Source organism: Brevundimonas sp., assembly GCF_030704825.1.
Classification (GTDB): Bacteria; Pseudomonadota; Alphaproteobacteria; order Caulobacterales; family Caulobacteraceae; genus Brevundimonas.
On record NZ_JAUYNX010000020.1, the window covers coordinates 1 to 43801 of the forward strand.

The 43801-nt window shown below is 69.4% G+C and carries 44 protein-coding genes and 2 tRNA genes; 14 read left to right on the plus strand and 32 right to left on the minus strand.

Annotation, left to right across the window (positions count from 1 at the left end):
* From Q8Q71_RS10550 to rimP, 4 genes are all read right to left on the minus strand, one after another.
* Positions 1-479 (minus strand): translation initiation factor IF-2 associated domain-containing protein (locus Q8Q71_RS10550; protein WP_305759551.1); only part of this gene is annotated, 479 nt, incomplete at its 3' end.
* Positions 480-561: 82 nt separating this feature from the next.
* Entirely contained in the window at positions 562-1230 is a 669-nt protein-coding gene (locus Q8Q71_RS10555) for an RNA-binding protein (protein ID WP_305759552.1), read from the minus strand.
* An 18-nt stretch (positions 1231-1248) separates the two neighbouring features.
* Positions 1249-2994 (minus strand): transcription termination factor NusA, encoded by a 1746-nt coding sequence (gene nusA / locus Q8Q71_RS10560; RefSeq protein WP_305759553.1) that lies wholly within the window; start codon positions 2992-2994, stop codon positions 1249-1251.
* Positions 2995-2997: 3 nt separating this feature from the next.
* On the minus strand, positions 2998-3540 hold the full coding sequence (rimP, locus tag Q8Q71_RS10565) for a ribosome maturation factor RimP (protein WP_305759554.1): 543 nt from the start codon (positions 3538-3540) through the stop codon (positions 2998-3000).
* A 183-nt stretch (positions 3541-3723) separates the two neighbouring features.
* Here rimP and Q8Q71_RS10570 point away from each other — a divergent pair, with 183 nt between their 5' ends.
* Complete coding sequence (locus Q8Q71_RS10570) at positions 3724-4233, plus strand: hypothetical protein (RefSeq protein ID WP_305759555.1); 510 nt, start codon at positions 3724-3726, stop codon at positions 4231-4233.
* Here the strand turns inward: Q8Q71_RS10570 and Q8Q71_RS10575 are convergent.
* The 6 genes from Q8Q71_RS10575 to hemC form a co-directional block, all read right to left on the minus strand.
* Positions 4215-4718 (minus strand): DUF1993 family protein, encoded by a 504-nt coding sequence (locus Q8Q71_RS10575; protein WP_305759556.1) that lies wholly within the window; start codon positions 4716-4718, stop codon positions 4215-4217. The genes Q8Q71_RS10570 and Q8Q71_RS10575 overlap by 19 nt on opposite strands.
* 31 nt (positions 4719-4749) lie before the next feature.
* Positions 4750-5448, minus strand: coding sequence for a tRNA (guanosine(46)-N7)-methyltransferase TrmB (gene trmB / locus Q8Q71_RS10580; protein WP_305759557.1), 699 nt, complete (start codon positions 5446-5448; stop codon positions 4750-4752).
* Between the two features lie 28 nt (positions 5449-5476).
* Complete coding sequence (metK, locus tag Q8Q71_RS10585) at positions 5477-6676, minus strand: methionine adenosyltransferase (protein WP_305759558.1); 1200 nt, start codon at positions 6674-6676, stop codon at positions 5477-5479.
* A 177-nt stretch (positions 6677-6853) separates the two neighbouring features.
* Positions 6854-6929, minus strand: a tRNA-Thr gene (locus Q8Q71_RS10590).
* Between the two features lie 41 nt (positions 6930-6970).
* Positions 6971-7651 carry a uroporphyrinogen-III synthase gene (locus tag Q8Q71_RS10595; protein WP_371315953.1) on the minus strand — a complete coding sequence of 227 codons (681 nt, stop codon included), beginning with the start codon at positions 7649-7651 and terminating at the stop codon, positions 6971-6973.
* On the minus strand, positions 7648-8598 hold the full coding sequence (gene hemC / locus Q8Q71_RS10600; RefSeq protein ID WP_305759559.1) for a hydroxymethylbilane synthase: 951 nt from the start codon (positions 8596-8598) through the stop codon (positions 7648-7650). The genes Q8Q71_RS10595 and hemC overlap by 4 nt, the downstream gene beginning before the upstream one ends.
* Before the next feature lie 47 nt (positions 8599-8645).
* On the opposite strand from hemC, the gene tsaD reads away from it, so the two are divergent.
* Genes tsaD through Q8Q71_RS10615 form a run of 3 tightly spaced genes read left to right on the plus strand, consistent with a single transcriptional unit; the run spans position 8646 to position 11176 of the window.
* On the plus strand, positions 8646-9794 hold the full coding sequence (tsaD, locus tag Q8Q71_RS10605) for a tRNA (adenosine(37)-N6)-threonylcarbamoyltransferase complex transferase subunit TsaD (protein WP_371315952.1): 1149 nt from the start codon (positions 8646-8648) through the stop codon (positions 9792-9794).
* Positions 9795-9803: 9 nt separating this feature from the next.
* The gene (locus Q8Q71_RS10610) at positions 9804-10802 is read left to right on the plus strand and encodes an NAD(P)H-dependent glycerol-3-phosphate dehydrogenase (protein ID WP_305759561.1); all 999 of its coding nucleotides are present in this window, start codon (positions 9804-9806) and stop codon (positions 10800-10802) included.
* Entirely contained in the window at positions 10799-11176 is a 378-nt protein-coding gene (locus tag Q8Q71_RS10615; RefSeq protein ID WP_305759562.1) for a Rieske (2Fe-2S) protein, read from the plus strand. Before Q8Q71_RS10610 ends, Q8Q71_RS10615 begins: the two co-directional genes overlap by 4 nt.
* A gap of 6 nt (positions 11177-11182) precedes the next feature.
* Here Q8Q71_RS10615 and Q8Q71_RS10620 read toward each other — a convergent pair whose 3' ends face one another.
* The gene (locus Q8Q71_RS10620; protein WP_305759563.1) at positions 11183-11932 is read right to left on the minus strand and encodes a cyclopropane-fatty-acyl-phospholipid synthase family protein; all 750 of its coding nucleotides are present in this window, start codon (positions 11930-11932) and stop codon (positions 11183-11185) included.
* A gap of 162 nt (positions 11933-12094) precedes the next feature.
* On the opposite strand from Q8Q71_RS10620, the gene Q8Q71_RS10625 reads away from it, so the two are divergent.
* Positions 12095-13375: a polyhydroxyalkanoate depolymerase gene (locus Q8Q71_RS10625; RefSeq protein WP_305759564.1), complete on the plus strand. Its 1281-nt coding sequence runs from the start codon at positions 12095-12097 to the stop codon at positions 13373-13375.
* Entirely contained in the window at positions 13341-14051 is a 711-nt protein-coding gene (locus Q8Q71_RS10630; protein WP_305759565.1) for a M48 family metallopeptidase, read from the plus strand. The genes Q8Q71_RS10625 and Q8Q71_RS10630 overlap by 35 nt, the downstream gene beginning before the upstream one ends.
* Before the next feature lie 159 nt (positions 14052-14210).
* On the opposite strand, the gene Q8Q71_RS10635 is transcribed toward Q8Q71_RS10630, so the two are convergent.
* Positions 14211-16334 carry a transglycosylase domain-containing protein gene (locus Q8Q71_RS10635; protein WP_305759566.1) on the minus strand — a complete coding sequence of 708 codons (2124 nt, stop codon included), beginning with the start codon at positions 16332-16334 and terminating at the stop codon, positions 14211-14213.
* 117 nt (positions 16335-16451) lie between these two features.
* Entirely contained in the window at positions 16452-17411 is a 960-nt protein-coding gene (locus Q8Q71_RS10640) for an alpha/beta fold hydrolase (RefSeq protein ID WP_305759567.1), read from the minus strand.
* A gap of 116 nt (positions 17412-17527) precedes the next feature.
* On the opposite strand from Q8Q71_RS10640, the gene Q8Q71_RS10645 reads away from it, so the two are divergent.
* Positions 17528-18649 (plus strand): aromatic ring-hydroxylating dioxygenase subunit alpha, encoded by a 1122-nt coding sequence (locus tag Q8Q71_RS10645; RefSeq protein WP_305759568.1) that lies wholly within the window; start codon positions 17528-17530, stop codon positions 18647-18649.
* A 39-nt stretch (positions 18650-18688) separates the two neighbouring features.
* Here the strand turns inward: Q8Q71_RS10645 and Q8Q71_RS10650 are convergent, their stop codons facing one another.
* Positions 18689-19336: a TetR/AcrR family transcriptional regulator gene (locus tag Q8Q71_RS10650; RefSeq protein ID WP_305759569.1), complete on the minus strand. Its 648-nt coding sequence runs from the start codon at positions 19334-19336 to the stop codon at positions 18689-18691.
* 235 nt (positions 19337-19571) lie between these two features.
* Positions 19572-21407: a cation:proton antiporter gene (locus Q8Q71_RS10655; RefSeq protein ID WP_305759570.1), complete on the minus strand. Its 1836-nt coding sequence runs from the start codon at positions 21405-21407 to the stop codon at positions 19572-19574.
* A gap of 169 nt (positions 21408-21576) precedes the next feature.
* Between Q8Q71_RS10655 and Q8Q71_RS10660 the strand changes: the two genes are divergently transcribed.
* Entirely contained in the window at positions 21577-23715 is a 2139-nt protein-coding gene (locus Q8Q71_RS10660) for a M13 family metallopeptidase (RefSeq protein ID WP_305759571.1), read from the plus strand.
* Between the two features lie 353 nt (positions 23716-24068).
* Here the strand turns inward: Q8Q71_RS10660 and hisS are convergent, their stop codons facing one another.
* The 5 genes from hisS to Q8Q71_RS10685 all read right to left on the minus strand — a co-directional run bounded on the left by hisS (position 24069) and on the right by Q8Q71_RS10685 (position 28856).
* Positions 24069-25565 (minus strand): histidine--tRNA ligase, encoded by a 1497-nt coding sequence (gene hisS, locus Q8Q71_RS10665; RefSeq protein WP_305759572.1) that lies wholly within the window; start codon positions 25563-25565, stop codon positions 24069-24071.
* Positions 25566-25603: 38 nt separating this feature from the next.
* A complete protein-coding gene (locus Q8Q71_RS10670) occupies positions 25604-26875 on the minus strand; it encodes a DUF418 domain-containing protein (RefSeq protein ID WP_305759573.1) in 1272 nt (423 codons plus the stop codon).
* A 90-nt stretch (positions 26876-26965) separates the two neighbouring features.
* Positions 26966-27535 carry a phthalate transporter gene (locus Q8Q71_RS10675; RefSeq protein WP_305759574.1) on the minus strand — a complete coding sequence of 190 codons (570 nt, stop codon included), beginning with the start codon at positions 27533-27535 and terminating at the stop codon, positions 26966-26968.
* Positions 27536-27545: 10 nt separating this feature from the next.
* Positions 27546-28424: a 3-hydroxybutyryl-CoA dehydrogenase gene (locus tag Q8Q71_RS10680; protein WP_305759575.1), complete on the minus strand. Its 879-nt coding sequence runs from the start codon at positions 28422-28424 to the stop codon at positions 27546-27548.
* Between the two features lie 126 nt (positions 28425-28550).
* Complete coding sequence (locus tag Q8Q71_RS10685) at positions 28551-28856, minus strand: YggT family protein (protein ID WP_305759576.1); 306 nt, start codon at positions 28854-28856, stop codon at positions 28551-28553.
* Between the two features lie 152 nt (positions 28857-29008).
* Between Q8Q71_RS10685 and Q8Q71_RS10690 the strand changes: the two genes are divergently transcribed.
* Positions 29009-29084 (plus strand) — tRNA-Ala (locus Q8Q71_RS10690).
* Between the two features lie 53 nt (positions 29085-29137).
* Here Q8Q71_RS10690 and Q8Q71_RS10695 read toward each other — a convergent pair.
* The 6 genes from Q8Q71_RS10695 to Q8Q71_RS10720 form a co-directional block, all read right to left on the minus strand.
* Positions 29138-29521: a hypothetical protein gene (locus Q8Q71_RS10695; RefSeq protein WP_305759577.1), complete on the minus strand. Its 384-nt coding sequence runs from the start codon at positions 29519-29521 to the stop codon at positions 29138-29140.
* Entirely contained in the window at positions 29521-29793 is a 273-nt protein-coding gene (locus Q8Q71_RS10700; RefSeq protein WP_305759578.1) for an HPr family phosphocarrier protein, read from the minus strand. Before Q8Q71_RS10700 ends, Q8Q71_RS10695 begins: the two co-directional genes overlap by 1 nt.
* On the minus strand, positions 29790-30194 hold the full coding sequence (locus tag Q8Q71_RS10705; RefSeq protein WP_305759579.1) for a PTS sugar transporter subunit IIA: 405 nt from the start codon (positions 30192-30194) through the stop codon (positions 29790-29792). Before Q8Q71_RS10705 ends, Q8Q71_RS10700 begins: the two co-directional genes overlap by 4 nt.
* Positions 30195-30281: 87 nt before the next feature.
* The gene (locus tag Q8Q71_RS10710) at positions 30282-30713 is read right to left on the minus strand and encodes an HPr kinase/phosphorylase (protein ID WP_305759580.1); all 432 of its coding nucleotides are present in this window, start codon (positions 30711-30713) and stop codon (positions 30282-30284) included.
* Positions 30710-32350 (minus strand): stimulus-sensing domain-containing protein, encoded by a 1641-nt coding sequence (locus Q8Q71_RS10715; RefSeq protein ID WP_305759581.1) that lies wholly within the window; start codon positions 32348-32350, stop codon positions 30710-30712. Before Q8Q71_RS10715 ends, Q8Q71_RS10710 begins: the two co-directional genes overlap by 4 nt.
* On the minus strand, positions 32319-33023 hold the full coding sequence (locus Q8Q71_RS10720) for a response regulator transcription factor (protein ID WP_305759582.1): 705 nt from the start codon (positions 33021-33023) through the stop codon (positions 32319-32321). The genes Q8Q71_RS10715 and Q8Q71_RS10720 overlap by 32 nt, the downstream gene beginning before the upstream one ends.
* Before the next feature lie 144 nt (positions 33024-33167).
* Here Q8Q71_RS10720 and Q8Q71_RS10725 point away from each other — a divergent pair, with 144 nt between their 5' ends.
* The gene (locus tag Q8Q71_RS10725; RefSeq protein WP_305759583.1) at positions 33168-34916 is read left to right on the plus strand and encodes a hypothetical protein; all 1749 of its coding nucleotides are present in this window, start codon (positions 33168-33170) and stop codon (positions 34914-34916) included.
* Between the two features lie 9 nt (positions 34917-34925).
* On the opposite strand, the gene Q8Q71_RS10730 is transcribed toward Q8Q71_RS10725, so the two are convergent.
* The 4 genes from Q8Q71_RS10730 to Q8Q71_RS10745 all read right to left on the minus strand — a co-directional run bounded on the left by Q8Q71_RS10730 (position 34926) and on the right by Q8Q71_RS10745 (position 38369).
* Positions 34926-35255 (minus strand): zf-TFIIB domain-containing protein, encoded by a 330-nt coding sequence (locus Q8Q71_RS10730; protein WP_305759584.1) that lies wholly within the window; start codon positions 35253-35255, stop codon positions 34926-34928.
* A gap of 104 nt (positions 35256-35359) precedes the next feature.
* A complete protein-coding gene (locus Q8Q71_RS10735; protein WP_305759585.1) occupies positions 35360-37219 on the minus strand; it encodes a DUF885 family protein in 1860 nt (619 codons plus the stop codon).
* A 98-nt stretch (positions 37220-37317) separates the two neighbouring features.
* Positions 37318-37932 (minus strand): DUF6655 family protein, encoded by a 615-nt coding sequence (locus tag Q8Q71_RS10740; protein ID WP_305759586.1) that lies wholly within the window; start codon positions 37930-37932, stop codon positions 37318-37320.
* A complete protein-coding gene (locus Q8Q71_RS10745) occupies positions 37929-38369 on the minus strand; it encodes a VOC family protein (RefSeq protein ID WP_305759587.1) in 441 nt (146 codons plus the stop codon). Before Q8Q71_RS10745 ends, Q8Q71_RS10740 begins: the two co-directional genes overlap by 4 nt.
* A gap of 137 nt (positions 38370-38506) precedes the next feature.
* On the opposite strand from Q8Q71_RS10745, the gene Q8Q71_RS10750 reads away from it, so the two are divergent.
* The 4 genes from Q8Q71_RS10750 to Q8Q71_RS10765 all read left to right on the plus strand — a co-directional run bounded on the left by Q8Q71_RS10750 (position 38507) and on the right by Q8Q71_RS10765 (position 40597).
* A complete protein-coding gene (locus Q8Q71_RS10750) occupies positions 38507-39085 on the plus strand; it encodes a YqaA family protein (RefSeq protein ID WP_305759588.1) in 579 nt (192 codons plus the stop codon).
* Positions 39086-39133: 48 nt separating this feature from the next.
* Positions 39134-39667: a disulfide bond formation protein B gene (locus Q8Q71_RS10755; RefSeq protein WP_305759589.1), complete on the plus strand. Its 534-nt coding sequence runs from the start codon at positions 39134-39136 to the stop codon at positions 39665-39667.
* On the plus strand, positions 39645-40238 hold the full coding sequence (locus tag Q8Q71_RS10760; protein WP_305759590.1) for a demethoxyubiquinone hydroxylase family protein: 594 nt from the start codon (positions 39645-39647) through the stop codon (positions 40236-40238). Before Q8Q71_RS10755 ends, Q8Q71_RS10760 begins: the two co-directional genes overlap by 23 nt.
* A 65-nt stretch (positions 40239-40303) precedes the next feature.
* Positions 40304-40597, plus strand: coding sequence for a hypothetical protein (locus Q8Q71_RS10765; RefSeq protein WP_305759591.1), 294 nt, complete (start codon positions 40304-40306; stop codon positions 40595-40597).
* A 2-nt stretch (positions 40598-40599) separates the two neighbouring features.
* Here the strand turns inward: Q8Q71_RS10765 and Q8Q71_RS10770 are convergent, their stop codons facing one another.
* Positions 40600-41577, minus strand: coding sequence for an esterase-like activity of phytase family protein (locus Q8Q71_RS10770; RefSeq protein ID WP_305759592.1), 978 nt, complete (start codon positions 41575-41577; stop codon positions 40600-40602).
* 5 nt (positions 41578-41582) lie between these two features.
* Entirely contained in the window at positions 41583-43451 is a 1869-nt protein-coding gene (gene cobT / locus Q8Q71_RS10775; protein WP_305759593.1) for a cobaltochelatase subunit CobT, read from the minus strand.
* Positions 43452-43801: the final 350 nt, after the last annotated feature.

Here is a 43801-nt window from a genome sequence, read left to right on the forward strand (position 1 = left end):
CGGGCCGCGGCGGCCTCGGCCTGGGCGGCGCTGGCGACACGGTCGGCGGCGGCGGCCTGTTCGCGGGCCGCCGCGTCCCGGCGGGCCCGCTCGGCGGCCGCGGCGGCTTCGCGTTCCGCGTTCTGGCGGGTGGCCAGTTCGATGGCGCGGCGACGGGCTTCCTGTTCGGAGGCCGACAGATGGCCGTCGGCCGGAGCCGGGCGCGGCGCCTGCGGCGCCGCCGGAGCCTCGGTGCGCGGACGCGCGACGTCGAAGCCTTGCGGACGCTGATGGCCCGGCACGGCGCCGACGCGACGCTTGGTCTCGACCACCACGGTCTTGGTGCGGCCGTGGCTGAAGCTCTGGCGCACGGTGCCGGTCGAAACCGATCCCGCCTGCCGCGGCTTCAGGCTGAGCGGCGCGCGCGGTCCCGTCGTCGAAGGCGTGCCTTGCGTCGGGGGTGTCGTGCCGTCGTTGGTCTTGTCGTTCTCGTCAGTCATCCGGTCGCTTTACTCGGGACAGCGGGTGATCCGCCGTCGTCTCGTTCAAACACAAAAAGCCGCGCGTCGCCCGGCCCCCAAATCAGGGAGCAGAACCCCGCCCGTCCAAAACCTTGTTCGGCATCCCAGCCGCTTCATCGCCCCACTGCGGAGGCGTCAACGGTCGAAATCCCGCCAGTCGTTCGACCTCTATGGTCCAGCGATCGGCCCGCCCGCCCTCAAGCAGGACGGCGTGTATCGCATTTTCCAGCCCAAGGGCCAAACTCAAATCGTCCGCCGTGAAGACGCCGCAGACTTTCGGGCGCGGCGTGATGTGTTTCGCCAGCGAAAGCAGCTTGCCCCGGCCGTCGGCGGACCCGTCGGCCGCCTCGATGATCCACGCGGCCTTGCCCGACCGGACGTTGGCCAGGGATTTCTCGAAGCCGGAGATAAGCACGCCTTCGCGCCGGGCAAGACCCAGTTGGTCCAGACATCGTTTGGCCAGCAGGCTTTCGACCGTGTCCGCCAGGTCGGCGGCCGGCTTCATGGGGGCCTTGGCGGCGCGCGAGAACAGGTTCTTCTTCACCGCCATCTCGATCGAGGCGCGGTCCGCCGCGACCCACAGGCCGCGTCCCGGAAGCTTGCGCGCCAGGTCGGGGGCCACCGAACCGTCCGGAGCGGCGACGAAGCGGATCAGGCGAGATTCGTCCATGACCTCGTGGGTGACGAGGTCGCGTCGCTCTCTATCGATCGTCGCTTCGCGCAGACTCATGAACGATCCGGCTCTTCATCACGCGTCGGGGGTTTGTTCGGGATCCCCGGCGAGGACCTCCGCGTCGTCGTCGCCTTCAGCCTCGTCGCCTTCCGGCGCGGCGGCGAAGACGGCGTCGGCGTCGTATTCGCCCTCGGGCAGTTCTTCCTCGTATTCGGGCTCGGGCGGCTGCGGCAGTTCCGAGGCGTCGATCCAGCCGGCGGCGACGCGCGCCTGGAGGATCAGCATCTCGGCCTCTTCCTGGGCCAGGTTGAAGCTTTCCAGCACGCCCGGGACCTTGACCCGTTCGCCGTTCCTGACCTCGTAGCCGCCGCGGATCTCGTCGGTGGCCAGGTCGGCCAGATCCTCGACGGTCTTGACCCCGCCTTCGCCCAGGGCGACGGCGATGGCGCCGGTCACGCCCGGAACGGCCATGACGCCGTCCTCGACGCCCAGCTCGACGCGTTTCGCATCCAGAATGGCGGCCTGACGGTCGAGGAAGTCGCGGGCGCGGGCCTGCAACTCTTCGGCCGTATCCTCGTCGAAGCCCTCGATGTCGGAAATCTCATAGGGCTCGACGAAGGCCAGGTCCTCGACCGTGGCGAAGCCTTCGGTGACCAGCAGCTGGGCGATGACCTCGTCCACGTCCAGGGCTTCCTGGAACAGGGCGGTGCGCTCGCTGAACTCGCGCTGGCGGCGCTCGGAGTCCTGGCTTTCGGTGATGATGTCGATCTGCCAGCCGGTCAGCTGGCTGGCGAGACGGACGTTCTGGCCGCGGCGGCCGATGGCCAGCGACAGCTGCTCGTCGGGCACCACCACCTCGACGCGGTCGGCTTCCTCGTCCAGCACCACCTTGGACACCTCGGCCGGAGCCAGGGCGTTGACGATGAAGGTGGGCTCGTCGCTGTTCCACTGGATGATGTCGATCTTCTCGCCCTGCAGTTCGGCGACGACCGCCTGGACCCGCGAGCCGCGCATGCCGACGCAGGCGCCAACCGGATCGATGGAGGAGTCGTTCGACAGCACGGCCATCTTGGCGCGCGAGCCGGCGTCGCGAGCGGCGGCGCGGATTTCGATCACGCCGTCGTAGACCTCCGGGACTTCCTGGGCGAACAGCTTGGCCATGAAGCCAGGGTGCGAGCGCGACAGCATGACCTGCGGACCCTTGGCCTCGGCGCGGACGTCATAGATGTAGGTGCGGATCCGGTCGCCGATGTTGAACACCTCGCGCGGGATCGAGTCGTTGCGGCGCATGATGCCCTCGCCCCGGCCCAGGTCGACGACGGTGTTGCCGTATTCGACGCGCTTGACGGTGCCGTTGACGATCTCGCCGACGCGGTCCTTGAACTCCTCGTACTGGTTGGCGCGCTCGGCCTCGCGAACCTTTCCGGTGACGACCTGGCGGGCCATCTGGGTCTGCACCCGACCGAATTCGAACTCGGGCAGGCTCTCGACATACTCCTTGCCGACAAAGGCTTCCGGATCGCGCTTCGAGGCGTCGGTCAGGCGGACCATGGCCGAGTCGTTGAACTCCTCCAGCTCGTCTTCCGGCTGCCAGTCGTCGGCCACGACGGTGACATGACGCGTCAGGGCCATTTCGCCGGACTTGGGATCGATCTTGGCGCGGATGTCGTGATGGGCGCCGTAACGCGACTTGGCGCCCTTCTGGATCGCCTCCTCGATCGCCTCGACGACGATCTCCTTGTCGATGTTTTTCTCGCGCGCGACCGCGTCGGCGATCTGCAGCAATTCGAGTCGGTTCGCGGAAACGCCGGCTACAGCCATGGTCTAGTCCTCGGTCTCAACAGAGTTGTCGTTTCGGGCGGCCCGTTTCTCGGCCCCCGCCTTCATCAGTTCGTCGGTCAGCACCAGCTTGGCGTCGACCAGCCAGTCGAACGGGATCAGGGCGGTGTCCTCCTCGCCCTCCAGATCCATGGCGACATTGTCGCCCTCGGTCCCGGCGATCACGCCCTTGAACCGCTTGCGGCCCTCGATCATGCGGTCGCTCTCCAGCCGCGCCTCGAAGCCCTCGAACAGATCGAAGTCGGACAGGCGGGTCAGCGGGCGGTCGACGCCCGGCGACGACACTTCCAGCAGATACTCGCCGGCGATAGGGTCGGCGGCGTCGAACACTTCCGACACGGCGCGGCTCAGGCGGGCGCATTCCTCGACCGCGATGTCGTGGTCGCTGGGCCGTTCGGCCATGATCTGCAGCCTGCGACGCAGGGAGCCGCCCATCAGCCGCACGCGCACGATGTCGAGACCCAGGCTTTCGGCCACGGGTTCGATCAGCTCCAGCAGCTGGCGGTCTTCGACGGTCTTGGCCTTCAAAGGCTTTGGTCCAAACAAAAAGCGGCGGGCCATCCGGGCCGCCGCTTGGAACGACGCCGTTGGACGCCGGTCTAACGATGTGGGAGGGCGTATAGCTCCGGGCAACGGGTTTGTCAGCCCCTGTCGTTATATCCTGAAACACGGCGTTGCCCTGGACCGTCGGCGACGCCAGAACAGGATGGCATGAAAGTCTACTGGATCGGCCTCGACACCCCCGGGCGCCTGGGCATTTCGCGCAAGCCCGAGGGCGATGAAGCGCTGGATCAACAGATGGCCAGGCTGGCTCATGGCATGGTCGATCATGTCGTCAGTCTTCTGGAACCCGCCGAAGCGGAGGCGCTCGGCCTGGCCGGTGAAGGCGAGGCGGCCGAACGGAACGGCGTCGGCTTCTACAACTTCCCCATCGTCGATCACGGCGCCCCCGACAATGTCGACCACTACCGCCGCGTGGCTCGCGCCGTCGATCACCGCCTGCGCGCCGGTCAGGCCATGGTCATCCATTGCCGGGCCGGCCTGGGCCGCGCGCCATCATTGGCCATCTGTGCGCTGATCGAGGGCGGAATGAATCCCGATGAGGCCATACTTCGGGTCGGGCGCGCCCGGGGTCGGCCCGTGCCCGAGACGGACGAGCAACTGGCCTTCATCCGGGCCTTCGCCGCGGCAGCCGCTGATCGTCAGGCCAGCTCGAGCTGACCCAGATAGTCGCGCTTGCCCAGGGGCACGCCGGCGTTGCGCAGGATGGCGTAGGCCATGGACAGGTGGAAATAGAAGTTCGGCAGGGCGAAGCTGGTCAGATAGCCCTGGCCCTCGAAATTCAGTTCGACGCCGGGGAAGCGCAGCTCGATCCGGCGGGTCCCGCCGCCGGCGAAGGACGCGGCCTCGACGCCCTCGACGAAGGCGATCGACAGGGCGACCGTCGCCTTGAGGTCGGCAAGGCTGGCTTCAGTGTCGTCGGTCTTCGGCCACGGCTGGTCGGTCAGGCGGGCGATGCAGCTGCGGGCCGAGAAGCTGGCCATGCGAATCTGGTCGGGGAAGGGCCTCATGTCCGGCGCCAGCCGCGCCTCCATCAGGACCGCCTCGTCCAGCCCCGACTCCACGGCCCGGTCGACCAGTCCGGACAGGACGTTCAGGCCACGCAGGAACATGGAGGTCGAGAGGGTGTCGAGGGCGAGACTCATGTGTCAGTCCTTTTTGCAGACCCGCCTTCTGCTACGCTTCGCGCACGAAATCCAGAAAGATCGGGGCCGTGTCACCCAGCTTCTTTTCCTCGTAGCGGGTGACCACATGATCGGCCGGGGCCGTGCGCCAGTCGTCGGCGGTCTCGGCCCGCCAGACCAGGCCCGGCGTGCGCTCGAACCGCTCCAGCGCCCAGTCGGCGTAGTCCTTCCAGTCGGTGACGAACCGCAGCCGACCGCCGGGTTTGAGCAGTCGCGCGATCTCCGCCGCCGTTTCGTCCTGGACCAGCCGGCGCTTGTTGTGCCGCGCCTTGTGCCAGGGATCGGGGAACAGGATCATGACACAGTCCAGCGAAGCGTCCGGCAGGGCGGCCATCACGTCGCGGGCGTCGTCGGCGTGGAGGCGGACGTTCGTCAGGCCGCGCTCGTCGATGTGGCGCAGGGCCGAGCCGACCCCGTTCAGGAAGGGCTCGCAGCCGATCATCAGCGTATCGGGATGGCGCGCGGCCTGTTCGGCCAGATGCTCGCCGCCGCCGAAGCCGATCTCCAGCCAGACCGCGGTCGCGTCCGGCATCAGGGCCTTGGGATCGATCGGCCCGGCCTTCGGATCGGGCAGGGCGATCGTGGGCAGCAGGGTGTCGAACAGGGCCGCCTGGCGCGGCTTGATGGCGCGCGACTTGATGCGGCCGAACGAACGGAGCGGTCGGTGGGCGGAATCGTCGGGGGAGGTCATGGGCGCGCCTGTAGACGCGCCCGGGCGATCAGGCCAGCGCCTTCAGCTGCTCCACCAGATCGGTCTTCTCCCAGCTGAATCCGCCGTCGGCATCCGGCGCGCGGCCGAAATGGCCATAGGCGGCGGTGCGGGCGTAGATCGGCTTGTTCAGGCCCAGGTGCTCGCGGATCGCGCGCGGCGTGGCGCCGCCGATGAGACCCAGGATGTTCGCCTCAAGCGCCGCCTCGGTGACGGCGCCCTTGCCGGTCCCGTGCAGATCGACGTGGATGGACTGGGGCTTGGCCACGCCGATGGCGTAGGAGATCTGGATGGTGCAGCGGTCGGCCAGACCAGCCGCGACGACGTTCTTGGCCAGGGAGCGGCAGGCGTAGGCCGCCGAGCGGTCGACCTTGGTCGGGTCCTTGCCCGAGAAGGCGCCGCCGCCGTGCGGGGCCGCGCCGCCGTAGGTGTCGACGATGATCTTGCGGCCGGTCACGCCCGCGTCGCCGTCCGGCCCGCCGATCTCGAAGATGCCGGTCGGGTTGATGTGCCAGACGGTGTTCTCGTCGGTGAAGCCTTCCGGCAAAACTTCGAGGATGTAGGGCTTCACGATATCGGCGACATCGGCCGACGAGAGGCCGGCGGCATGCTGTGTCGAGAGGACGATCGAGGTGGCGCGCACCGGTGCGCCGTTCTCGTACAAGATCGTGACCTGGCTCTTGGCGTCCGGTTCGAGCCGCTTGTCGCCCGCGTGGCGAACCTCGGCCAGGCGCTTCAGGATGTTGTGGCTGTACTGCAGGGTCGCGGGCATCAGCTCGGGGGTCTCATTGGAGGCGTAGCCGAACATGATGCCCTGGTCGCCCGCGCCCTCGTCCTTGTTCCCCGCAGCGTCCACCCCCACGGCGATATCGGCGGACTGGCCGTGCAGGCGGTTGATGAATTCGAAGGTCTCCCAATGGAACCCGGCTTGCTCATAGCCAATGTCGCGCACCGCGGCGCGGACGGCGGCTTCGATCTCGCCCTGCACGCCCGGCGCCCAATTGCCGTCCGTGTCCATGATGCCCTTGCCGCGGATTTCACCGGCCAGCACGACCAGATTGGTCGTCGTCAGCGTTTCGCAGGCCACGCGCGCCTCCGGATCCTTGGACAGGAACAGGTCCACGACGGTGTCGGAAATCTGGTCCGAGACCTTGTCGGGGTGGCCTTCGGATACGCTTTCCGAGGTGAACAGGAAGGAGGATCGGGACAAGGCGGGGCTCCGGGGATGCGCGGCGGCCAGACATATAAAGATATGTTTATATGTTCAAGACGGCTGTCGGCCTATTATTCCGAATTGCGCCGGCCAGGCCCCGCCGGGCCCTCGCCGCGGTTTCGCCAGAACGCGCCGAACCGCGTTCAGAACGGCTCTCTGGCCTGATGGAAAGGGTGGTGCCGCTTAGGTGACTCGAACACCTGACCCCCGCATTACGAATGCGATGCTCTACCAGCTGAGCTAAAGCGGCCTTGGCGCGGCGAGCGGCGTGGCCCGCGCGAGAGGCGCTCTTTATACGCGGGGGGTCGGCTTGCCAAGCGTCTGCAGCAGGGCGGCTTCGTCGGGCGTCGGGGCGACGCGGATTTCCAGTCCGGACCGATGGCCCAGGGGTTCGGCCGCGGCGGCCGACAGGGCGACGGCCAGTTGCCCGGCGAAGGGTCCCCGCGCCGCCAGCGCCCGCGCCCCGCGGGCCGAATGGATCAGAACGGCGTCGAACGCCTCCGGCGGCGGCGCCCCGGTTTCGACCGCTTCGTAGACGGCCAACGCCCTCGCCTCCATCCTGCCGGCCAGCAGCGCCGGCAGATCTCCGGCCGGCTCCCTGGCTCCCGGAATCAGCAATGGGCCGCTGCGCGGCCCGAGGTCGATCAGCAGACCGGCCAGGTCGGCCAGGGCGCCTGCCGCCGAGCGGACGTCCGCATACCCCGCGATCCGCGCCGCTTCCGCCGTCGCGTCGCCGACGGCGAAGACCGGCAGGGCCCGATCCCGGGTCAGGGCCGCGAAGGCCTCGACCCCGTTGCGGCTGGTGAAGGCCAGGGCCGAGATTCCGGTCAGGTCGGGCTCTCGCTGCGGCAAGGCGCGGATCGCCAGCAGCGGTGCGACGACCGGCTCGAAACCCGCCGCCTTCAGGCGGTCGGCGGTGCGCGACGCGACCGGTTCGGCGCGGGTGACCCAGACGCGGCGGATCGGGGTCAGGGATCGACCCCTTGATCCCCGGCCGCCGTCTGCACCTCGGCCCCGATGCGAAGCCCCAGTTCACGGGCCTGATCCATGGCGTCGCTGGCGCCCGGATCGCCGATCTCGCCGGCCCTACGCCAGCGCGCCGAACCATCCGGCGCCAGCCTTTCGGCGGTCAGCCGCAGCCGCCCGTGGGCGATCTCGGCATGGGCTCCGATGGCCGTTCGACACGACCCCTCCAGCGCCGTCATCGCCCCGCGCTCGGCCGCGACGGCGAGGGCGGTCATCGGATCGTTCAGGGCCGCGGCCCAGGCAGCCCCGCGGTCGTCCGTCCGGGTCTGCAGGGCCAAGGCGCCCTGGCCCGGCGCCGGCAGGAAGGCGTCGGGCGACAACCGCTCCCGGATCACGTCCTCGAACCCCAGACGATTGAGACCCGAAACCGCCAGCAGGATGGCGTCGAACTCCCCTTCGGCCAGCTTGCGCAACCGCGTGTCCACATTGCCGCGCAGCATTTCGATGGTCAGGTCCGGCCGCAGGGCCAGGGCCTGGGCCTGCCGCCGCAGCGAGGCCGTGCCCAGCCGCGCCCCGTGCGGCAGGGCGTCGAAACTCGCGAATTTCTCGCTGACGAAGGCGTCGCGGGCGTCCTCGCGCGGCGGGACGGCGGCGATGCACAGGCCGTCGGGCTGTTCGGCAGGCACGTCCTTCATTGAATGCACCGCGACGTCGACACGGCCGTCCAACAGGGCTTCCTCGATCTCTTTCGTGAACAGGGCCTTGCCGCCGATCTCCATCAGACGGCGGTCCTGCACCCGGTCGCCGGTGGTGACGATCTCGACCAGCGGGACGGCTTCGGCGAGGTCGGCGTCGGCCACGCCGAGGGCGCGGCCGATGGCGCGCTGCATCATGCCCGACTGGGTCAGCGCCAGTTTCGAGCGGCGCGTGCCGATGCGGACGAGAGGAGCCATTGAGACAGCCGTTGCGCCGGGGGGGCGGGGTCGTTACCTCCCGCCCGATGGGTATGGCCGCCGACTATAGCAGCGAAGGGACCCGGGCAACCGGCGCCCATGGTCGCGGCGTGGGCCGCGCCCTGACCGTGCTCGGCCTCGAGACCAGTTGCGATGAGACCGCCGCCGCCGTGGTCCGGCTGACGCCGGGCGGCGAGGCGACCGTACTGTCGTCGGTGGTGCACAGCCAGATCGACGACCATTCGGCCTATGGCGGGGTCGTGCCCGAGATCGCCGCCCGCAGTCACGTCGAGATGATCGACGGCGTGGTTCGCCGGGCCATGGCCGGGGCGAACCTCGGCTACGACGGGCTGGACGGGGTTGCGGCGACGGCGGGCCCGGGGCTGGTCGGCGGGGTCATGGTCGGCCTCAGCTTCGGCAAGGCCGTGGCCCTGGCCCGCGGCCTGCCGCTGGTCGCGGTCAACCATCTTGAGGGGCACGCGGTCTCGGCCCGGCTCGGAGCCGTCGTCGACTATCCGTTTCTTCTGCTGCTGGTCTCGGGTGGCCACTGCCAGCTGCTGGAGGTGCGCGGGATCGGCGACATGACGCGGCTCGGCACGACCATCGACGACGCCGCCGGCGAGGCCTTCGACAAGATCGCCAAGGCTCTCGGCCTCGGCTATCCGGGCGGGCCGGCGCTGGAGGCGCTGGCCGAAGGGGGCGACGGCTCGCGTTTCGACCTGCCGCGCGCCCTTCTGGGCCGCAAGGACTGCGATTTTTCCTTCTCGGGACTGAAGACCGCAGCCTCGCGACTGGCCGGGACCTGCGAGACGGATCAGGACAGGGCCGACCTCGCCGCCGCTGTCCAGGCCGCGATCGCCCGCCAGCTGGGGGAACGGTCAGACAGGGCGATGAAGGACCATCTCGATCGCCACGGCCCGGGCCTGTTCGTGGTGGCGGGCGGGGTGGCGGCCAACCGCACCATCCGTTCGACCCTTGAATCCGTCGCCGAAAAGAACGGATTCGCCTTTCTCGCGCCGCCCATGGCCTATTGCACCGACAATGCGGCGATGATCGCCCTGGCGGGAGCGGAACGGCTGCAGAAGGGTTGGACCTCCGATATCGACACCGCCGCCCGGCCGCGCTGGCCGCTTGACGAAGAAAGCGCCCTGTCCGATCCGACGCACAAGCCGGGTCGCAAGGGCGCCAAGGCCTAGGGACAAGGTATGGAATTTCGTACGGCGGGAGTGATCGGCGGCGGCGCATGGGGCACGGCCCTGGCCCAGGTGGCCGGCTGGGCCGGACTGGACGTCCTGTTGCAGGCGCGCGAGCCGGATGTGGTCGAAAGCATCCGCGCCCGGCGTATCAACGAGGCCTTCCTGCCCGGCGTCACCCTCGACGATCATGTCTTGGTCACCACCGAACTGGCCGATCTGGGGGGCTGCGACGTGATCCTCGCCGTACCGCCGGCGCAGCACATGCGCTCGACCCTCGCCGCCTTCGCCCCCTTCCACCGCGCCGGCGTGCCGGTGGTGCTGTGCTCCAAGGGGATCGAACGCGGCTCGCTCAAGCTGATGACCGATGTCCTGGCAGAAACCCTGCCTGAAGCCCCTGCGGCCGTTCTGTCCGGTCCCAGTTTCGCCGCCGAGGTGGCGCGGGGCCTGCCCAGCGCCGTCACCCTCGCCTGCGCCGACCAGGCCTTGGGGGAGGAACTGATGGAGACGCTGTCAGCGCCCGCCTTCCGGCCCTATCTGGCGACCGATCTGATCGGCGCCGAGGTCGGGGGCGCGATCAAGAACGTGCTCGCCATCGCCTGCGGCATGTCCGAGGGCAAGGGTCTGGGCCGCAGCGCCCACGCCGCCCTGATCACCCGGGGCTTCGCCGAAATGACCCGCATGGGCGTGGCCCTCGGCGGACAGGCCGAGACGGTCGCCGGCCTGTGCGGTCTCGGCGATCTGGTCCTCACCTGCTCCAGCCCCCAGTCGCGCAACATGAGCCTTGGCCTGGCCCTCGGCCAGGGCCAGACGGTCGAACAGGCGCTGGCCGGCAAGCGCTCGGTGGCCGAGGGCTACGAGAGCGCGCCGGCGGTGCGCGAGCTGGCGGCGAAGATGGGCGTCGACATGCCCATCTCCCTGGCGGTCGCCGCCCTGCTCAACGGCGAGACGACGGTGGACGCGGTGATCGACAACCTGCTGTCGCGTCCGCTGAAGGCCGAGCGTCATTGAGCGAGACCGCCCCGGCCGAACGCAAGCGCGCCTGGTCCACGCCGCCGGGGGTGATTCTTTGCGCCGAGGCCGACATCCCCGACCCCGGATCGCGCGGCTTCGTGCTGCAGATCGGCGAGGCCTTCTTCCACGGCTTCGTGGTCCGGAAGGATGGCCAGGTCGCGGGCTATGTCGACCGCTGCCCGCATCAGGGCTTTCCGCTGGCGATCGAGCTGGACCGTTATCTGGTTCCGGACGGCTCGCTGATCCTGTGCGGCTGGCACGGGGCGGTGTTCAAACCGCTGTCGGGCGAATGCGTCGGCGGCCCCTGCGCGGGAGCCCGGCTGACGGCCTGGCCAGTTGAGGCGTCCGGCGGAGCGATCCGCACCGCCTGACCTGGCCTAACCGGGGTTGCGCAGCAGATAGAGGCCGAACCCGATATAGTCGCGACCGAAGTCGGTGATCGCCTGGATCCGGTCGGCGTTGAACCGGATCGAGGCTGATTCCGGGGCGTCGGGGTGCGCCTCAAGCCAGGCTCGCACGGCGGTCAGGGCCTCGCGTGGGTAGGCCTCGAACTCCGCCTGGTCGGAGATGCGGCTCGAAACCACCTCAAAACCCGCCGCTGAGGCCGCCGCCCGCCAGCCGGCATCGTCCGTGTACAGATTGGTGACTTCGGTGATCTGTCGCAGCGGAGCCGGCGGTTCGGCCAGCCAGACCACGTCGCCCCACAACAGCCAGCCGCCCGGCGTGAGCGCGCGCCGCAGGGCCGTAAACCCCGCCTCCGGCGTCGGCCGGCCTTCGCCCGTCACATTGGTGGCGCCGAGCGCCACGATCAGCTCGACCGGCCGGCTCCGCGCCAGCACATCGGCTGCCCCGGCGACGGCCAGCGTCACCTGGTCGCCCGCCCCGGCGGCTTCGATTTTCTGGCGGGCGAGGTCGGCCATAACGGGGTCGAACTCTATCGCCGCGACGCGCAGGCCGAAGCGCCCGGCCAGCCGCAGGGCGACCGCGGCGTTGCCCGTGCCGATATCGATCGCCGAGGCGCCGGAGGAAAGGCCCGTCCGTTCGATCGCGGCCTCGATCGCGGCCATTTCCACACCATTACAGACCTGGAGCGCCTCATAGGCGATGCGCTGGAAACTCATGGACATGGGCGCTTGTCCCTCGCGACGACGCCCGCATCAAGGCCCTCCCGGCGCCCCTGAAGATGGAAATCGGGATTCACGTTCCGATCAGCCGCCGATAATCTTTTTGCAGTGCGATGCATTCTATGGTGCTGTGCCGCACAACGGCGGGGCCGTCTCAAGGATTTCATGCTCTATTCGCTTCACGAGCTCGCCTATCATTCGGCGACGCCGTTCCGGTTCGGGGCCCAGATGGCCCGCCAGTTCTGGACCTCTCCGTTCAATCCGGCGTCCGAGACCGCGATCGGCCGCACGGCCTTCGCCTCGGCCGGCCTGTTCGAGAGCGTGACGCGCCGCTACGGCAAGCCCGTCTGGGGTCTTGAGGTCGTCACGATCGACAACAGGCCGGTGCGGACGACCGAACAGGTGATCTGGTCCTCGCCCTGGTGCAGGCTGGTGCGGTTCGCGCGGCATCTCGGCGACCTGAAGCGGGCGGGCAAGTCCACCGCGGCGCCGGCGGTGCTGATCGTCGCCCCGCTGTCGGGCCACTACGCCACCCTGCTGCGCGGCACGGTCGAGGGCTTCCTGCAGGACCACGACGTCTATGTCACCGACTGGGTCAACGCCCGTCAGGTGCCCATGCTGGAAGGCAGGTTCGATTTCTTCGATTACATCGACCACGTGCGGACCATGCTGGGCGTGATCGGGCCGCGGGCCCATGTCGTCGGGGTGTGCCAGCCCGGACCGCCGGTGCTGGCCGCCTGCGCCCTGATGGCCGAGGACGAGGACCCCAACCGGCCCGCCTCCATGACCTTCATGGGCTCGCCGATCGACGCCCGTCTGTCGCCGACGGTGACCAACCAGCTGGCCGAGGCCAAGCCCTTCACCTGGTTCAGATCGAACATGATCCACACCGTGCCCTGGCCCTATCCGGGCTTCGGGCGGCGCGTCTATCCGGGCTTCGTCCAGCTCTACAGCTTCATGTCGATGAACGAGGAGCGTCACGTCGACGCCCACCACGAGTATTTCCAGCACCTCGTCAACGGCGACGGCGACGGCGTCGAGAAGCACGAGCAGTTCTACGACGAGTATCTGTCGGTGCTGGACCTGACCGAGGAATTCTACCTGCAGACCATCGACATCGTCTTCCAGCAGCATCTGCTGGCGCGGGGTCTGCTGGAACATCGCGGGCGGGGGGTCGACCTGACCAGGATCGCCGACATCGGCCTGATGACCGTGGAGGGCGCCAAGGACGACATCTCGGGCGTCGGCCAGACCCAGGCCGCCCACACCCTGTGCACCGGCCTGCCCGACGACCGGCGGGTGCTGTATGTCCAGCCCGAGGTGGGCCACTATGGCGTCTTCAACGGACGCCGCTTCCGCGACGACATCTATCCGCGGGTGCGCGACTTCATCGCCGCCAACGAGGCCCTTTGTGCAGTACCGGAACGGTCAGCGGCTGCCGCTTGACGGCCTGACGGCCCGGTTGTCGGTCAATCCCCGCGCGCGCCGGCTGTCGATCCGCATCGACGCCCGCGCCGGCGAGGCGGTGCTGATCGCCCCGTCCGAACGCAAGCTGGCCGATGTGGTCGCCTTCGCCCGCACCAAGGCCGGCTGGATGCGCGAGCGTCTGGCGGAACGACCCGGCGGGACGCCGCTGGAGCCTGGGGCGGTGATCGATCTGTTCGGCGAGCCCGTCCGCCTCGTCGCCACGGGCGGCGCGGGAGCCGCGCGGCTGACCGAGGGCGAGGACGGTCCCGTGATCGCCTCGGGCGGCGAGGGCGAGGCCTTCGCCCGGAGGGTGGAAAACCTGTTCAAGCGGGTGGCGCGGGAAACGCTTCAGACCCGCACCGATGTCCATCTCCTCACCCTGGGCCAGCGCCCGGTGAAGATGTCGATCGCCGATCCGAAGTCGCGCTGGGGCTCATGCAGCCCGCACAATCGTTCGATACGCTACAGCTGGCGGGTGGTCATGGCCCCGCCGGCGGTGATCGACTACCTCGCCGCCCATGAGGTGGCCCATCTGGTTCACGCCGATCACAGCCCGGCCTACTGGGCCGTGGTGCAGCGGCTGGTCGGCGACCACCGCCCGCACCGCAAATGGCTGCGCGACAATGGTCCGGCGCTGCACGCCGTGGGGCGGTAGGCCGAACACCGACCAGTTCGCGACGATTTTGACCATGCATTGCCTGCAGAACAGGGTGCAGACCGGCCAGTTCGACCATTCAACCGGCTGCTGGAAACCGCAGAACCCGCCGTCGCCGCCCAGGCTGGCTTTCCCGGCGCCCGTCGGCTCCGGTTCCGATCAGAAGAACAGCGGTTCGGCCTTCTTCTCGGGCGGGGGCGCAGGCTCCGGGCGCTGGTCGGGAGTATCGCGCGGAATCTGCGGCTGGGGCGCCGTCGGACGGACGACCGGCGTCGCCGGCTCGGTGCGTCGCGGGGCCGGCTCGCGCGGCAGCGGCTCCATCAGGGCCGGATCCAGGGGCTCGACGTCGTCGCCGGGCGGATTGTCGCCGAACAGGTCGCCGATGCGGCCAATCAGGCTCTCGACCGGATCCGGCGGCCGCCAGCCTTCCGGCATGGCCGGGCCGTTGGGGATGGCCGGAGCGTTCAGGCGCGGCAGGGCCGCCTCCATGAAGCCGCGCCAGATGGCGGCGGGCGACGAACCGCCGGTGACGCCGCGCATGGCGGTGTTGTCGTCCTTGCCGACCCAGACGGCGGTCACGAAGCCGCCGGTGTAGCCCACGAACCAGGCGTCCTTGTAGTCCGAGGTGGTGCCGGTCTTGCCTGCCACGTCGCGGCCGGCGATGGCGGCCGAGCGGCCCGTGCCCGAGGTCATCACCCCCCGCAGCATCTGGTTCATATAGTACAGATACGGGTTGGAGATAGCCTGCAGCGGTCCGTCGGCGCGCGAGGCGCGCTGGTAGATGACCCGGCCCTGGGGTGTACGGATGCGGCTGATGCCATAGGCGGTGACCCGCTTGCCGCCGTTGGCGAAGGCGTCATAGGCCTGGGCCATCTCGATCGGCGAAACCTCGACGGCGCCCAGGGCCATGGCCGGCTCGAGGCCGATGCGGCTGGTGATGCCGAGGCGGCGGGCGGTGCGGGCGATATTGTCCCGGCCGATCTGGTCGGCCATGCCGGCGGCGATGGTGTTGGTCGACTGGGCCACGGCGTTGGCCATGGTCATCTCGCCCGCGAACGAGCCCGAGTAGTTGCGCGGCGACCAGTTGCCGATGCGGATCGGCGCGTCATTGACCCGCGTCTCGGGCGTGTAGCCGCTCTCCAGGGCGGTCAGATAGACGAACGGCTTGAAGGCCGAGCCGGCCTGGCGGCGCGCCTCGGTGGCGCGGTTGAACTGGCTGTCGGCGTAGGAGGCGCCGCCGATCATGGCCCGTACCCGCCCTTCGCCGTCCAGCGCCACCAGCGCCGCCTGCTGCACGCCCTTGGAGCGGTCGCGATCGAGAATGCGGCGCACCGACCGCTCGGCCTGGGTCTGCAGGGTCAGGTCGAGCGTGGTCTCGACGATCATGTCCTCGGTCGGCTCTCCGACCAGTTCGCGGATCTGCTTGTCCAGCCAGTCGATGAAATACTGGGCGTGCTGGGTGGCCAGGGTGCGCGAAACGCGGACCGGTTCGGTCACGGCGGCGGCGCGCTGCTCCGGCGTGATGACGCCGGCGTCTACCATCTCGTCCAGGACCACGGTGGCGCGGGTCGCCGCCCGCTCGCTCTCGGACACGGGCGAATAGCGCGACGGCGCCTTCAGCAGACCGGCCAGCAAGGCCGCCTCGCCGACGGTCAGCTGGCGGGCGCTCTTGTCGAAATACCGTTGCGAAGCCGCCTCGATGCCATAGGCGCCGGCGCCGAAATAGACCCGGTTCAGATAGAGGGCGAGGATTTCCTGCTTGGAGAATTTCATCTCCAGCCAGACCGCCAACATCAGCTCCTGGACCTTGCGCTTGATGTTCTGGTCAGGGGACAGGAACAGGTTCTTGGCCAGCTGCTGGGTCAGGGTCGAGCCGCCCTGGACCACCCGGCCGGCGCGCATATTGGCGGCCATGGCCCGGCTCATGCCGATCGGGTCGAAGCCGGGATGATGATAGAACCGCCGGTCCTCGATGGCGATGAAGGCCGCCGGAACATAGTCGGGCAGGGCGTCCAGATCGGCCGGCGGCGCCTGCTGGGTGCCGCGCACGGCGATCAGGGCGCCGTTGCGGTCCAGATAGGTGATCGAGGGCTGGCGATCGACATTGTACAGGGTCGAGGTGTCGGGCAGGTCCCGGGCGAAGACGGCGAAGAAGACCACCAGGAAGATGGCGGCCCAGACGCCCAGGACCGCGCCCCAGTAGACGACCTTCTGCCAGGGCGTGCGAACGGGCTTCGGCTTTCCGCCGCCGCCACGTCCGAAGCTGAAGCCGGAACCCGCCATCGAAACCTCATCAAGCCGATCCCGGTCTTAGCCGGTCACGGAACGCACGGAAACGCCCCCGTGGTCTTCACGGGACTGTGAGAGCGGTTTCCGCCGAAACCATGACGCTTCGCATGCCTATTCTAAAAACGCGTTCACCTCGGCGGCGAACCGGGCCGGCTGATCCAGCATCACGAAATGGGCGCTGTCGTCGATCCGGGTCAGAGTCGCGCCGGGCAGGTTGGCGAACGAGGCCCGGTAGATGCCGTCGACCATGTCATTGGTCATCCGCGGATCGTTGAACCGGACGTAGAGCACGGTGGTCGGGGCGGTGATCCGGCCCAGCTCGGGCCGCAGGTCGGTGACGATCAGTTCGCGGAAGGCCGCGGCGGAGACGGCGCGGTCGCTGTTCGCGGCGTCCTCGAGCGGACCGGCGCGCAGGGATTCCGTGTTGATCATGCCGGTGACCGAGGCGGCGGCCTGCTGGCGGTAGGAGTCCTCGGGGCCGTTGGCCATGGCGGCGTAGATCTGGTCCGCCGTCGGCGTGACGCTTTCGGCCGTAGCGCCCGGAGCGCCGAACATGGCCCCCATGAACGGCACCATGTCGACCACCATCAGCTTGCCGACGCTGTCCGGATGGCGGGCGGCCAGCATCATGCCGATGGTCCCGCCCATTGAATGGCCGATGACGGCGGGCTTGTTCAGACCCTTCTCGGCGATGTAGCGGGCGATGTCTTCGGCCACCGGGGCGGAGACGGGACCCATGGCGTTGTCCTCGGCCGGCGCGCCGGCGAAGCCTTGGACGTGGATGCGATGGACGCGGTAGCGGCCCTTCAGCTGTTCCGTCAGCCCGTCCCAGACCTCGGGCGAGGAGCTGAGGCCGGGGATCAGGATGACGTCGCCGACCGGATGCTCGGGGCCGTCGACGCGGACGTGGAAGCGGCCCGAGTCGAAATCGGCATGGGCGTGGCCGTGCCCGGCCGCCGGGGCCGGCGCCGGGGCGTGCCGGGCGTGATCGCCGTGGGCCTGCGCGAAGGCGGGCGCCGCGACGAACGAGAAGGCCGCGGCGATGGCGGCGATGGCGGTCATGGTCTTCATGGCGTGTCCCCGATGGGGCGGGCGACGCGCCCGCTTCTGTCCCCTAGTCGCCGCACAGGGCGCGAACGGATGCAGCCGGTCAAGACTTCCCGCATCCGGGTCGCTAAACTGGCGTCATGAGCCCAGCCGACAGCGCCCCCCTTTCCGCGAAATCGCCCGAGGCCAAGGCCCCGCCCACCGCCTTCGGCACGGGTTTCCTGCTGGACGCCTGGTATTTCGTCGCCCTGTCGCGCGACGTCGCGCCGGCCTCGCTGAAGCGCCACGAACTGCTGGGCGAGCCGGTCCTGATCGGCCGGACCCGCTCCGGACAGGTCTACGCCCTGCGCGACATCTGCCCCCACCGCGCCGCGCCCCTGTCGGCCGGACGGCTGGTGGAGAAGCCTGGCGAGGGCGAGACCATCGAATGCTGCTACCACGGCTGGCGGTTCCGCCCCGACGGCGTCTGCGCCGCCATCCCCTCGCTGGTCGAGGACCAGGCCTATGAGGCGGACCGCATCCGGGTGCGCAGCTATCCGGTGCGCGAAAGCCAGGGGATGGTGTTCGTCTGGATGGCGTCCGATCCGCGCGCCGCACCCGATCCCGACCATGAGCCGCCGCTGTTTCCCGGCGTTGTGGGCGGCGAGGCGAAGATGGTCGAATGGATGGATTTCGACGCCCATGTCGACCACGCCGTCGTCGGCCTGGTGGATCCCGCCCACGGCCCCTATGTGCATCAGCAGTGGTGGTGGCGGTCCGAGCAGTCGATGCACGAAAAGGCCAAGGCCTTCGAGCCGCGCGAGCACGGCTTCGCCATGGTGCGGCACGCGCCGTCGTCGAACAGCCGGGCGTATAAAATCCTCGGCGGAGCGCCGGCGACCGAAATCACCTTCCGCCTGCCCGGCTATCGCTGGGAACATATCCAGGTCGGGGAAAAGCAGGTTCTGGCCCTGACCTGCCTGACTCCGCTTAGCGAAACGAAGACCCGGATCACCCAGATCTTCTGGTCCGATCACTGGGTGTTCGGGATCGCCAAACCCTTCCTGCGGATGGGGGTGGTCGCCTTCCTGAAACAGGACGGCGGCATGGTGAACCTGCAGAACGAGGGGCTGCGCTACGACCCGGCCCTGATCTGGATCGACGACGCCGACAAACAGGCGAAATGGTACCAGCAGCTGAAGCGCGAATGGAACAGGAGCCGGGCCGAGGGCCGGCCGTTCGCCAACCCGGTCAAACCCGCGACCTTGCGCTGGAAGAGCTGAGTCCCTCCCCGGCGCGCGGCGGCGGGGAGGGGCGGTTCCCTATTGTCGCGAGATCTGGCCCGCCAGAATCACGTCCACCTGCTTGCCGAGCTGCGCCGTCAGTTGCTGGATGGTCCAGCCGTCGTACGCGGCGCGGCGGTAGTTGGACAGATAGGCGTCGTAGATGAGGTCGCCGAGAAGGCGCACGTCGGCGTCCTGACGCAATTCGCCTTCGCGGACGCCCGCCTGCAGGGCGTCGGTGACGACCGAAACCAGCGGCTTGATGGCGTCGCGGGTCCGCATTTCGGCGGCCACCGGCTGGAACCAGGAACGGGCGACGACGGCCTGGACCAGCGGCAGGAGCTCCAGCGAGCTGTGGTAGCCCGCGGTCAGGGCGGCCAACAGACGCGCGCGGACCGAGGTTTCGGAGGCGGCGGCGGCTTTCAGGGTTTCCGCCAGCTTGAGCATGTCCTCGGAGAGGACCGCTTCGAACAGTTCGGCCTTGTCCTGGAAGTTGGCGAAGACCGCGCCGGTCGACATGCCCGCGCCCTTGGCGATGTCGCGGATGGTGGCGGGCTCGTAGCCCCGCTCGGCAAACAGCTGGCGGGCGGCCTCGAGCACCTTCTGACGGGTCCGGACCTTGGCGGCCTGGCGACGGTTCAGCCGGGGAGTTTCGCTTTCGGAATCGATGTTCGTGGAAGGGTTCAAAGCGACATCTCGCATAAACGGTTACTCACTGAGCGGCGGCTGACATCCGCCGTTGGAACTGGACGCCGAAGCGATGGGGACAATCGGGGCGAGCGGGGAGGCACGCAAACATATCGCCTGTCAGGCGAGATCAGGGGCACACATCACGCAACGATGACCAAAATGGGGTAGCGGGATTAACAGCGGGGTTAGGCGTTCGGTTAACGGGACCGGCCGGGTCTTCCGGCGCTGCGGCTCAGCGACGCAGGGTGGAACGCAGGGCGCGCGGGCGTCGGGATGCGTCCCCCTCGGGCATGGCCTCCTGGAAAACCCTGCGGAATCGATCCCGGCGCTCGTGGATCGACGCCAGCACAAGACCCATGGGCACGCCCAGATCGATCAGGGTGTTCTCGGCCAGTTGCAGGCTGGCCTCGGTCGTTTCCGGCACCGCGTCGGTGACGCCGAGGGCGTACAGGCGCGCGGCGTGGCGATGGTCGCGGGCGCGCGCGATCAGGATCAGGTCCGGGCGCAGTGAGCGCGTCGCGGTCACCACCTCGTCCACCTTGGTCGGCGCGTCCATGGTGACCACCACGGCCCGGGCCGTGTCGATGCCGCAGCGTTCCAGCATTTCGGGCCGTCCGGCGTCGCCGTAGAAGACGTTGGCGCCCTCGGCCCGGCCCATGGCCACGGTGGTGGGGTTGGCGTCGATGGCCAGAAATGCCTGGCCATGCTCGGTCAGCATTTCGCCCACCAGCCGTCCGACGCGGCCGAAGCCGACGATCAGGACCTGGCCTGCGGTCGCCGCCGGCGGCTCCAGGGCTTCACGGGGCAGGCCGGGCGCCGTCGGCGCCGCGCGTTTGAGCAGCCGATCGGCGATGAGGGCCATCAGGGGCACGGTGAAGATGCTGATCGTCGCGGCCATCAGAACCGTCCGGGTGAAGGCCGGCGAGGCGATCCCCTCGACCAGACCGGCCCCAAGGATCACGAAGGCGAACTCCCCCGCCGGCCCCAGCACCAGCGCCGTCTCGATGGCGGTGCGATTGTTCAGGCCCCAGACGCGCGCGGCGCCGAAGATCAGGACCGCCTTCAGCGAGGTCAGCATGGCGGCGAGACCGAAGACCGCGACCGGATCGCCGGCCACCGCATCCAGATCAAGGCCGATGCCGACTCCCACGAAAAAGACCCCGAGCAACAGTCCCTTGAACGGTTCGATCGAGATCTCGACCTCGCGGCGGAACTCGGTCTCGGCCAGCAGCAGGCCGGCGATCAGGGCGCCGAGGCTCATCGACAAGCCGGCCGCCTGGGCCGCGACGCCGGCTCCGACGACCACCAGCAGGCTGGCGGCGATGAACATCTCCTGCCCCTGCCCCCTGGTCTTGGCGCGGGCGACCGAACGGAACATGGGCCGCAACACCAGCCGGCCCAGCACGACCAGCAGCGCCAGGCCGATGGCGGCCGGGATGAGGGTGAACAGGGCGGGCCGCAGCACGGCCGGATCGAAGTCGCCGCCTCCGACCCCGCTCTCGGCGAGGGCCGCCAGGACGGTGACCGTGATGAGGATCGGCGCAACGACCAGGTCTTGGGCCAGCAGGATGGAGAAGGTCGCGCGTCCCGCGGTCGTCTTGATCCGGCTTCGCTCGGCCATCACCGGCATCACCACCGCCGTCGACGACAGGGCCAGCCCCATGCCCAGCACCGCCGCCGAGACCATCGGCTGGCCCATAAAGACGAACACCGCCGCCAGCGCGACCGTACAGACCGCCACCTGGGTGAGGCCGAGGCCGAACACCAGCTTGCGCATGGCCCGGAGCCGCTCCCACGACAGCTCCAGCCCGATCATGAACAGCAGGAAGGCGACGCCGAGCTCCGACAGCGAGCGGATCTGGGCCGCGTCCGAGATCGTCAGCCACGACAGCCATGGCGCGTTGTCGGCCAGCCGCGCCAGTCCGTCCGGCCCCAGCAAAACGCCCGCCGCGAGGAAGCCGAGCACGGGACTGATCCTCAGGCGGTTGAACAGCGGCACGACCACGCCCGCCGCGGCCAGGAAGACCACCAGATCCTTGTACTCGCCGCCCCCGCCGTGTCCGTTCATGCGCCCTCCTGACAGGACCCACTATCCGGGCAGGATGCGTCGCCGCCAAGGCGAAACCCCGGAAACCGCCGATTCCCGCGCATGACAAAAAATTCAGACGACAGGGCGCGGCCGGAGCGTAGGGTCGCCGCCGACGCTGTCCGTGAGAGAAGCGAAGTCGAGGGATCCCATGAGAAAACTGCTGATCGGCGCCGCGCTCGGCGCCCTGTTGCTGCCCGCCTCCGCGGCGTCCGCCCAGGTGGGCGGCGATGACCACGGCCACGCCTGCATCGACGAAAGCTGCACCGTCTTCGAGTTGTTCCAGACCCCCGCCGAAGGCGGGACGGTTCTGGGTTACCAGGGCGTAGCGGCGCCGAGCTACGGCGATTGGGGCTTTGATCTGGCCGGCCGCGACACCTCGGTGCGCCCGGGCGACAGCTTCATGCGCTACGCCAACGGTTCAGCCCTCGATCGGCTGCAGATCCCTTCTGACCGCACCTCCTATGGCTCGTTCAACCTGTTGCGCGAACTGTCCGACAATCGCGTGAAGGTGATGATCGACGCTCTCGTCGCGCGCACAGACCTGGCCGCCGGCTCTGACGAACAGAAGATCGCGGACGCCTACCGCTCCTACATGGACGAGGACCGGATCGAGGCGTTGGACGCCCAGCCGCTGCAGCCCTACCTCGCCGCCATCCGCGCCGCGAACACCCATGACGCCATGGCCGTCTACATGGGCCAGACCCAGGGCCGCGTGGGCGCCTCGATCTTCGGCACGGGCATCACCACCGACCAGAAGGCGCCGACCCGGTATGTCGTCTCGACCGGCCAGGCCGGCCTGGGCCTGCCCAATCGCGACTACTATCTGGCGGACCGCTGGGCCGAGAAGAAGGCGCTGTACCGCGCCTATGTCGAGCGCATGCTGACCATGGTTGGCTGGGAAGACCCGGCGGCGAACGCGGACGCGATCCTCGCCTTCGAGGGTCGGATCGCCGAGGCGCACTGGACGCCGGAGCAGAACCGCAACCGCGACGAGACCTACAATGAATACACCATCGCCCAACTGGCGGCGGAGGCCCCGGGCTTCCCGTGGCAGGCCTATTATACGGCGGTCGGCGTCGGCGAAGTGCCCCGCCTGATCGTTCGCCAGGACACGGCCATGCCGGCCATCGCCGCCATCTTCGCGGAGACCCCGGTCGCGACCCTCCAGGCCTGGGAGGCCTTCCACACCACCGACCAGGCCGCCTCGCGCCTGTCGCGCCGCTTCGCCGACGCCCAGTGGGAGTTCCGTTCGCGTGACCTGCAGGGTCAGCCGATGCAGCGCCCGCGCGACAAGCGGGGCATCAGCTTCGCCGAAGGCATGTTGGGCGAGGCCGTCGGCCGCCAGTACGTCGCTGAATACTTCCCCGCCGAGTCCAAGGCCAAGATGGAGGAGCTGGTCGCCAACCTGCGCATTGCGCTCAGCAACCGCATCAACACCTACGACTGGATGGGCGAGGCCACCAAGGCCGCAGCCCAGGAGAAGCTGGCCAAGTTCACCGTCAAGATCGGTTACCCGAACAAGTGGCGTGACTACTCCGCGCTCGAAATCCGCCCGGACGACCTGTTCGGCAACGGTGAGCGGGCCGGCCTGTTCCGCTGGAACTATCAGCTCAATCGCCTGAACGAGCCGGTCGACAAGGACGAATGGGGCATGACCCCGCAGACCGTGAACGCCTATTACAACTCCACCAATAACGAGATCGTCTTTCCGGCCGCCATCCTGCAACCGCCCTTCTTCGATCCGGATGCGGACCCGGCCGTCAACTATGGCGGCATCGGCGGCGTCATCGGTCACGAAATCGGCCACGGCTTCGACGACCAAGGCTCCAAGTCCGACGGCGATGGCGTGCTGCGCAGCTGGTGGACGGCCGAGGACCGGGCCAATTTCGACGCGCTGACCGCCCGCCTCGGCGAACAGTACGGCCAGTTCGAGCCCCTCCCGGGCTTCCGGGTCCGCCCGGCCCTGACCATGGGCGAGAACATCGGCGACGCCGCTGGCAACGCCGTCGGTCTCGAGGCCTATCATCTGTCGCTGAACGGCCAGCCCGCGCCGGTCCTAGACGGTACGACCGGCGACCAGCGCTTCTTCTACGGCTGGGCCCAGGTCTGGCAGTCGAAATATCGCGACGACGCGCTGAGGCAACAGATCGACACCGACCCGCACAGCCCGGCCGAGTTCCGGGTCATCGGCCCGGTCCGCAACGTTGACGCCTGGTACGAAGCCTTCGACGTCCAGCCCGGCGACAAATACTATCTCGCACCGGAAGACCGGGTCCGCATCTGGTAGACCCGCGAGCCCGAACGAACCGAGGGGCCGGAGTGGCGACGCTCCGGCCCTTCCTGTTTGGCTTGAGACTGTTTGCCGATCGGCAGGGCGCGACCCGCCCAGGCGGCGAGCCTCCGCGGGCGAGCGTTAGCGCCCTGATTCCAGACGCAAAAAAGCCCGCCGCGGGGGATACATCGCGGCGGGCTTTCTTTCGCTCTTTGAACGAGCGGACGTTTCCTCCCCGAAACGCCTCCGGGCCGCTGCTGCGCCGAAACGCTGCGCTTCCCGAGTGCGTCAGAAAAACGACATTTACCGTCCCAAGTCAATGAAGCGGCGGGTGAAACCCGGGTTTTTCCAATCTTATCAGTGATAAGTCACGAAGCTGTGCGCGCCTGGGCCACAATACCGGCCACCGTGGCGACCAGATCGGATCGAGGGACGATCCGCTGACCCGGCCGTTCGGATTTCCAGGCCTCGTTGTCGCCGACGCCGGCGGCCAGCGCCCGGCCCGCGTCCAGATCCTTGACCGTGACCTGACCGGCCGCGATCTCGTCCCCGCCCAGGATGACGGCGGCGGGGGCTCCGCGCCGGTCGGCGTATTTCATCTGCGCCTTCATGCCCGCCCGGCCAAGATAGAGCTCAGCCGCGATCCCGGCGTTGCGCAGCTCCGACACCGCGTCGAGATAGTGCTGCATGTCGGCGTCCGAAAAGACGATGACCACGACCGGCCCGCGCGCGGATTCCGCCGCCTCCCGACCCGCCGCCTTCAGCGCCGAGGCCAGACGCGAGACCCCGAACGAGAAGCCGGTGGCCGGCAGGCGCTCGCCGGTGAAGCGGGCGACCAGATCGTCATAGCGACCGCCGCCGCCGATCGAGCCGAAGCGCACGGCCCGGCCCTTGTCGTCGACCGTATCCAGCAGCAGTTCGGCCTCGAACACGGCCCCGGTGTAGTATTCCAGCCCGCGCACGATGGTCGGATCGAACCGCACCGCCTCCTGGCCGACCTTCATGGCGTTGAGCGCCGCATCGATGGCGGCCAGTTCGTTCAGGGCGCCCTCGCCGATCTCGCCCAGACCGCCGGCCGCGGCCACGGCGTCGAGCGTCTGCGCCCGCGTCAGGCCTTCGGTCCCGACCGAGGCGAGGAAGCCTTCGATAGCGCCGATGACGCCCGACGACAGTTTCGCCCCCTTCGTGTAGTCGCCGGATTCGTCCAGGCGCCCCTCGCCGAGCAGGGCGGAGACGCCCTCCCAGCCCAGCCGGTCGAATTTGTCGATGGCGCGCAGGGCGGTCAGCTTCTGGCCGGGGTCCTCGATACCGCCTGCCGCGAACAGACCGTCGAACAGCTTGCGGTTCGACACCCGGACCACGGCCTGACCGGCGTCCAGCCCCGCGGCGCGCAGGCCCTCGCCGGCCATGGCGATGATCTCGGCGTCGGCCTCGGGCCGGTCCGAACCGACGGTGTCGGCGTCGCACTGGACGAATTCGCGGAAGCGGCCGGGGCCGGGCTTTTCGTTGCGCCACACCGGACCGAAGGCGTAGCGCCGGAACGGCTTGGGCAGGGTCTCCCATGACTGGGCGGCGAACCGGGCCAGGGGCGCGGTCAGGTCGTAGCGCAGCGCCATCCACTGGTCGTCGTCGTCCTGAAGAGCGAAGACGCCTTCATTCGGACGATCGGCGTCGGGCAGGAATTTGCCGAGGGCGTCGGCGTATTCGAAGGCGCCGGTTTCCAGCGGTTCGAAGCCCCAGCGCTCATAGACCTCGGACACCCGCTGGACGAGACGGCGCTCGGCGATCAGGTCGCGGCCGCGACGGTCGGCGAACCCCCGGGGGCCGCGGGCTTCAGGACGGGCGGGAACGGCGGTGTCGGTCATGCCGGGCGCTTAAGCCATCGCTCGCCGCCCGGCAACGCTCAGAGGGCGACCGAGGCCGGGGCGGGTTTGCGGATCGGCACCATCCGGCCGTAGGTCAGGCAGCGCCAAAGCCATTCCAGCGGCCCCATGCTGAACACGGACAGCCACAGCGGCGACCAGATGAGCTGGGCGATCCAGATCGCCCCGACCACGCTCCAAAGCTGGCCCGGTCCCATGGTTCCCATCCAGTTCGGGCCCCACGGCAGGTAGAACAGGCTGGCCATGATGAGCGACTGGGTGAGGTAGTTGGTGAAGGCCATGCGTCCCACCGGCGCGAGCACGCCGGTGAGAATCTTCAGCCCGAACCGCGTCATGAGGATCAGCATGCTGGCGTAGCCGAGGGTCACCAGCGGCGCCAGGCCGCCGGCGGCGGAGGCGAGGCCGCCCGTCGGATCGGCGTCGGGCCCGGCGACGACCTCGGCCCAGGCGTTGGCGCCGAAGACCCACAGGTTGGCGGCGGCGGCGGCGGCGAACAGCAGATAGACCCACACCGGCGACCGACCGCCAAGGAAGCCGGACTTGAACAGTCCCAGTCCGAGCATCATCAGGGGGATGGTGACCGGGATCAGGAACAGGCTGAACCCCTGGACCATCAGCCAGGCCTTGGCGTTTTCGATCCACGGACCTGCGCCCCCCGCGCGATAGGCGTCGACGGTCGCCAGAATATCCTGAACGGTGACGCCGGCCTGTTCAGCTCCGGCCTTCGCCATGAGCCCGGGGGGCAGGGCGTTCATCACCAGCGGCCCGGCGGTCGCGAGCAGCGCCCACAACAGTGTGACGCCGCCGCCGATCCAGAGAAGCTTTCCGGCCTTCATGGACCGCATCGTCATCATGATCAGGCCGCAGTAGGCGTAGTGCAGCAGTATGTCGCCGCACCAGATCGCAAGGCCGTGGATGAGGCCAAAAACGGCCAGCCAGAACAGGCGGCTGCGCAACAGCCTGCCACGAGCCTGGTCAAACCGCTCGCCGCCGACGAGGTAGATCGAAACGCCGAACAGCATGGTGAAAAGCGTGCGGAACTTGTCCTCGAAAAAGACGTCGGTGACCCAGTGCCCCCAGGCGTCGGCGCCGGTCAGGTCATAGGGGCGCGAAGCCTCGCTCATCCCGGCCGCGATCGGCCAGGCGAAGGTGATGGCGTTGACGGCGAGGATGCCGAGGATCGCCCAGCCCCGCAGCATGTCGAGATTGAAGATGCGATCGCCGGGCGCGACCGGCGCCAATTTGACGGCAGGCGCGAGCGCCTCCCCGCTCAATGGTTCGACAGCGGCCATGATTTTTCCCCATCCCGTCGGGCGCAACCTGGCCGATGCGGCGGCGGCGTGAAACTGAATTCGACGTAACCGGCCCGGGGTCGGCGCGGATCAGTCCGCGTCGCGGTCGCCCATCACGCCCAGTCGGTCGCGGACCTCCGGCTGGGGCATGAAGGCGATGAAGGCGGCGCACAGACCGGCCCACAGCGCATAGCTGACACCCAGCAGCACGGCGACCGGCAGGCCGCCGACTCCAAAGATCAGCAGGGTCGTCTCGGTCGCGCCCGCCGCCTGGGCGACGCCGCCGGCCTCGAACCAGCCGACCACCGACACCGTCAGCGCCAGCATGGCCTGAAGCCCGGCCGCGAGCAGGCCGCCGTAGAACATGAAGCGCCACACCACGCCCAGCCGGGTGGACGGCCGCCCGGAACGCTCGCGTTCCCGCGCCAGCAGCCACAGCCCGCCGGGCACGGCCAGGGCTCCGACGACCATCACCACCAGCCGCCAGTCCATCTCGAGGCTGGGCAGCCAGTTGCTGGGCGGCCAGATCACCAGGGTGATCGCCAACGGCGGCCACAGGGCGCCGGCCACAGCCGCCAGAACGATCCGCACCGGTTCCCGCCGCCACGCCACCCGTTGCTGGCCGGGGAAGTCCTCGGGCTTTTCGAGGGTCGGGATCATCGGGCCGGGCTCACCGCGTCGGGACCGGCGTCTCGCCGGAATAGTCGTAGAAGCCGCGGCCTGACTTGCGCCCCAGCCAGCCGGCCTCGACATATTTCACCAGCAGCGGACACGGCCGGTATTTGCTGTCGGCCAGGCCGTCATAGAGCACGTTCATGATGGCCAGAACCACGTCCAGACCCATGAAGTCCGCCAGTTCCAGCGGCCCCATCGGATGGTTGGCCCCCAGCTTCAGCGCCTTGTCGATCGAGGCGACGTTCCCGACCCCCTCGTACAGGGTGTAGATGGCCTCGTTGATCATCGGCACCAGGATGCGGTTGACGATGAAGGCGGGAAAATCCTCGGCGTTGGTCGTGGTCTTGCCCAGCGATTCCGCGAAAGCCACCGCGGTATCGTAGGTGGCGGCCGAGGTGGCGATGCCGCGGATGATCTCGACCAGTTTCATCACCGGCGCCGGCTTCATGAAATGCAGGCCGATGAAGCGGTCGGGCCGGTCGGTGGCCGAGGCCAGACGGGTGATCGAGATCGACGAGGTGTTGGACGCCAGCAGGGTGTCGGGCCCGAGATGGGGAACCAGCTCGGCCAGGATCGCCTTCTTGACCGCCTCGTTCTCGACCGCCGCCTCGATGACCAGATCCGCCTTCGCCGCCGCCGCCAGCGACGGGGCGGCCGTGATCCGCGCCACCACGGCGTCGGCGGCGGCCTGATCGGTCAGTCCGCGTTCGACCTGCCGGGCCAGGCTGGCGGCGACGGCCGCCTGGGCCTGGGGCACGCGGTCGCCGGCGGCGTCGTACAGGCTCACCTGATAGCCGCCCGCGGCCACGGTCTGGGCGATGCCTGCGCCCATCTGGCCTGCGCCGATGATGGCGACGGATCGGATAGTGGTCATTGAGTCCGGTTGGCTGGCAGGCGCATGGCCCGATCGGAGCGGCACCTTAGGACCCCTGCCGGACGGTGCAAGGCTGGAACGTCGCCACGGCGGCGGGGTCTTCCACCTGTCACCCGCCAGTCACGTCTAGCCAAGGACGCCGATCAGGAACGGCGCGCTCGTCCGGTTGAACAGAATGCCCAGGAACTGGATCGTCAGGATGGCCACGATCGGAGAGATATCCAGTCCGCCGAGCGGCGGAATGAAGCGCCGGAACGGGGCGAGGATCGGTCCCGTCAGCGAGTCGAGGAACCCCGCCAGCTGATTCACGAAACGATTGCGGTGATTGATCACATCGAAGGCGAAAAGCCAGCTCAGGATCGCTGACAGTATGATCGCCCAGGTCATGAGCGACAGGATGGTGTTGACCAGCCAGACGATGGCGTAACCCATAAAGGGGCTCCCGAAACGAAATCAGCCTCGCTTCTAGCGTGGCCGGGCCGTCCGTCCAAGGATTCCGGCGTCCCGGGCGACGCCGCGCCGCAAGGCCGTTGACACCACGGGGCCGCCGCTCGTATGTCGCGCCCTCGCCTGCACCCGGAAACGGGGCCGTAGCTCAGTTGGTAGAGCGCGTCGTTCGCAATGACGAGGTCAGGGGTTCGACTCCCCTCGGCTCCACCAGGCGTTTGCCCGTCGATCGGGTTCAAGGACGGGATTGCGGTTTGCGGCCCGGGTCAGCCCCAGGGGCTGTTGGCGATCGGCTCGGGCGAGGGCTCGCAGGCCGGGATGTCAAAGATGAAGCCTTCGTCGGGATGGGTGAAGCGCGGCGCGTTCGTCACCCACCAGTTCGCCGCCTCGGGCCGGGACCGGCCGAGAATCTCGATGGCGCGCGCGGAGTTCACGCAATAGCCCGTCGTCTTGTGGAGGCGACCGAGGAGGCGGGCCCACCACCAGCCCGTCCGCGAGGTCGGACCGCTCAGGACGCCCCCGGTGTCGACCGTGACCGGCTCGAGATGGGCGAGCGGCAGTTCAAGCCCGACCCAGGCCTCGCGCACCCATAGCGGCGCCTCGCCCGCCGGCGGGCGGATGATCCGGATCTTGAAGGCCGGCGGGGCCATCACTGATCCTCGTCGAAGCGGCGTTCGACAAGATCCGCCAGGGCGGCGACCGCGGCCTCGGCATCCGGGCCCTCGGCGGTGATCTGGATGCCGCAGCCGTTGCCGGCTCCCAGCATCAGCAGCCCCATGATCGACAGGGCGTTGACGGTCACCCCGTCGCGGGTGACGTGGACCTCGGCGTCGAACCCGGAGGCCAGCTTGACGAATTTGGCCGAGGCCCGGGCGTGCAGGCCGCGCGTATTGCAGATGTTCGCGGTCGCGGTCGCCGTCATTTCTCGCCCTGAAGCACCCAGCTGGCGACCGAGATGTATTTCCGGCCTGCGTCCTGGGCGTGGGCGACGCAGGCCTCCAGCGGCTCCCGACCGCGCACGCTGGCCAGTTTGATCAGCATCGGCAGGTTCAGTCCGGCGATGACCTCGGCGCGGGTTTCCTCCATCACCGAGATGGCCAGATTGGACGGCGTGCCGCCGAACATGTCGGTCAGCAGGATGACGCCGTCGCCATCGTCCACGGCCCGGGCCGCGTCGACGATGTCGCGGCGGCGCCGCTCCATGTCGTCCTCCGGTCCGATGCAGATGGCCGCGACCCCGCGCTGGGGGCCGACGACATGCTCCATCGCCGCCAGGAATTCCGAGGCCAGTCCCCCGTGGGTGACGATAACCAGCCCGATCATGAAGGCTTCACCAAGACTTTCGCCCCCGCGTCCGGCCGCCCGTGAGCGCACCGCAAGCCGGGCGGAATAGCCCAAGTCCGCGCCAGGTCAAAGCGGGGCGATGGCCGCGGCGACCTTTTCGACCGCCGAAGGCTCGAACCCGTTGAGACGCAGCAGGGGCAAGGATCGGCCCGCGAAGCTTCGGGTTCCGGGCTCCGGCAGCCGGTCCGTGGCGGCCGCCGTCAGCTCCACGGCCAGGACCAGGCGAACCACCCCTGTGGACGCGGCTCCGACGATCCCGAGCCCGCGCGCTTCGATCCGGCCGGCGATGGCCGCCGGCGCCGTGGCGTAGAGGGCTCCGCCCGAGGCGAAGACATGGACGTAGTCGTCGGCGACCAGCCGCCAGCCGCGCCCGATCAGCCGCAGGGCCAGGTCGCTCTTGCCCGCGCCCGACGGGCCGCTGATCACGACGGCGCGCCAGCCGGCCCCGGGCGTCCAGTGCGCCGCGGCCGTGGCGTGGACCGGCGCCGCGTCCGTCATGGCCGGCGGCCCGCGGGCGGAGCGGCCGGCAGGGCGACCTCGAAGCGGGCTCCGGAGATCTCTCCCGACGGGCCGTGGCGATTCTCCGCGCGAACCCGGCCCCCATGCGCCTCGACGATCTGACGCACGATCGACAGGCCGAGGCCCGAATTGGCTCCGAAGACCGCGCCCCTGGGCCGCGAGGTGTAGAAGCGCTGGAACACGGTCTCGAGATTTTCCGGGGGAATGCCGGGGCCGTCGTCGTCGATTCGCACCCGCACCGGCCGGTCGGGATCGATATCGTCCCGAAGGAGCGAGATCCGGACGGTCCCGCCCGGCGGGCTGAACGACCGGGCGTTGTCGATCAGGTTGCGGAACACCTGCCCCAGCGGCCCGTCGCGGCCGAGGATCTGGACGTGGTCACCGGTCGGCCCGGCGAAGGTCAAATGGGCCTCGCCCGGCTTGAGGCCGGACTCATAGACGCCGACGATCTCGGTCAGCAGCTGGGTCAGGTCGATGGCCCGGGGCCGGTCGCGATTCAGTTCGGCGTCCAGGCGCGAGGCGTTGGAGATGTCGGTGATCAGCCGGTCCAGGCGGCGGACGTCCTGTTGCAGCAGGGTGGTCAGCTTCTCACGCTGGGCCGGGGTCTTGACCAGCGGCAGGGTCTCCAGCGCCGAGCGGATCGAGGTCAGGGGGTTCTTGATCTCGTGGGAGACGTCGGCGGCGAAGGCCTCGATGGCGTCCATCCGGTCGGACAGGGTCTCGGTCATGGTTTCGAGCGAGCGGGCCAGGTCGCCGATTTCGTCCTTGCGGTGCTCGAGGTCGGGCAGGGAGATGGCGCGGGCGCGCTGCAGCCGCACCTCGTCCGCCGCCGCCGACAGCCGCATCACCGGCCGGGCCACGAACAGGTGCATCAGCAGCGAGCCCAGCAGGTTCACCGCCAGGGCCACGAGGGCGAAGGGCATCAGGGCGCGGCGCTGGGCCGCCAGGGTCTCGTCGACATCGCCCGCCTCGAGGGTGAGCACGCCCAGAACCTGCTGCACGTGACGCACGGGGATGGAGACCGAGATCACCCGGTCGCCGCCCTCCGAACGGCGCTGGGTCGCCTGGGGCTGGCCGTCCAGCGCCTGCTCCACCTCCGCGGCCAGGGCGGCGCGGGCGCGATCCAGATCGGCGGTGTTGCGGGTCTCCGAGCCGGGGTCGGGCCTCTGGACAGGCGTACCGGCGGGACGGGCGGGCGGAAGGGGGCGACCGGGAATGACCTCGGTCACGGCGTAGCTGTCCGCCACCAGCAGGCCGTCTATATCGAACAGCCGCGCCCTCTGGCCTTTCGGAATGAAGTTGTCGCGCAGCAGCAACGGCGCCTTTTCGACGTTGAACTGCGGCGTCGGCTCCCCGATCGTATATTCCTTGTCCGCCAGCACATTGGCCAGCAGTTCCGCCTGGGCGACCAGGGTTTCCTGCCGCGCCTCGATCAGGCCCCGCTGCCACTCGTTCAGAAGCAGCGCCCCGACGAACAGGATCAGCAGGCTGAGCAGGTTCAGCGCCAGGATCAGGCCGCCGAGCCGCGAGCCGCCGAAGCGTTTCAGCCGGCGGCGCGGTTCGTTATCTCCCGGCGGGAGAGGATCAGCTTTCGCGATAGCGGTATCCGACGCCATACAGGGTCTCGATGGCGTCGAACTCGGGGTCGACCACCCGGAACTTCTTTCGCATCCGCTTGACGTGGCTGTCGATGGTGCGGTCGTCGACATAGACCTGGTCGTCGTAGGCGGCGTCCATCAGGTTGTCGCGGCTCTTCACGAAGCCGGGCCGCTGGGCCAGGGCCTGGAGCAGCAGGAATTCCGTCACCGTCAGCTTGACCGGCTTGCCTTCCCAGGTGCTCTCGTGGCGGGCCGGGTCCATCGACAGCTTGCCGCGCTTGATGGCCTTGGCCGAGTTGTCGCCCACGGGGTCGGGTTCGGCCCCGTCCGCCCCGGTGCGGCGCAGCAGGGCCTTGACCCGTTCGATCAGCAGGCGCTGGCTGAACGGCTTGTGGATGTAGTCGTCGGCGCCGAGGTTGAAGCCGAGAATCTCGTCGATCTCCTCGTCCTTGGACGTCAGCATGATGACCGGAATCTGCGAGGTCTGGCGCAGCCGGCGCAGCACCTCCATGCCGTCCATGCGCGGCATCTTGACGTCGAGGATGGCGAGGTCCGGCGGATTGGTCTCAAGGGCCTCGAGGCCCGAGGCTCCGTCATGCCACGCGGTGACCTTGTGGCCATGGCTTTCCAGCGCCAGCGAGACGGAAGCGACGATGTTCTCGTCGTCGTCGACCAGGGTGATGTTGGCCAAGTCGGGCTCCTTGCAGTCGAGTCGTCGCCGTCTGAACGCACGGCAAGCGTAACCGTTCTAAATCAATCGGGTGAGATTACGGCGGGAAACATGGGCTCCCGGCCCTCGATGCGCAACGAAACCCGGCCTTAAAGCCTTGGCGCCATGCTGGAGGCCGAACAGCGTGAGCGTATCATGGCCGGCCCCGTCCACTACGAAGTCTATATCCGCAAGACCGCGCCGGCGCCCTGGAGCCTCCAGATGGCGACGGAGGATCGCGCGCACGCCATCCAGACGGCCGAGGACATGCTGCAGGACGACCGCGCCGCGGCGGTGCGGGTGACCAAGGAGACCCTCGATCCCGACACCATGGAGTTCTCCAGCCTGACGGTGCTCACCCGCGGAGCGCCCGAGGTGCACAGGAAGCGCGTCGTGCCGGAGGACCAGGCCGGGCCGCGTTGCACCGGGGCCCAGGATTTCTACGCGCCGCACGCTCGCGAAACCATCGGCCGGGTGCTGGAGGACTGGCTCGCGCGTCAGGGCGTGACCGCCTTCGAACTGCTGCACCGTCCCGACCTCGCGGAGAAGCTCGAAGCCTCGGGCGTCGAGCTCCAGCACGCCATCCAGAAGATCGCCGTGCCGGAAAGCCAGGATGTGGGACAGCCCGTCCACGATCTGGTGCGGCACTATCAGAAACTGTCCGATCAGGCGGTCGAGCGACTCATCTCGGCCGGGCGGCGCAACCTGTTTCCCGGTCTGGACGACTGTTCGATCGCCGATCTGGCCCACCGCATGGCCGGCCAGCCGGACCGCGCCTTCGTCATGGGCGGCATCGTGTCCGGCGCCCTGAAGGGCGTGCGCGGCGGACGGGCCCGTCTGGACCGGCTGATGGACCTGACCGACCGTGCGCCGATGGACGGTCAGCCCCGGGCCATGGTGATGGTCCCGGTTGAACAGTTGTTGTGCGAGATGCTGGCCGCCCGGACCAGTCTGGCGGACATTCTGGGGCCGTCGCTGGACCAGGGAGCCTCGCTGGCCGCCGTGGTGCGCATGGTGGCGCCGCGCGAGATCAACGCCCTGATCGCCCAGGATCCCCGGCTGGCGTTGCAGGTCCCGGCCGTCGACGGCCCCGCCGCCCGCCTCGGCGCCCGGCTGGAAGCCGGGGAGTTCCCTCTGCTGGCCGCCGCCCTCGCGCGAATGGTGCTGCGCGAACTGATGAGCCCCCGGCGGCTGCGTCCCAATGATGCGAGCGGGGAGATAGACATCCTGCGCACCCTCGCGACGGCGCTGACCGTGACGGCGGGTCGGCTGCTGACGCTGGATGAAGTCCAGACGGCCTTCAACGAACGTTCCAAGGCCATCGTCACCGCCGATTTCGTCGCGGCCTACGTCAAGGTCTGCACCACGGTGCTGTGCGAGGCCGAGGCCCTGACCCGGCTGTGCGAGAACGTCACCGGCGCGGGCAACAAGCGGTCGGCGGCCCGCTGGCTGTCGGCCTGCGTCGGTTCGCTGCGCTTCGAGAGCGAGATGCGCGCGCCCTCGACCACCCAGACCGCCGCCCAGAAGCTGGGCGTGCTGGCCGGCCTGCAGCGGGCCGTGCGCGGGTGCGGGCTGGCGGAGCGGGACGATGCGGGGATCGGGACGGCCATCGGCGCCGTCGGCGGCGCCGTGGAGGCCGAAGCCCGGATCGTCGCCCAGCTGGCCCGATCGCCGGCGCCGCTGGTGCAGAAGCTGTCGGTGCTGCTGCGTCTGGCGGCGGGGGAAACCGCCCCGCTCGGACCGGCGGCGGACCGCGCCAAGGCCGAGGCGATCAAACTGTTCCGCGCCCCGGAATCGCGCGCCGTCCTGTCGGCCGCGCCGGAAACGCTCGCGCCGCTCAAGGGATTGATGAAGGCGGCGGGCCTGGCGGCCTGAGGGTTCCGGTCAGTCGAAGATGTCGAAGATGCTGTCCCGCTTCTTTTTCTTGTAGCGATAGTCGTCGTCGCGATCGCGATAACGGTCGTCCCGATAGCCCGGCTGCGCCCCCCAAGGCTGCTGGGTCGGCTGCTGCGGCGGATAAGGCTGGGTCTGGGGCTGGGGGGCGGCCTGCGGCGCGGACGCCCGACCCTCCTGGGCCGCCGACTCCATCAGCTTCTCCAGCTCGCCCCGGTCCAGCCAGACGCCGCGGCAGGTCGGACACATGTCGAACTGCACGCCGCCCCGCTCGAGGGTTTGCATGGCGGCGTTATCGTTGGGGCACATCAAGAGGGGCATCGGCGTCTCCAATAGGTGTCGGACGATACAGCTAGGGAGCCGGCCCGGTTCCGCCAACGCGGCGATCAGCCGCGCAGCTTCGGCCCGACCCCGAGGCCGGCCGCTCAGTCCGGCCTTCCGCCGCCCGCCGCGATCCAGGCGTCGACCTGGTCCTCCAGCACCTCCAGCGGCACCGAGCCCGAACCCAGGACGACGGCGTGGAAGTCGCGGATGTCGAACCGCGCGCCCAGCGCCGCCTGCGCGCGCCGGCGCAGCTCCATGATCTTCAGTTCGCCGACCTTGTAACTGGTCGCCTGGCCGGGATTGGTCAGATAGCGCTCGACCTCCTTGACGATGTCGCGCTCGCTGAGCAGCGAATTCTGCTGGAAATATTCGATCGCCTGTTCGCGGCTCCAGCGTTTGGCGTGCAGCCCCGTATCGGTGACCAGCCGCACCGCCCGCCACAGCTCCAGCGACAGCCGCCCGAAGTCCGAATAGGGGTCCTGGTAGAAGCCCATCTCCAGTCCCAGCCGCTCGGCGTACAGCCCCCAGCCCTCGGCATAGGCGCCGTAGCCGCCGAAGCGGCGGAAGCGCGGCAGATCCTCCATCTCCTGGGCGGCGGCGATCTGGAAATGGTGGCCCGGCGCGCCCTCGTGATAGCTGATCGCCTCGATCTGGGGCTTCAGCACCTGGGTCATGTCTGACAGGTTGACGTAATAGATGCCCGGTCGCGTCCCGTCCGGCGACGGCGAGTTGTAGAAGGCGACCGAGGCCGTGGCCTCGCGCCAGGGCTCGACCGACCGCACTTCCAGCGCCGCCCGCGGAAGGTCATGGAACAGCTCAGGACCCATCGCCATCACCTGGGCGATGAAGGCGCGCGAGTCGGTCAGATACTGCTCCTTGCCCTCCGGCGTGTTCGGATACTGGAAGCGCGGGTCGGTCTTGAGGAAGGCGAACATCTCCTGCAGCGAACCGGTGAAGCCGACCCGGGTCATGATCGCCTGCATCTCGCCGTGCAGCCGCGCCACCTCCGACAGGCCGATCTCGTGGATCTGGTCCGCCGTCAGGTCGGTCGTCGTCGAGAGCCGCAGACGGGCGTTGTAGAAGGCCTCGCCGTCCGGCAGCCGCCACACGCCGGCGTCGCGGTCGGGCATGGCCGCAGCCTGGACCTGAACCTCGGCCAGGGCCGCCAGCACGGTCTCATAGCCGCGCCTCCATTCGCCGGTCAGAGCCGACCGGCCCTCGGCCAGCAGCCGCTCCTTCGTCGCCGCATCGGCTTCCAGCGCGCCGACCTTCCTCTGGAAATCCGCCCAGACCGGATTGTCGGCCCCGCCGTCGAAGGGGGCGCCGGCGATGATGTTGCGCGTGTTGGCGATCGACGGCTCGAAGACGAAATGGGGCGATATCACTCCGTGCGCGGCCCGGTCGCGCAGTTCGGCGGCGATCTCGTCCATGACCCGCCCGGCGTCGCGCAGCCGCGAGACATAGGCCTCGGCGTCGGAGACGCTGTCGACGCGGTGGTTGTTGATCATGAACACCGGCAGGCCGGTGGTCGGATTGCCGTTCGCCGCGAACTGGTAGCCCCACTCGCGCCAGCGGTTCGACAGCCGCGCCTGTTCGACCCCGTATTCGAACAGCCGCCACGACATCCGGCTCTCGTCGCTCAGGGTCTGCGGATTGAACTGGTCGTTCAGCTGCGCCAGCTGCCGTTCGGCCAGAGCCAGCGACCGCTCCGCCGCCGCGTCCGTCGCGTCGTCCAGCCGGTCATAGTCGGTCTTGAGGCCCAGCGAGGTCATCTGCTGCGGCGACAGGGCGATCCGCTCCTGGAAGGCCTGTTCGAAGAAGGCCGCCAGCCGGGCGTCCTCGCTCTGGGCGGCGGGGGCGGCATGACCCGCGTGGCCGGCGTGGGGATCCTGGGCCGCGGCTGCGGAGGCCCCCGTCAGCAGGGCGACGACGGCGACGGACGAGACGAGCAGACGGCGCATGGGAACCCCCGATTTCACTGAGGGCGTGACCATCCCCGACACGGGGCAGGGGCGCAAGTTAGGGGGGCCAGGGATCAGAGCAGATTCCGACGCCCGCCCTAGAACTCCCGCCAGCTGTCGCCGGGGTCGCGTTCGCCGGGGTCGACGCTCTGCTGGCCCCAGGCGACGATCATCAGCAGCTTGTGGCTGCGGATGCGGAACTCGCCGGTCATGGGCAGGACGGCGCCGAGGGGCGCGCCGGTGCGGGGCTCGTAGAGGAAGCCCGAGAATTCGGCCACGCCGACCCGGTCGCGGCGGCTGTAGATCGACAGTTCGGGCACGGAGACGACATTGAAGCTGTCGTTGATCGGCACCCGCATCTCGGGCAGGCCGAAGACGCGGCGCATCTGTTCCAGCGACAGGGCCCCGGCCCGCAGTTCGAACACCGCGTCGGCCTCGGCTTTCGAAGGGGCGAGGGCGTAGCCCGCCTCCGACAGGGCGTTGCGGATGGCGCTGACGGCGTAGGGCGCGGTCTCGGCGCGGAACCAGGTGTCGTCGACATAGACGCGCGAGCCGCGCGGAATCGGCAGGGTCAGGCCTTCGACGGCGCGGTCGGCGGCGCGGGCGACCAGCAGCTGTTCGGTGGCGGTGCGCGAGGGATAGGTCTCGGAAGTGGAGGCGCAGGCGCCCGCCAGCAGGGCCAGCGCCAGGATCGGATACGGTTTCAAGATCACCAGCTCCCGGTGTTGGGCATCGAGGCCCAGGGCTCGGCGGGCGCGCGCGGCGAACCCTCCTGCAGCAGTTCTATGGAAATGCCGTCCGGCGAGCGGACGAAGGCCATGTTCCCGTCTCGAGGCGGCCGGTTGATGGTCACGCCGCCGTCCATCAACCTCTGGCAGATCGCGTAGATGTCGCCGACCTTGTAGGCCAGGTGACCGAAATTGCGGCCGCCGCCGTAAGGCTCGGGATCCCAGTTGAAGGTCAGTTCGATCTCGGGCGAGCGATCCGCGTCCGAGCGCGACCGGTCGGCCGGCGCGGCCAGGAAGACCAGGGTGTAGCGTCCGGCCTCGTTTTCCATGCGCCGCATCTCCGCGAGGCCCAGCAGGTCGCAATAGAAGCGCAACGAGGCGTCAAGGTCGGTCACCCGGACCATGGTGTGCAGATAGCGCATGGGGATCCGTCCTGGGGAGAGGCGGCAGGCGGCCTCTATAGCGGCCCTTGGCCGCGGCGGCGACTCACGGAGGGTTTCGGTGGGTGCGCGACCGCTCTGGGCCTGCTAGACGCGCCCTTCGGTCATCCGGGAAACACATGCTTCGCAAGCTTTACGACTGGGTCTTCGCCCTGGCCCGCAGCCGCCACGCCACCCCGGCCCTGGCCGTCGTCTCCTTCGCCGAGAGCTCCTTTTTTCCCGTTCCTCCGGACGTGATGCTGGCGCCGATGATCCTGGCCCGACCCGACCGGGCCTATTTCTACGCCGGCGTCTGCACCCTGGCCTCGGTGCTGGGCGGCATTCTCGGCTACGCCATAGGCTTCTACCTCACCGACCTGGGGCTCTGGCTGATGAGCGTCATCGGCCACTCCGACGGCCTCGAGGAATTCCAGCACTGGTTCGATCGCTGGGGTCTGGCGGTGATTCTGGTGAAGGGCCTGACGCCCATTCCGTACAAGCTGGTGACCATCGCCTCGGGCCTGGCCCATTTCAGCTTCCCGGTGTTCGTGGCCGCCTCGGTGGCGACACGCGGCGCGCGCTTCTTCGCCGAGGCCTGGGTGCTGAGGCGCTGGGGGCCCGCCATGCTGGCCGAGGTCGAGAAACGGCTGGCCATGTGGAGCGTCATCGGTCTGGTGGTGCTGATCGGCGCCATCGTGGCGGTAAAGCTTCTGTTCTAGGCGAGGCCAATCGACGGACGCTTCGCGCCCGGCTATGAACGTCGTCCGATGAGAGGCCTTTATCGACTCCTGACGCGGTGGTGGACCGCCTTCGCCCTCGCAGCCTCGCTGGCCCTGCTCGGGGCGGCGCACGCGTTCGAGCGGTTCGGGGGGCTGGCGCCGTGCAACCTCTGCCTCAAGCAGCGCGAGGTCTACTGGTTCGCGGCGGCGATCGCCCTGACCGCCACCCTCTGGCATGTCGTCAGCCGCGGCAGCCGCGGCACCCCGCGCATCGCCGCCTTCCTGCTGGCCGTGGTCTTCCTCACCGGGGCGGTGACCGCTGTCTTCCACATGGGCGGCGAGTTGAAATGGTGGGAATTGCCCGCCACCTGCTCGGGCGGCGGCGACGTCAATCTGGAAAGCCTCGCGGCGCTGGCCCTGGGCACGGGGCCGGTGGAGAAGGTCGCCCTGTGCGACGCGGTGGCCTGGAGCTTCCTGGGCCTGTCCATGGCAGGGTGGAACGCCCTGATCTCGGCCGCCCTGGCCGTGTTCAGCCTGCTCGCCGCCAAGAGGCCCAAGGATGCACGCGCCCCCCGGAACTGATCCCGCGACCGGCCGCCGCATTCCGCTGGCCCGTCCCGGCCGCGGGGCGAGCCAGCGTCGTCGGGCCGAGATCCTGCGGGTCGACCACGCCGGGGAATACGCCGCCGTGAACATCTACCGCGCCCAGCGGGCCGTGTTCGAGGGACGGGCCGGCCGCGAGGCCATCGCCGCCGACATGGGCGAGATGCAGGCGCAGGAGGCCGTCCACCTGGCCCGGTTCGAGGCCCTGCTGAACGCCGAGCGGGTGCGGCCCACGGTGATGACGCCGGTGTGGCGTCTGGCCGCCCTGGCGCTGGGAACCGGGACGGCGCTGATGGGCGAAAAGGCGGCCCACGCCTGCACCGAGGCGGTCGAAAGCGTGATCGAGGAACACTACGCCGACCAGATCGCCGAATTGGCCGACCGCGATCCGGCGCTGGCGGCCGAGCTGTCGGCCTTCCGCGACGAGGAATTGGCCCACCGCGACCACGCCGTGGACCACGGCAGCCGGGAAACGCCGGGGTACGATTTTCTGACCGCGGTGATCCGGGCCGGCTGCCGCGCCGCCATCAAGGTCAGCGAACGCCTCTGATCGCACGTCCGGGTTGCGAATTTCGGTCCGTCCGTCATTATGGCTGAAATATTCAGGAGAGCTCCGTGTTGCTTCCCGCCGTCCTTTTCGCCTCGCTCGCCCTCGTTCAGCAGGCGCCTCCGCCCGGTCAGGCCCCGGGCCCCGTCGAGGGCGAAGCCTCGGCCACGGCCCTTCCGAACGTGGACGTTCGGGCTCCCGACCGCTCGCCCATCACCCAGGTCTGCCGCACCGAGCCGGTGACGGGGTCGCGCTTCGGCCGCCGCGTCTGCCGCAACTCCGTCGAAACGGCGGACGAACGGCGGGACAGCCAGGAGATGCTGCGCCGGATGCAGGGCGCCCGCATGCCTGACGGCGGCTGATCTCAACGATCTGAAGCCACGTCAAACGCGAGCAGCAGGGTGCGCTGCGCGGCGTTGTTGTTGTCGTCCGACAGGATGTAGAGCCGCGTGCTTCCCCCTTGGGAACGGGCGGCGATCCCCTCGAAATTGTCGGTCGTGCCCGGCAGCTTCAACTCTATCAGGACGGGGCCGAGGGTTCCGTCCCGGTCCATGCGCCGGACCCGGGCGCGGGCGTCGACGGGCGGGCTGAACGACCGCTGGACCACGAAATATCCCGCCCCCGAAGGATCGCGGTCGATGCCGGTGATGCGGTAGTCGCCGTCCGCGACCGGCGCTCCCGGCGCGACGACGACGGCGCAGCGGATCGCCGTGCAATCCCAGACGCCGCCGGATTCGCCACTGACCCGCCAGCCGGCCGGACCGGCGGCCAGACCCTCCATGCCGTCGTTGGAGGCGAAGGCCGCGTCGGGCATGCGGACGGGAACCGGCGTCGACGCCGGTCGCCGGGGATCGCCATAGTTCCAGATGCGGTGATCGCGCTCGAAGCTGACCAGTAGATCGCCGTCGGCGTCGACGGCCAGCCCTTCGGCGTCGCCGTCGGCCTTTTCGACGATCGGCGCGCCGTCCGCCAGGGTCAGCCGGCGGACGGCGAGGCCCTCGACCCCGGCCAGCCGCCCGGAGGGGTCGAGCCGCAGCCGCCCGCGCACCAGATCGCCGGCGTCGCTGACGCTGACGAAGGCCGCCTCGTCGAGCAGCTTCAGGTCGGACAGGCTGTGCAACGGCGAGGCCTCGTCGAGCACCAGTTCGAGGCCGCCGGCGAAGCGGACGCCGTCCTCCAGCCGCGCGCCGCCGGGCAGGCCCAGACCCGCCGGCCGCGCCGAAGCCGCGGCGGGGATCCAGCCGGCGTCCGCCAGGCCGGCGGGATCGGGCGGGACGACCGCCGCGACGCCGGCGCAGGCCGCCAGCAGCAGGCCCGCCACCGCCGGCGCAAGGCGGCGCATCAGTCTCAAGCGGCCCGCCGCCGCCGCGCCGGCGCCGCCTTCGGCTCGGCGTCGAACAGGGCGGCCAGGTTCTCGACCATGGCCCCGGCCAGCTGCTCGACATCGACGATAGTCACGGCGCGGCGGTACCAGCGGGTCACGTCGTGGCCGATCCCGATGGCCATCAGCTCGACCGGCGACCGGGTCTCGATCTCGGCGATGACCTGACGCAGGTGCTTGTCCAGATACAGGGCGGCGTTGGCCGACTGGGTGGAATCGTCGACCGGCGAGCCGTCGGAGATGACCATCAGTATCTTGCGCGACTCGGTCCGGGCCAGCAGCCGGTCGTGCGCCCAGGAAAGGGCCTCGCCGTCGATGTTCTCCTTCAGCAGCCCCTCGCGCATCATCAGGCCGAGGCTCTTCTTCGCCCGCCGCCACGGCGCGTCCGCCGCCTTGTAGATGATGTGGCGCAGGTCGTTCAGCCGCCCCGGATGCGGCGGCTTGCCGGCGGTGATCCACGCCTCGCGCGCCTGGCCGCCCTTCCACGCCCGGGTGGTGAAGCCGAGGATCTCGACCTTGACGCCGCAGCGCTCCAGCGTCCGCGCGAGAATGTCGGCGCAGACCGCCGCCACCATGATCGGCCGGCCGCGCATCGAGCCGGAATTATCGAGCAGCAGGGTGACCACCGTGTCGCGGAACGGGCTTTCGCTCTCGGCCTTGAAGCTGAGCGGGCTGGTCGGGTCGGTGATGATCCGGGTCAGGCGGGCGGTGTCCAGCACCCCCTCTTCCAGATCGAAATGCCAGCTGCGGTTCTGCTGGGCCATCAACCGGCGCTGCAGCTTGTTGGCCAGGCGGGCGACGACCGAGGACAGGGCGATCAGCTGCTGGTCCAGCAGGGCGCGCAGCCGTTCCAGTTCATTGGGATCGCACAGGTCGGCGGCGTCGACGACTTCGTCGTAGGCCGTCGTGAACACCCGATAGGCGTCGATGGCGCGGCCGTCGTCGGCGGTCTGCTGGCGGTTGGGCAGGGCGCCCTCGTTGACGTCGGGGCCCTCGTCCGAGGCGTCGCCGTCCGGGTCGGCGGGCGCGCCGTCCGGACGCGACTCGCGTTCCTCGCCCGCGGTCTGGTCGTCGGTCGAGCCGTCCATCGACTGGCCCTCGCCGCCGCCGGCGTCGTCCTCGTCCTGATCGTCGGCCGCGTCCGGATCCTGCGGATCGGGCTCCTCGTCGCCCTGATCTTCAGAGGCGTCGTCGCCGCGCCCGTCGCCGGGATCGAGATCGAGCGCACGCAGCACGTCCTTCAGCCGGGCGGCGAAGGCGACCTGGTCGTCCGCGACCTCGGCCAGGGCGTCGAGCCTGGCGCCGGCCTTGTCCTCCACGGCGGCGCGGACGAGGTCCAGCATGGCGGCGGCGCCGTCGGGCGCGCGCTGGCCAGTCAGCCGCTCGCGCACCAGCAGGGCCACGGCCTCGGCCACCGGGACGCGCTCGGCCTCGGTCGCGCGCAGGGCGCCCATCTTTTCCAGCCGGGTCAGCAGGGCCGCGCCCATATTGGCCCGGACCCCGGCCAGGGCGGTGGAGCCGACCGCCTCGACCCGCGCCTGCTCGACCGCCTCGAAGACCTCGGCGGCGCGGCTGTCGACGGGACGCAGTCGGGCGTGCAGGCTCTCGTCGTGATTGGCCAGGCGCAGGGCCAGCCGGTCGGCCTGACCGCGCAGGCTGGCGCTCTCGGGCCCGCCCGGATCGCGCGGCGGATGCGGCAGGGTCAGGACGCCGTTGGCCAGCCGGGGTCCGTCGGAGCCGAACACGACCTCCAGCCCGGACTGCTCGGCCAGGGCCCGCGCCGCATGGGCGAGGGCGCGCTTGAAGACTTCGGCGGGGGTTTCGGCGGCGGCCATGGGTTCCAGTTAGCGGGTTCGGGGGCGGGGGAGAAGCTCTCGCGCCGCGGCGAAGCCTGGAGAGACGCAGGAGTCTTCGCCGCCTGCTTTCGCGGCGGTGTGGGGAGGGAGCGGGGCGGCCGGGCCTCGCCCGGTGCTTGAATGTTTTACCGTTTCGACGAGACAGACAGCCCCGCGCGGTCGTTTTCCACGCGCTCTCCGGCTGGCGACCCTGACATTCGGGCCTTGCCGGATCATCCGCCGCAGACATTGCTGCCTGCGACGCGGGGCGGACACGAGGCCATCAGGCGTCGGCGGTCCGCATCCAGCGGCGCGCGGCGAGCAGGCGGACGCCATCCCTCGACGTCCGC

Bases quoted from the DNA above. Each gene is read 5' to 3' on its own strand.
- Q8Q71_RS10570 (WP_305759555.1), top strand. From the start codon at position 3,724: ATGAAAGTCTACTGGATCGGCCTCGACACCCCCGGGCGCCTGGGCATT.
- Q8Q71_RS10655 (WP_305759570.1), bottom strand. From the start codon at position 21,407: ATGAACGGACACGGCGGGGGCGGCGAGTACAAGGATCTGGTGGTCTTC.
- hemC (WP_305759559.1), bottom strand. From the start codon at position 8,598: ATGGCTCCTCTCGTCCGCATCGGCACGCGCCGCTCGAAACTGGCGCTG.
- Q8Q71_RS10660 (WP_305759571.1), top strand. From the start codon at position 21,577: ATGAGAAAACTGCTGATCGGCGCCGCGCTCGGCGCCCTGTTGCTGCCC.
- Q8Q71_RS10735 (WP_305759585.1), bottom strand. From the start codon at position 37,219: ATGCGCCGTCTGCTCGTCTCGTCCGTCGCCGTCGTCGCCCTGCTGACG.
- trmB (WP_305759557.1), bottom strand. From the start codon at position 5,448: ATGACCTCCCCCGACGATTCCGCCCACCGACCGCTCCGTTCGTTCGGC.
- Q8Q71_RS10700 (WP_305759578.1), bottom strand. From the start codon at position 29,793: ATGACGGCGACCGCGACCGCGAACATCTGCAATACGCGCGGCCTGCAC.
- hisS (WP_305759572.1), bottom strand. From the start codon at position 25,565: ATGACCGACACCGCCGTTCCCGCCCGTCCTGAAGCCCGCGGCCCCCGG.
- Q8Q71_RS10770 (WP_305759592.1), bottom strand. From the start codon at position 41,577: ATGCGCCGCCTTGCGCCGGCGGTGGCGGGCCTGCTGCTGGCGGCCTGC.
- Q8Q71_RS10705 (WP_305759579.1), bottom strand. From the start codon at position 30,194: ATGATCGGGCTGGTTATCGTCACCCACGGGGGACTGGCCTCGGAATTC.
- Q8Q71_RS10730 (WP_305759584.1), bottom strand. From the start codon at position 35,255: ATGCCCCTCTTGATGTGCCCCAACGATAACGCCGCCATGCAAACCCTC.
- Q8Q71_RS10750 (WP_305759588.1), top strand. From the start codon at position 38,507: ATGCTTCGCAAGCTTTACGACTGGGTCTTCGCCCTGGCCCGCAGCCGC.
- Q8Q71_RS10640 (WP_305759567.1), bottom strand. From the start codon at position 17,411: ATGAAGACCATGACCGCCATCGCCGCCATCGCCGCGGCCTTCTCGTTC.
- Q8Q71_RS10620 (WP_305759563.1), bottom strand. From the start codon at position 11,932: ATGTCCATGAGTTTCCAGCGCATCGCCTATGAGGCGCTCCAGGTCTGT.
- Q8Q71_RS10715 (WP_305759581.1), bottom strand. From the start codon at position 32,350: ATGGCGTCGGATACCGCTATCGCGAAAGCTGATCCTCTCCCGCCGGGA.
- Q8Q71_RS10745 (WP_305759587.1), bottom strand. From the start codon at position 38,369: ATGCGCTATCTGCACACCATGGTCCGGGTGACCGACCTTGACGCCTCG.
- Q8Q71_RS10685 (WP_305759576.1), bottom strand. From the start codon at position 28,856: ATGGGTTACGCCATCGTCTGGCTGGTCAACACCATCCTGTCGCTCATG.
- Q8Q71_RS10555 (WP_305759552.1), bottom strand. From the start codon at position 1,230: ATGAGTCTGCGCGAAGCGACGATCGATAGAGAGCGACGCGACCTCGTC.
- Q8Q71_RS10610 (WP_305759561.1), top strand. From the start codon at position 9,804: ATGGAATTTCGTACGGCGGGAGTGATCGGCGGCGGCGCATGGGGCACG.
- Q8Q71_RS10675 (WP_305759574.1), bottom strand. From the start codon at position 27,535: ATGATCCCGACCCTCGAAAAGCCCGAGGACTTCCCCGGCCAGCAACGG.
- Q8Q71_RS10645 (WP_305759568.1), top strand. From the start codon at position 17,528: ATGAGCCCAGCCGACAGCGCCCCCCTTTCCGCGAAATCGCCCGAGGCC.
- Q8Q71_RS10625 (WP_305759564.1), top strand. From the start codon at position 12,095: ATGCTCTATTCGCTTCACGAGCTCGCCTATCATTCGGCGACGCCGTTC.
- tsaD (WP_371315952.1), top strand. From the start codon at position 8,646: ATGGGTATGGCCGCCGACTATAGCAGCGAAGGGACCCGGGCAACCGGC.
- nusA (WP_305759553.1), bottom strand. From the start codon at position 2,994: ATGGCTGTAGCCGGCGTTTCCGCGAACCGACTCGAATTGCTGCAGATC.
- Q8Q71_RS10695 (WP_305759577.1), bottom strand. From the start codon at position 29,521: ATGGCCCCGCCGGCCTTCAAGATCCGGATCATCCGCCCGCCGGCGGGC.
- Q8Q71_RS10760 (WP_305759590.1), top strand. From the start codon at position 39,645: ATGCACGCGCCCCCCGGAACTGATCCCGCGACCGGCCGCCGCATTCCG.
- Q8Q71_RS10635 (WP_305759566.1), bottom strand. From the start codon at position 16,334: ATGGCGGGTTCCGGCTTCAGCTTCGGACGTGGCGGCGGCGGAAAGCCG.
- Q8Q71_RS10575 (WP_305759556.1), bottom strand. From the start codon at position 4,718: ATGAGTCTCGCCCTCGACACCCTCTCGACCTCCATGTTCCTGCGTGGC.
- Q8Q71_RS10725 (WP_305759583.1), top strand. From the start codon at position 33,168: ATGCTGGAGGCCGAACAGCGTGAGCGTATCATGGCCGGCCCCGTCCAC.
- Q8Q71_RS10710 (WP_305759580.1), bottom strand. From the start codon at position 30,713: ATGACGGACGCGGCGCCGGTCCACGCCACGGCCGCGGCGCACTGGACG.
- Q8Q71_RS10680 (WP_305759575.1), bottom strand. From the start codon at position 28,424: ATGACCACTATCCGATCCGTCGCCATCATCGGCGCAGGCCAGATGGGC.
- cobT (WP_305759593.1), bottom strand. From the start codon at position 43,451: ATGGCCGCCGCCGAAACCCCCGCCGAAGTCTTCAAGCGCGCCCTCGCC.
- Q8Q71_RS10670 (WP_305759573.1), bottom strand. From the start codon at position 26,875: ATGGCCGCTGTCGAACCATTGAGCGGGGAGGCGCTCGCGCCTGCCGTC.
- Q8Q71_RS10755 (WP_305759589.1), top strand. From the start codon at position 39,134: ATGAGAGGCCTTTATCGACTCCTGACGCGGTGGTGGACCGCCTTCGCC.